The organism is Luteitalea sp. (genome assembly GCA_009377605.1).
Classification (GTDB): domain Bacteria; phylum Acidobacteriota; class Vicinamibacteria; order Vicinamibacterales; family Vicinamibacteraceae; genus WHTT01.
On the sequence record WHTT01000046.1, the window covers coordinates 1 to 51363 of the forward strand.

At 64.7% G+C, this 51363-nt stretch carries 40 protein-coding genes; 22 read left to right on the top strand and 18 right to left on the bottom strand.

What is annotated here, in order from left to right; genetic code table 11:
• From GEV06_15935 to GEV06_15945, 3 genes are all read left to right on the top strand, one after another.
• A partial coding sequence (locus GEV06_15935) for a transposase (protein MPZ19385.1) occupies positions 1 to 660 on the top strand: 660 nt, incomplete at its 5' end.
• Between the two features lie 707 nt (positions 661 to 1367).
• On the top strand, positions 1368 to 2249 hold the full coding sequence (locus GEV06_15940) for a hypothetical protein (protein MPZ19386.1): 882 nt from the start codon (positions 1368 to 1370) through the stop codon (positions 2247 to 2249).
• Positions 2250 to 2266: 17 nt separating this feature from the next.
• A complete protein-coding gene (locus tag GEV06_15945) occupies positions 2267 to 2953 on the top strand; it encodes a hypothetical protein (protein ID MPZ19387.1) in 687 nt (228 codons plus the stop codon).
• Positions 2954 to 3206: 253 nt separating this feature from the next.
• Here GEV06_15945 and GEV06_15950 read toward each other — a convergent pair whose 3' ends face one another.
• The 3 genes from GEV06_15950 to GEV06_15960 form a co-directional block, all read right to left on the bottom strand.
• Positions 3207 to 6551: a hypothetical protein gene (locus GEV06_15950; GenBank protein ID MPZ19388.1), complete on the bottom strand. Its 3345-nt coding sequence runs from the start codon at positions 6549 to 6551 to the stop codon at positions 3207 to 3209.
• A gap of 216 nt (positions 6552 to 6767) precedes the next feature.
• Entirely contained in the window at positions 6768 to 7514 is a 747-nt protein-coding gene (locus GEV06_15955; GenBank protein ID MPZ19389.1) for a hypothetical protein, read from the bottom strand.
• Positions 7490 to 7801 (bottom strand): hypothetical protein, encoded by a 312-nt coding sequence (locus tag GEV06_15960; GenBank protein ID MPZ19390.1) that lies wholly within the window; start codon positions 7799 to 7801, stop codon positions 7490 to 7492. The genes GEV06_15955 and GEV06_15960 overlap by 25 nt, the downstream gene beginning before the upstream one ends.
• 540 nt (positions 7802 to 8341) lie before the next feature.
• Between GEV06_15960 and GEV06_15965 the strand changes: the two genes are divergently transcribed.
• Positions 8342 to 10645, top strand: a complete 2304-nt coding sequence (locus GEV06_15965; protein ID MPZ19391.1) for a hypothetical protein — start codon at positions 8342 to 8344, stop codon at positions 10643 to 10645.
• Positions 10646 to 11486: 841 nt separating this feature from the next.
• Here GEV06_15965 and GEV06_15970 read toward each other — a convergent pair.
• Positions 11487 to 11807: a YnfA family protein gene (locus GEV06_15970; protein MPZ19392.1), complete on the bottom strand. Its 321-nt coding sequence runs from the start codon at positions 11805 to 11807 to the stop codon at positions 11487 to 11489.
• A gap of 74 nt (positions 11808 to 11881) precedes the next feature.
• On the opposite strand from GEV06_15970, the gene GEV06_15975 reads away from it, so the two are divergent.
• On the top strand, positions 11882 to 12322 hold the full coding sequence (locus GEV06_15975) for an OsmC family peroxiredoxin (protein MPZ19393.1): 441 nt from the start codon (positions 11882 to 11884) through the stop codon (positions 12320 to 12322).
• A gap of 58 nt (positions 12323 to 12380) precedes the next feature.
• On the opposite strand, the gene soxR is transcribed toward GEV06_15975, so the two are convergent.
• A complete protein-coding gene (gene soxR, locus GEV06_15980) occupies positions 12381 to 12845 on the bottom strand; it encodes a redox-sensitive transcriptional activator SoxR (GenBank protein MPZ19394.1) in 465 nt (154 codons plus the stop codon).
• A 185-nt stretch (positions 12846 to 13030) separates the two neighbouring features.
• On the opposite strand from soxR, the gene GEV06_15985 reads away from it, so the two are divergent.
• Positions 13031 to 13384, top strand: coding sequence for a hypothetical protein (locus GEV06_15985; GenBank protein ID MPZ19395.1), 354 nt, complete (start codon positions 13031 to 13033; stop codon positions 13382 to 13384).
• 674 nt (positions 13385 to 14058) lie between these two features.
• Here GEV06_15985 and GEV06_15990 read toward each other — a convergent pair.
• Positions 14059 to 14601 (bottom strand): hypothetical protein, encoded by a 543-nt coding sequence (locus tag GEV06_15990; protein ID MPZ19396.1) that lies wholly within the window; start codon positions 14599 to 14601, stop codon positions 14059 to 14061.
• A 558-nt stretch (positions 14602 to 15159) separates the two neighbouring features.
• Here GEV06_15990 and GEV06_15995 point away from each other — a divergent pair.
• The 3 genes from GEV06_15995 (at position 15160) to GEV06_16005 (ending at position 18535) form a co-directional block, all read left to right on the top strand.
• Positions 15160 to 17574 carry an FtsX-like permease family protein gene (locus tag GEV06_15995; protein MPZ19397.1) on the top strand — a complete coding sequence of 805 codons (2415 nt, stop codon included), beginning with the start codon at positions 15160 to 15162 and terminating at the stop codon, positions 17572 to 17574.
• A 145-nt stretch (positions 17575 to 17719) separates the two neighbouring features.
• Positions 17720 to 18040, top strand: coding sequence for a metalloregulator ArsR/SmtB family transcription factor (locus GEV06_16000; protein ID MPZ19398.1), 321 nt, complete (start codon positions 17720 to 17722; stop codon positions 18038 to 18040).
• Between the two features lie 45 nt (positions 18041 to 18085).
• Positions 18086 to 18535 (top strand): SRPBCC domain-containing protein, encoded by a 450-nt coding sequence (locus GEV06_16005; protein MPZ19399.1) that lies wholly within the window; start codon positions 18086 to 18088, stop codon positions 18533 to 18535.
• 353 nt (positions 18536 to 18888) lie between these two features.
• Here the strand turns inward: GEV06_16005 and GEV06_16010 are convergent, their stop codons facing one another.
• On the bottom strand, positions 18889 to 20388 hold the full coding sequence (locus tag GEV06_16010) for a gfo/Idh/MocA family oxidoreductase (protein ID MPZ19400.1): 1500 nt from the start codon (positions 20386 to 20388) through the stop codon (positions 18889 to 18891).
• 294 nt (positions 20389 to 20682) lie between these two features.
• On the opposite strand from GEV06_16010, the gene GEV06_16015 reads away from it, so the two are divergent.
• Complete coding sequence (locus GEV06_16015) at positions 20683 to 24132, top strand: hypothetical protein (protein ID MPZ19401.1); 3450 nt, start codon at positions 20683 to 20685, stop codon at positions 24130 to 24132.
• A 69-nt stretch (positions 24133 to 24201) separates the two neighbouring features.
• Here GEV06_16015 and GEV06_16020 read toward each other — a convergent pair whose 3' ends face one another.
• The 3 genes from GEV06_16020 to GEV06_16030 form a co-directional block, all read right to left on the bottom strand.
• Positions 24202 to 25419, bottom strand: a complete 1218-nt coding sequence (locus GEV06_16020) for an FtsX-like permease family protein (protein MPZ19402.1) — start codon at positions 25417 to 25419, stop codon at positions 24202 to 24204.
• A gap of 82 nt (positions 25420 to 25501) precedes the next feature.
• Complete coding sequence (locus GEV06_16025) at positions 25502 to 26836, bottom strand: efflux RND transporter periplasmic adaptor subunit (GenBank protein ID MPZ19403.1); 1335 nt, start codon at positions 26834 to 26836, stop codon at positions 25502 to 25504.
• Between the two features lie 92 nt (positions 26837 to 26928).
• Entirely contained in the window at positions 26929 to 27450 is a 522-nt protein-coding gene (locus GEV06_16030) for a periplasmic heavy metal sensor (GenBank protein MPZ19404.1), read from the bottom strand.
• Positions 27451 to 27611: 161 nt separating this feature from the next.
• On the opposite strand from GEV06_16030, the gene GEV06_16035 reads away from it, so the two are divergent.
• On the top strand, positions 27612 to 28361 hold the full coding sequence (locus tag GEV06_16035) for a response regulator (protein MPZ19405.1): 750 nt from the start codon (positions 27612 to 27614) through the stop codon (positions 28359 to 28361).
• The gene (locus GEV06_16040; GenBank protein MPZ19406.1) at positions 28354 to 29820 is read left to right on the top strand and encodes a HAMP domain-containing protein; all 1467 of its coding nucleotides are present in this window, start codon (positions 28354 to 28356) and stop codon (positions 29818 to 29820) included. Before GEV06_16035 ends, GEV06_16040 begins: the two co-directional genes overlap by 8 nt.
• Here GEV06_16040 and GEV06_16045 read toward each other — a convergent pair.
• Positions 29806 to 30840 (bottom strand): aldo/keto reductase, encoded by a 1035-nt coding sequence (locus GEV06_16045; GenBank protein MPZ19407.1) that lies wholly within the window; start codon positions 30838 to 30840, stop codon positions 29806 to 29808. The genes GEV06_16040 and GEV06_16045 overlap by 15 nt on opposite strands.
• A 118-nt stretch (positions 30841 to 30958) precedes the next feature.
• Here GEV06_16045 and GEV06_16050 point away from each other — a divergent pair, with 118 nt between their 5' ends.
• Positions 30959 to 31756, top strand: a complete 798-nt coding sequence (locus tag GEV06_16050) for a DUF433 domain-containing protein (protein ID MPZ19408.1) — start codon at positions 30959 to 30961, stop codon at positions 31754 to 31756.
• 40 nt (positions 31757 to 31796) lie between these two features.
• A complete protein-coding gene (locus GEV06_16055) occupies positions 31797 to 32168 on the top strand; it encodes a hypothetical protein (GenBank protein ID MPZ19409.1) in 372 nt (123 codons plus the stop codon).
• A 36-nt stretch (positions 32169 to 32204) separates the two neighbouring features.
• Here the strand turns inward: GEV06_16055 and GEV06_16060 are convergent, their stop codons facing one another.
• Positions 32205 to 32426: a zinc ribbon domain-containing protein gene (locus GEV06_16060; protein ID MPZ19410.1), complete on the bottom strand. Its 222-nt coding sequence runs from the start codon at positions 32424 to 32426 to the stop codon at positions 32205 to 32207.
• A gap of 105 nt (positions 32427 to 32531) precedes the next feature.
• On the opposite strand from GEV06_16060, the gene GEV06_16065 reads away from it, so the two are divergent.
• Genes GEV06_16065 through GEV06_16090 form a run of 6 tightly spaced genes read left to right on the top strand, consistent with a single transcriptional unit; the run spans position 32532 to position 42466 of the window.
• On the top strand, positions 32532 to 33266 hold the full coding sequence (locus tag GEV06_16065; GenBank protein MPZ19411.1) for an FCD domain-containing protein: 735 nt from the start codon (positions 32532 to 32534) through the stop codon (positions 33264 to 33266).
• Between the two features lies 1 nt (position 33267).
• Positions 33268 to 36285 carry a TonB-dependent receptor plug domain-containing protein gene (locus GEV06_16070; GenBank protein MPZ19412.1) on the top strand — a complete coding sequence of 1006 codons (3018 nt, stop codon included), beginning with the start codon at positions 33268 to 33270 and terminating at the stop codon, positions 36283 to 36285.
• 31 nt (positions 36286 to 36316) lie between these two features.
• The gene (locus tag GEV06_16075) at positions 36317 to 37840 is read left to right on the top strand and encodes a sulfatase-like hydrolase/transferase (protein ID MPZ19413.1); all 1524 of its coding nucleotides are present in this window, start codon (positions 36317 to 36319) and stop codon (positions 37838 to 37840) included.
• Complete coding sequence (locus GEV06_16080) at positions 37671 to 38780, top strand: galactose oxidase (protein ID MPZ19414.1); 1110 nt, start codon at positions 37671 to 37673, stop codon at positions 38778 to 38780. The genes GEV06_16075 and GEV06_16080 overlap by 170 nt, the downstream gene beginning before the upstream one ends.
• Before the next feature lie 11 nt (positions 38781 to 38791).
• Positions 38792 to 41506 carry a sodium/solute symporter gene (locus GEV06_16085; protein MPZ19415.1) on the top strand — a complete coding sequence of 905 codons (2715 nt, stop codon included), beginning with the start codon at positions 38792 to 38794 and terminating at the stop codon, positions 41504 to 41506.
• Positions 41507 to 41566: 60 nt separating this feature from the next.
• The gene (locus tag GEV06_16090; protein MPZ19416.1) at positions 41567 to 42466 is read left to right on the top strand and encodes a hypothetical protein; all 900 of its coding nucleotides are present in this window, start codon (positions 41567 to 41569) and stop codon (positions 42464 to 42466) included.
• Positions 42467 to 42641: 175 nt separating this feature from the next.
• Here the strand turns inward: GEV06_16090 and GEV06_16095 are convergent, their stop codons facing one another.
• Positions 42642 to 43112, bottom strand: coding sequence for a DUF4440 domain-containing protein (locus GEV06_16095; protein ID MPZ19417.1), 471 nt, complete (start codon positions 43110 to 43112; stop codon positions 42642 to 42644).
• Positions 43113 to 43204: 92 nt separating this feature from the next.
• On the opposite strand from GEV06_16095, the gene GEV06_16100 reads away from it, so the two are divergent.
• Positions 43205 to 44554: a gfo/Idh/MocA family oxidoreductase gene (locus GEV06_16100; GenBank protein MPZ19418.1), complete on the top strand. Its 1350-nt coding sequence runs from the start codon at positions 43205 to 43207 to the stop codon at positions 44552 to 44554.
• An 11-nt stretch (positions 44555 to 44565) separates the two neighbouring features.
• On the opposite strand, the gene GEV06_16105 is transcribed toward GEV06_16100, so the two are convergent.
• The 4 genes from GEV06_16105 to GEV06_16120 all read right to left on the bottom strand — a co-directional run bounded on the left by GEV06_16105 (position 44566) and on the right by GEV06_16120 (position 50241).
• Entirely contained in the window at positions 44566 to 47010 is a 2445-nt protein-coding gene (locus GEV06_16105) for a serine hydrolase (protein ID MPZ19419.1), read from the bottom strand.
• A gap of 494 nt (positions 47011 to 47504) precedes the next feature.
• The gene (locus GEV06_16110) at positions 47505 to 47906 is read right to left on the bottom strand and encodes a hypothetical protein (protein MPZ19420.1); all 402 of its coding nucleotides are present in this window, start codon (positions 47904 to 47906) and stop codon (positions 47505 to 47507) included.
• A gap of 46 nt (positions 47907 to 47952) precedes the next feature.
• Positions 47953 to 49506, bottom strand: coding sequence for an ABC transporter permease subunit (locus tag GEV06_16115; GenBank protein MPZ19421.1), 1554 nt, complete (start codon positions 49504 to 49506; stop codon positions 47953 to 47955).
• A gap of 6 nt (positions 49507 to 49512) precedes the next feature.
• Positions 49513 to 50241 (bottom strand): ATP-binding cassette domain-containing protein, encoded by a 729-nt coding sequence (locus tag GEV06_16120; GenBank protein MPZ19422.1) that lies wholly within the window; start codon positions 50239 to 50241, stop codon positions 49513 to 49515.
• Positions 50242 to 50415: 174 nt separating this feature from the next.
• Here GEV06_16120 and GEV06_16125 point away from each other — a divergent pair, with 174 nt between their 5' ends.
• Complete coding sequence (locus GEV06_16125) at positions 50416 to 50889, top strand: DinB family protein (protein MPZ19423.1); 474 nt, start codon at positions 50416 to 50418, stop codon at positions 50887 to 50889.
• Positions 50890 to 50897: 8 nt separating this feature from the next.
• Here GEV06_16125 and GEV06_16130 read toward each other — a convergent pair whose 3' ends face one another.
• A complete protein-coding gene (locus tag GEV06_16130; protein MPZ19424.1) occupies positions 50898 to 51239 on the bottom strand; it encodes a PadR family transcriptional regulator in 342 nt (113 codons plus the stop codon).
• Positions 51240 to 51363: the final 124 nt, after the last annotated feature.

Consider the following 51363-nt stretch of genomic DNA (forward strand, 5'->3'; position numbering starts at 1 on the left):
CTGATGCGGGGCACGACCGATCTCAATCCCCGGATTCGCACCGCGCGCGGGCCCCACGGGGCCCTGGCCCGCTTCGCCGGACGGTGCCTGCAGGACGTACTGCGCCTCCTGCCCCGGCGTCGGCTTGACCTCGACGTCGAGTGGGACCGCCCCGGCGATCAGACCCTGCGCCTGCGGCTGGTGTTGATCTGGACGCGGTCCGAGCGGACCTACACGATCCTGGTGACCAACGTCTCCCGAGGGATCCTGACGGCGCGCCACGTCACCGAGCTGTATCGGTTGCGGTGGCAGATCGAACTGGTCTTCAAAGAATGGAAGTCCTACGCCAATCTGCACGCTTTCACCAGCGCCAATCCGGCGATCGTTGAGGGCCTCATCTGGGCCAGCCTCTGTGCAGCTGCGTTGAAGCGCTCCCTCGCCCACGTCGCGCAGCGGAGCCGCACGACCATTCCCATCTCCACGCGCATTGTGGCCATGTGTGGGGCCCACATCCTCCCCCGGCTCGTGCGCTCGGCCCTGACCGGGTTTCGGCATCTCGAGGCCATCGTGCACGACACCCTGCGGTATCTCTGCGACAACGCGGCTCGAGCGCATCCCCAACGCGACCGCGTCCGTGGCCGCATGCGCTTCGGGCTCGATTACGTCGGTGTCACGGCTTAAGTACCAAGCTATGAGGCGGTATTAGCGGGGTTTTCGACGGGGGTGGGGTTTTCGACGGGTCGGGGTTTTGGCGGAAGTTGACCGAACGTCCGTTATCAGACGCCCTCAGCACCACCGCCGCATTGCCCACCGCCTGCCCGGCTTCCGGTTCCATGATCTGCGACACGGTGGTCACGGACCTGCTTCAGGCCGGCGAGCCCGAGCACGTCATCGAGGCGGTGACCGGGCACCTGTCCCGGAGAATGCTGCCGCCAGGCGGCCGCTTGGGTCGAACGGAATGCGGCGGTTCTCCTTGTCCTTCGTCGTGTGGCCAGGGATGCCGATCGTGTGCCCCGGGGTGGGACAGCAGGGATGCTGAAGCCTACCACTCGCGTTGCCGCACCACAACTCGCGCTCCATGCGGTGCGTAGGAATCGCTCGCTTGCACGAGCTGCGCGTGTGAACCACCACCCGCCACATTCAGCAGGCGAGTCACGCGATTCCTACGTACCTGCGTAGTGACACCCGCACAATCTTCGTGTGGACTTGTTACATGGGATGCAGCCCACGGCGCCGGCGAATCGAGAGCGCTGCGGCTGACGCGTCGCCGTTTGTGGGCCTAGGTAGATGATGAAACCACTACGCGTCTACGCTTTGGCGGCGACAGTAGGCAGCTTCTGTGTTCTTTTCCTTATGCTCGGTGGTCGCTACGCGGGCATCGTGCCTGAATGGGCCGGACAGCTGGCGTGGTTGGTGCTCGTCCTGTCTGGCTCTGGTCTCTGCGGCTATCTGCACCCTCACAACGCCTGGCGCTGGGGCGCTGTAGTTATAGGCGTTCAGCCGTTGGTAGTTGTTGCTGTGTCGTACGTTGTCGGCGAGTTGGAGCATCCATCGAGCTCGATGGGTGGCATGGTTGCCGTCGCCATCTTTTCGACACTGGCGCTCCTCATAAGCCCTCTGCCCATATTAGCCAGCTCTCTCGGTGGAGCTGTTCGCAAGAGACTTTGCGCCAAGTGCAGTTGGACATCGAGCTCAGCGCAATGACACCACCCGCGCAACGAAAGGACCTCGTTGTGGCTTCTCCCCTGATGTCTATCGGCACACCGCAGCTTGCACGTCGGTTGGCACGGATCTCGCGCGCCGCGTTGTGGATGCTCGTGGCCGCTGCCATGGTGCTCCTCACCGTCCCGCACGTCCGCGCGCAGGCGCCGACGGCCGCTCGGGTTTCCCTCGTGATTGACGAGGTCGAGATCGCGTCCTTTTCTGAGCTTGCCGAGATCTCGTCGACTACGCAGCATGTGAACCCCTTAACCGGGCTCCGGCTCGTGCAGCCTAACGTCTTTAGCAACATCGTTCTGCGACGAGGCCTGACAAGCGATACCGAGTTGTGGGACTGGTATGAAAGCGGCACAGATCGCATCGGCGTGCCTCGAGGCAAGAATGGAGCGGTTGTCCTCCACGACCGTGCAGGGACACCGATTCTGCGGTTCCACTTCGAGAACGCTTGGCCCTCGAAGATCGAAGTTGGCGAGCTCCAAGCGGGGCCCTCCGTCGCCTTGATCGAGACCGTGACCTTGACATGCGAGAGCATCAGGCGGGTGGCACCGTAGGAGGTGAGGGAACGACGATGAGAAGACTTCGCGGAATAAGCCGGGTCGCTGTTGTAGGGACGGCGGCAGTCGCGTGTGTCTGTGGGTATGCCCGCACGGTTGCTGCGCAGAGTGACGAGATCCACGCATGCGCCTCCACGCTGGCCATGCGAATCGTCGACGCCACAGAGGCCTGCCGGCCGTGGGAGACCCGCTATGTCTGGAACCAGGAGGGCCAGCCAGGTCCCGCCGGTCCACCTGGTCCTCCGGGAGGGTTCACGGGGCCGATTGAATCGCGCACGACCGAATCGGGAGCCTCCGTCCTCTGCCCTAGCGGGGGAGAGTGCGTTCCCATCTCTCTGTCGGCCACCGGCGAGATGCTGACTGTCGCTGACGGCACCCAGATCGTGGCCACGGCGACCGTCGTAGCGCGGGCCGATGCGCCATCCTCCGAGGCCACATCGGTGAGCCTCACCTGCATACTCGAGCACCGACGGGTCGACTCGCCTGTCTGGGGAGTGTTGACACCGGCGTCGCACGCAGTGTTCACGGGTCTCAATGATTCACGCCTGTGGGACGCCGGCCTGAGGTTCACGCTTCCCCTGCAAGGTGCGCGTGTCGTACCGAGCGGCATCTGGGACCTCGAAGTAAGGTGCGGAACCCTGAACCATGAGGTCGTCATCACGGCCGCCAGCCTCCAGGTTTCGGTTCTCCCAGCGCCGTGACGTCGCCGACCCCGTCGCAACGTAGTGACACGTATCGTTACGGGAGAGGAGGAACGTATGCGACTGAACAGATATGTCAGCGACATGGTGCCATCGCCGACGACTTGGTTTGAAACGAGTCTGGCACGGGAGTTGTGCCACATCGGTGAGTCTTCGACGGAGTCGTGCCAGGCGCGTTCTCCCACGGCACACGCCTCACCCTGAGGACGCGCGAGTCTCGCCGAAACGCGAAGCGTGAAGACGGAAGGTTGGCCTACATTCCGTCCGCCTTGGATCTGAGTGTTCGACCGAAAGGTCGGGCGCCGGAGAGGAGGTGGACCTTCCCCTCAGGCTTCTCGTCCGGGCGAGCTTTGGGCGCGTCGCCACGCCGGCGGGGTCGTCGGGTCGGAATGATGAGCGTGATACGCGTACCGTCGCGAGGAGAGGAAACGACGTCGAGCTTGCCACCGAGTGCCCGAGCCCGGCGCGCCATGCTCACCAAGCCGTTTCCGTCTCCCGTCTCCGGTCCGGAACAAAACCCCTTGCCGTCGTCTCGAATCACCAACGCAAGAGTGCCTGCGTCGACGCTGAGATCAATCTCGGCCGTCGTGGCCCCAGCGTGTCGGACGATGTTGTTGACCGCTTCTTTGAAGATGAGGAAGACCTCGCGCCGGACATCGGTGCCGAGCGGGAGGTCGTCATCTGCCGCGGGCGCGGAGAAGCGAAGCCGAATATCGCGCGCGGTGAACACGTCGCTGGCGAAGCGCCGCATCCGCAGTGCGAGATCGTGCAGCCGGTCCTTGGTGGGATCGACCGCCCACACGATGTCGCTCATCGAATCGACGGATTCCTGAGAGATGTCGGCGATGGACGACAACTGCTGGGCGACGCCGGGGGACGCCTGCGCGACCTGCTGCGCCGTGACGCCGCTCAGTAAGGCGATCTTGGAAAGGTTCGAGCCGATGTCGTCGTGTAGATCCGTCGCGATGCGCACGCGGACGCGCTCGAGCTCGACGAGGCGCGACACACGATAGCGGTGAACGACCACAGCCAGCGCCCCCGCGGTCAGCGCATACAGCAGCACGAACCACCAGCGCAGCCAGAAGGGCGGCAGCACACGGAAGGTTACCGACGCCGCGCGCGGGCTCACCACGCCCTCGGGATTGACCGCGCGCACGAGGAATCGGTAGTGCCCTGCGGCAAGGCGCGCGAACCGGACGGTTCGGTCGAGCGTCGGTCGGCTCCACTTCTCGTCGGCACCTTCGAGCTTGTACTGGTAGCGAAGCTGCCCGCCGGCGCCAAAGCTCGACCCCACGAAATCAATCTGCACCGCCCCCGCCCCGGGGATCCCCCCGAGCGCCACGCCCGTCTCGCCGAGCGCGCTCAACAGCACCGATTGCTCTCCGACGACCGCCCCGTCGATCGCGACCTGCGGCGCGCGAGCGGGGCGGTCGGGAGCCGGCACGAAGCGCGAGAGCCCCGCGTGGCCGTGGAACCAGAGAGCGCCGCGCCGGTCTCGAAACGCGCTCAGGTCGATCTCATTCGAGATCAAGCCATCTGACCGGGTATACAGCCGGATGTGGCCGGTTGCGGGATCCAAGCGGTTCAATCCTCGGAGTGTCCCGAGATAGATCCGCCCACGGATGTCCTCCGTCACGCGCAGCACGTGATCGCTCGCCAGACCTTGCGCAGTCGTGTACCGCACACCCTCGAGAGGAAGTCGGTCGGGCCGGTCTACCCGGAGAACCCCTCCGCCATTTGTGGCCACCCAGAGTCGGCCGGAGCCATCGACATGAACCGACACCCAATCCCCCGGCGGAATCCCATCCTGCTCACGCAAGGGGAGGAAGCGGCCGTTCTTGGATCGGACCAGGCCGCCGTCGCGGAAGCCGATCCACAGCGTGCCGGTGCGATCCTCGGCGAAGCTCGACGGTCGATTGAATGGAGGTAACCCATCCGCGTCCGAGTAGATCACGAGCCGGTCCGTTGCCCGCTCCCACCGTGCCAAGACCCGACGATTCGTCGCAGTGGTCCCCATCCAGACGTCGCCGCGCACATCCTCGTAGACGCTGATGATGCCGTCGTTCCCCAAACCATCGCGCGCCCCGTATGTCCGCAGCGGCCGTGTCCGCGGCAGATCGGCAAGTCGCATGCCCGGCGGGTACCGATGGAGCCCACGCCGGGTCCCGACCCACCATCGACGATCCCGATCCTGTATGACGGCGAGCACTGTGTCGAGCCAGTAGTCGTGCCGCGGGAGCGCCGCCGCGATCCGGACGAAGCGGCGACCGTCAAAGCAGCTTAGGGCGCCGTTCTGCGTGAACGCACACACCTGCCCGTCACGCGCTGCGAAGGCGCTCGTGAATCCATCTTCGGCGTCAGCTGGGTTGGGGAAGGCTAGGAAGCCACTTTGCGCAAACCTCAAGGCGCCGTTGCCCGAGGTCGCCGTCCAGATGTTGCCATCGGCGTCTTCAAGGAGCGGGGTTGCCCAGAGTCGGCTGACCGGCATGTCATAGGACTGGAACCGAGAGCCATCGAACTCCAGTAATCGCTCCGGACCTGCCAGCCACACATGGCCGTTGCGTGCGATGGTCAACCCCCTGACCGGCGCCGGAATGCCGTGCCATTCAGCCGTCCCGGACACCGCATCCCCCGGGGCGTCCGGAAGCACGACAGCGCCCGCCGTGATCTCTCGATCCGCGAGCCGAATCGTGGGAATCGGCTCGCTGCGGACGTGAAGCGACGCGACCGGTTTCGGCACGATCACACTTACACCGTGGTTGTGGCCAATCCACAAGCGACCGACAGGATCGTGGACCAGCGCCGCCACGGCCCGGTCATTAGGCCATCGGTACCACACCATGCGGCCATCCGGGAACCGTCGTGCGAGGCCCGCTGACGTGCCAACCCAGAGGCTCCCGTCGCTTTCCTCGGCGAACGCATGGACGAGCACCGACCATTCCGCTTTGAACACGACGAGCGGAACGCGTGTGAACCGCAACGGCTCGTCCCACCGCTCGGTCACAAAGAGGCCGCGATCGGTGCCGGCCCAGATCCGACCCTGTCGATCCTCGTGGAGCACATTGACGCGGTTGGCTGCACCGTGTGGCCCTACGCGATACGTACGGAAGCGCCATGCCTCAACCGTCGGTTGGGCTGGGCGAACACGAGAGAAGTCCACCGAACGACCGCGCGCGGAGACATCGAACCGAATGACGCCTCCACCGTCGCTCGCCAGGAGGTACCGCCCGCCCCGCGTGATGAGCAGATCGTTGATGGCATGGTACGGCAGGCCGGTCTCGGGTCCGTACGTGGTGAACCGCTCGCCATCGAACCGACTCAGGCCGTTCGCCGTGCAGAACCAGAGAAAGCCTTCCGGGTCCGAGACGATGCGGAAGACGCGGTCGGCCGCGAGACCGTCTGTTGTGCTGTAGGTGCGAATCGGTAAGCGTTCAGCCGCGCTGGCGGCGGGCAGGCTGTCGGCGCTGTAGACCCTGGCGGGGTGACGCTGGGCGTGAGCGGGGCTGGCGACTGCGAAGGCACCGATCAGACAGAAAAGCAGAACACTGATGCGGAAGCTGGACGCTAGCGCGGCGGGTCGGCGCCTGAGCCCCATCATAGTTGCACTACTGCTCGAAAGACTAAACGCCTCGACGCTCCCATACGAACATACGAACAGTTGCTAGCCCAACTGGAACAAGCTGAACCGAGGTCTACTGTGGCTTCTCATTGTCCTTTATCTGTCTGGGCCACGATGGACTTTGTACGCTCCCACAGCAGAGCTCTCCAAGGTCGCCGAGCGCGCGACGCGCGGTGGCCAAGCGGGCCGACTGGGCTACGGCTCGCAATTCTGCGGAACGGGGTCGTTACCTGTGCCCGGGTCACAGGTGTCGTTGCCGTCGCCGCCATCGAGCGTGTCGTCGCCGTCGCCGCCGTCGAGCGCGTCGTCGCCGCCCAAGCCCCACAGCACGTTGTCGAACGCGTCGCCAATGAGCGTGTCGTCGAACTGCGAGCCCTGGACGTTCTCGAAGTCGACCACGATGTCGTTGCCGGCAGCTCCGCCTGTGGCCTCGAGGGCGAGGTTGACTTCGACGCCAGCGCCGATGTCCGCGTACGTCAGGAGGTCAACCTCGCTTCCACCGTAGGCGATGTCATCGCCCGCGCCGGGCCAGATTTTGTCGTCGTCGGGCCCTCCGCTGATGGCATCGTTGCCCTCCCAACCGCTGAGGCTGTCGTCGCCGCCCAGGCCGATAAGGATGTCGTCCCCGCCCAAGCCTCCGAGCGAGTTGGGGCCGTCGTCGCCGATGAGGGTGTCGTCGGCATGGGAGCCTATGACGCCTTCGATGTTGGTGAATGCTTCGGGATGATCGCAGTCGTAGTCGGGCGTGATGGCGCTCTGGAAGCGCAGGTCAACCTCCACGCCTAGGGGGCCGGGCATTTGGTTGTAGGAAACGCGATCGGCGGTGCCGTCGCCGCCGTCGATGCTGTCACAGCCGCCGAGTCCCTCGAAGGTGTTGTTGCCTTCGTCGCCGATGAAGGTGTCGTTGAACGCCGAGCCTATGGCGTACTCGATGTTTTCCAAGGTATCGTTGCCGTCGCCGCCGCGGTGGCGGTGCCCGCGACAAGATCGACGATCACCCCTGTCACCCCGTCTGGTTCCGGGTCCGCATTGTCGTATCGCGCCGTGTCAACACCGTCGCAGCCGTTGAGCGTGTCATTCCCCAGGCCGCCATACAAGGTGTCCGTAGCCAGGCCGCCGATGAGCGTGTCGTCGCCGGGGCCGCCAGCGATGTACATCCGCCGTTGGGTGGCTCCGCTGGTGTCGGCGCTGCACTCGTCTGTCGCGACGCCGAAACCCTGACCTGTCACGATGTCGTCATCCGCGCGGGTGTCAGGCAGCCAGACCGCGGTGTCAGTGATCGTTTTCCGCCAACGGCGCTCTCGTGCTGTGGGGCAACGGGAGACCCGAGCCGAGCACCAGCGTCATCAACTACTCGGCCGGCCACTCGCCATCGGTCGCGAATGGTGCGATCGTGAGGGGCTGTTCGAGATCAGGAGCACCGGGTACCGCCTGTAGCCCTTCGGAAGACATTGCGGTGAAGGCATTGGGCACCCGGACGCACGTGCTCATCGACGTTGTCGGTTACCTGCCCGCGAGCTAGGCCTGCCTGGGCCTGGCGGAGAGCGCATTTCCCACTGTCCCGCGCATGTACCGCCGACTGGGGATTCCTACGTACCTACGTAGTGACGCGAGCGCGGGATACGGTCGATCATGACAGGTCGCGCGACGCGAACGGCTCTTACCACCATCGACTGTCCCGGCGCGATCGACACTGGCCGATTGACCATCAACCTGTTCGGCCAGCGGGAGACGAAAGAAGAGTGTGACCTCCCGCGAAGGAGCCCTCGATGACCATGAGTCGCATTGCCAAGAGATCTGCGTGGGGCCGTTCCGGACGCGCAGGCCTGTGTCTGCGGGTGTTGGCGGTTGGGCTCGTGATCGCGGCAGGCTCGCTGCTCCTCGCGGCGGAGCCCACCGACCGCGTCCTACAGCTGCTCACGGACAACTCGACCGGTGGAACGGTCGGGCTCTATCTCAAGGAAGTGGAGGGCCCCGTTCTCGCGGCGGTCAACGAAGGCTACGTCTTCGAGCCGGCGAGCACCATCAAGGCGCTCATTCATTTCCACGCGATGCGCCAGGTCCAGGAAGGCAACGTCACCCTGGAAACGAGTGTTCCCTGGATGGCCGACGAGACGAAGTTCGACGACGATGGCAACTATATGCCTGGCGGTGACGACTGTCCCACGGATAATACCGTGGCTCAGGTCGACGACTTGGCCACGGTCTTACAGCTGATGATGCGCGTCTCCGACAATGCCGCGACCCAGGCCCTTCGAGACTTCTTCGGTGACGCGGACATCGATAGCACTCGTCAGCTCCTCGGCATGAACGACTCGCTCTACCAACACCCGATCGGGTGTGGTGCGGACGCCGTCGCCAATCACAACCGACTGACCCTGGTCGACGCCGGGAAGCTGTACGAAGCCGTCGCGACAGGATTCCTGGATGATGACATTCGCGCCCAGGCCTACAACCTCATGATCCATCACCCCGCCAATCCGCCCCAGGTCGGGCTCCTGCTCGACATCATCGAGCAGGAGGGACAGGGGCTGGGCCTCACGGCCGCGCGGCTGGATAGTTTCAGGCTCAAGACCCGGTTCGCGGCCAAGGCAGGAGGATATTCTCTTTCCGACGGCGAGTACACGTCCATTGCCGGATGGGTGGAGATCCCCTTCGAGGAAAACTGCTTCGAGGCTCCAAGGGAGTATGTCTTTGGCGCATTCATCGATGCCGCGGACAGCATCGATGCGAATTTCAGCATCGGGAGCGCGGCCGAGCTGCTCAGAGAGCAGATTCGCGCCGGGTTGGAGAGCTGGGCGGTCGGCGGATGCGCCGAGTTTCTCAACCTGATATCTCCCGGCGGCACCGACGTCGTTGGCGAGTCGCACAAGGTGTCCGCCAGGGTGCGCGACCACTTCGGCGACCCGGTGAGCGGCATTACGGTAGATTTCAGCGTCACGGGCGGACCCAGCACGGTCGATGGGGACCCGAGCAGCCCAAGCCCAGCGAACGGCAGCGCGCCGACCGATGGTCACGGTTACGCGACCTTCACCTATACCAACACACAAGCTTCGCACGACGTAATTACAGCCATCGTTCTCATTCAACCAAACGCACCGAAGGAGCTGGAGCGGTTCATTTCGAAGACTTGGCACCCGATCGAGGCGAGTATCAACGACGTCGTCGTCCAAGAGGGAAACGCTGGCAGCTCGCCTACGACGTTTACTATCGCCCTCTCTGCGCCAGCCACGGCGCCGCTCACAATCAACTTCTCCACAGCCGACGGCACCGCCACGCAGGACGACTACGTCGCCGCCTCGGGTCCAGTGCCGTTCGCCCCAGGCGACGCGACCAAGGACCTGGTGGTCCCGGTCAAGGGCGACACGTTGGACGAGCTGGATGAGCAGTTCTCGGTCAAACTGTTGAACGTCGTTAGCGCCATCGACGTCGTGCTCACCGACGACACGGGTGTGGGCACGATCCTGGACGATGACCGCGACGGTGCGTTCTCCTGCCGCGCGAGTGTGCTCAACCTGGCGGGGGTCCAGCCGGTTCTCGCGAACGCCTTCGACGTTCCGTGCCAGGACGAGCATCGGACGCTGGCGCAAGTGACGCTGTCGGCAGGGCTCCTCGCGGTGAACGTCAAGGGTCTGGACGCGCTCACCGATCAGACGCCCGACGATCTCGAGTCAGCCGACCCTGCGCCTGGCGACATCGGTGTGGCGCAGTCCCGGGTTGACGCGGTCACCATCTCAACGCTCGGTCTCAACATCGCGCTCGAGCTGATTTACTCCGACGCCGCAGCGCAGTGCGTCGAGGGGCCCGGCGGCCTTACGCCCCAACTGTCCAGCTCCTCGTCTGTCGCCGGCTTGTCGATCAACGGCGTGCCGATCACGGTCGGCTCTGCGCCGCTCAGTATCCCGCTCGTGATTGGAACGCTCCATCTCAATCACACGGTCACGACCGGCAACTCGGTCACACAGCGAGCCGTCTTCCTGGACACGTTGCTGACCGACGTCATCATCGCGGAATCGAAAGCCAACTTCGAAGGCACGAGCGCCCATCCATCGGGGAACCCGTGCCTGCAGTAAGCGCTGAAGATTGCTAACGAGGCCCTGCCTCAGACCGTCGAGCATGTGGGGTGTCGAGCTAACAGCAAGCCGGTCTGAGGCAGTACTATGCCGAGGCTCCGACGTCTCGCCTCCCACGGGCGCTTCGTTGCCTGCGCCCCCGTGTTCCATCGTGCGCCCCTTCTTCGCTCCTGACGCGCCTGTGGCGCGACGCCCGTCAGGCCCGGGGTATTTCTTTCCGGCGGGTCCCCGTGCCCGCCCTTCGCGATGGAGAGGTCGAGACCTCCCAGGTTCCTGGGGAACCCTTCCGAGCATGCCCCGCTCTTCGACCCCGGCGGACCGGACATCCCTCGCCCTGGCGGGACGCCCGATGCAGCCTTCCGCTCAGAAAACAGCGTCGGCTCCGCACTCAGTTTCCTTTCGAGGCTCTATCACGCGGCCTGCTCAGTCCCTGTGTACGCTTCGCAGCCAGGGTCGCCCCTGGACCACGCAACACTCGGTTCCGGCTGGTGGCTACCCGTTACCGGGCCAGGACTCGCACCTGCTGGGTTCCGCTAGGAAGTTTCAGTTATGTGTACGCGCTACATAACGTCCTCCTCCTCCAGGCTTGCCCTGGCGCAATTTCCGCTGAAACGCGCGACGGCTTGCCTGCGATGCATCGACGGCGGTGATGCGGCGTGCGCCAGATGGGCGTGTTCGATGTCGGGCGCAAACGCCGGACGATTCCCCCGGCCAGCCGCCGGGCGCTCCTGGCCCGCGACCGCTGTTGACATGAAGTCCACTTCAAGTCGTAGGCTGCGTTGAGCCGACGTGCTGGACGAGGAACCGGCGGTCTCTCAATCCTGGGGCTCCAGCATGAATCTCAACGAGGGGCGTACATGATCACCATCACACCAATCAAACAGAGCACAGCACCGACGATGTCAAAGACATCGGGTCGAGTGCCGTCAATCGTCCATCCCCATAGCAGCGAAAGGACAATGAAGACACCGCCACAGGCGGCATAGACGCGGCCAAAATGTGCCGGCTGATAGGTGGGCACGATCCCGTACAACACGAGGGCGATGCTGCCGGCGAAGCCAGACCAGACCGGGGCCGTCTCGCGCCACCAGCGCCAGACCAAGTACCCACCGCCGATTTCAAGCAGACCCGCAACGAGGAAGAGGAACAACGAATGAATCATCGAGCTCGCTCCTGTCACAAACGGACGGCAACACCTACGATGCAGGTGGCGGCCGGTGTGGATGTGCATATCTGATGGCTACATTTTCCAGACCCGCGACACTTGAATGGGACGGTGACGTCACGAGTGGCAGTGGACGCGTGACAGCAGCTTCCGCGGCCTTCGCGGTGCCCGCCACGTTTCCGAGCACGCTCGGTGAGCCTGCGGGGACGACGACGCCGGAAGAGCTGTTGGCAGCGTCGCACGCGACCTGCTACGGAGTCGGTCTGCGATCTCTGATCGGCCGCCGTGGCGGTTGGGCACGGCGTGTGACGGTCACGGCCATCATCACGGCCGAGAAAGGACCGCAGGGCATTCGAATTCAATCATCGCATTTGGCGACCGTGATCGAGGCGCTCGAAGGCATCGACCAGGCGCAACTCCAAGAGCTTGCACGTGAAGTCGAGGAAGGGTGCGCGATCTCCGTCGCACTACGAGGAACCGTTGCGATCACGTCCGAGGTCACCATCGAGTAGCCCCCGTTAGTAGGGGACCAGACGCCCCTTAATTGCTGTAGATGGCTGACCGCAAGTCTCATTGTCGCAGTGAAGCTAGGCGACGCGACGGCTCGATCCAGTAGCGAGGACCGGGGCCGCGCCGCGCGGCGCGATCAGCCGGGTTTGCCAGCGCGCATCGATCGAGCGACAGGCAGCCGCAGCCGATACATTCCGTGAGCCCTGCGCGCAGGCGCTCCAGCTCCGCAATCCGCACATCGATGCGCTTGGTCCAAGAGCTTGACAACCTCGACCAGTCGGAGCGCTCCGGCACACGGCTCTGCGGCAGCTTGGCGAGCTCTGCCCCGATCTCGTCCAGCGTGAGCCCAATCTTCTGCGCGAACACAATGAAGGCAACGCGTCGAATCACGTCCCGCGCGTAGCGCCTGTGGCCCGACGTGTTTCGTTCAGCGCGGATGAGCCCTCGCTCTTCGTAAAAGCGCAGCGCCGACGTCGCGACTCCACTACGTCTTGCCAGCTCGCCAATCGTGAGCACGTTTCCCATGAAGACAGTGTTGGCGAGATCCCTGCTTGACTTCAAGTGCACTTGAAGATGCACGATGAGTGCATGCGAATCCGGGCGATCAACGGAGGCTCCTAATGCAGAGCGACCACAAGAACAGCACCCTAGCGGATGCAATCGCCACCGCGGCTGCAAGCACCGGAGAGCTGGCGGTTTCGCCTGACTTGATGACCCCGAGTGCGGCGCGGCAGACAGTGATCGAGGAGATAGCGCGCTGGGAGGGCGTGACCGTGCACGACCACGGGATGGGCGGTGTCGAGTTCCGTCTCGAGCGTCGGGAGCTCGGACACCTACACGGCATCATTGCCGACCTTCCATTCCCGCGGCGTATCCGCGACGAGCTGGTCGCCGCCGGGCGAGCCCGACCTCATCACGTGCTGCCAGATTCTGGCTGGGTAACCGTACCGATGCGGACGTCCTCCGAGGTCGCGGAAGTGATCGCGCTGTTCCGACAGAACTACGATCGCGCGAGGGCTGCTCGAGCACAAGGGCAAGCACACAGGCACCACACGTCACCGTAGTGGAGAGGACGATTCTGGTGGCAGGTGTCGACCGGCACTGTCGGACGCTGTGCGCGGCGATCTCTCCGCACCCCACACGCTGGAGTCCAGCATCGGTTTCCGACACGTGATCGGGCTCCGCCACCGGCATGTGGGCACTCGCCTGCAATCGTGGGGCGACGTGTTCCCGATACTCACGCGGTGGATGGACAGCGAGACCACGCAAGAACGCACACTCCTCTCGCGGGCGGACCAGCGATCATCGAGATGCCCGCACAGGAGCGACTGCGCGATTACATTCTCGACGCGCATGCGAGCCACGAAAGCGAGTGTGCCTCCGACGACTAGTCACCCGCCATGGCACGTCACGGTGGCGGCAAATCGTCCTTTCTGAACTCTCATGTCGCACGCGCGCTCCACAGCGCGCGTGCCCCCTTTTCTTTCGAGGGTCGCCCCGAACCCTGGCATTCCGTCTGGAAAGGAGTACAGTCTGGCGGCAGGGGCCGAGCGAATAATCGCCTCGCGCCGATCTTGCCATTCGACGACGTGGGAGGCGAGCACGCGGATAGTTTAGGTCGGCGAGATCGCCGACAACCACGGCGAGGTCATGCTCGACACACGTTGTCGTGGCGAACCCAGCCGCTTCCAGCCAAGCGAGCTGCTCGGCAATCGTGCTAGGCGTGTCGTAGACGCCGTCAAAGGAGCTGACGACGGCGGATTGCCGGGAGATAACGCAGCACGGAAATCAGCCAGAACAGTCCGACGCCAGCGGCGAACAACGAGATTCCCTGCTGGTGCAACGGTAGGCGTTCCGCTCGATAGCTCAAGTGGCCGCTACCGAGGCGAAGACTCTCGGCGAGGCTCGCCCAGACGTGGAGGGCCATCAGTGCGGCCATCGCTGCGCCAAGAGAGAGGATGGTCAGAGCGACAGCGGCGGCGCGCCATTCGTCAACGGCAAAGCGGTGCGTGACGAATCCCGCCAGCACATATGCACCAAAGGCGTAGACCACGGCGAACGACACGAGCACCATGACATCGAAAGGGTCGTTGCGTCGCGTGGCATACGCTCGGACGAGCGCGATATCCACTGCGTGAATCCGGGACACGGTGCCGAACAGAAACGCCATGCACTGGTTACGCGTTTGTCCGTATGCCTCCCATCCCTCTTGCCGCGCCGGCGCCACCACATCCGCATAGTGGATCGCGATCGTCTCCGCCGACTCTGCGTCTCTCCGCAAGTGGGCCTGATCAGCTGCACGCGACAGGTCTAACGGGCGAGCCGTCTCGGTGGGCCACTCGCAGCCTTGCCACCGCGGCTCGCCCCGACCGCACGCTGTAAGGGCCAATGCCATCAGGACGAGGATCTCGAGTTTAAGCACCGCGGCATCCTCAACATTGACACCGAGAGACCTGGCCTTCACATGGATACGGTCTGGCGGGAGCCAGGTGTTCACCCATCACCCGTGGTGGACGCGAGCTGCCGGGACGTGTTCCTTGCGCGAAGGCGGAAAGGCCTCCTCGTTACATCCGTGTATCCACTACACACGCCTAGCCGCCTCCTGCAAATCGAGAATCGACCGAAGGGTCCGACAGATGTCTCACGCCGCAGGTTGACCAGCTCAAGAATTCGAGGCTATATCCCAATTGAGTAGGACTCTTCTGCGTATGCCTCGCCAGGCTTATATGGTTGGCCAGCGGTGTCCTTCACATCGTTCCGAGTGAATCTGTTATAGGCACCCGGCCCAGCGTATCGGCAGTAGAATGCGGCGTGACCCGCGCAGAGGAGTCGACGCGCGATGCGACTACATGACGATGTTCGCGTGTTCGTTCGGACCTCGCGACGCGTGCCGGTCGCGGTCTCCACCACGGTGTGCGTGCTGGCGTTGGCCATGGGCGCCACTGCCGTCGCCTTCAATTTCCTCGACGCCATCCTGCTGCAACCATCGCCCGTACGGGACGTCAATCGGCTCGTGAGCATCTGGACGCAGACGCCGGGCCGCGAGCAGCCGCCCTCCGAGTCGTCGTACCCGCAGTATCGCGAGTGGCGGGAACAGGGCCGCACGGTCTTCGAGGATGTGACGACAATGGGGTCGATCAACTTTCCGCAGCAGTTGATCGGGCGAGGCGAGCCAGTGCGGGTGCACGCGCGGGCCGTGTCCGACAGCTTCTTCGACGTGCTCGGGGCCAAGCCACTGCTCGGGCGTACGTTGAGGCCGGCGGACAACGACGTCGCCACGGCGGAGCTCGTGCTCGTGATGAGCTGGGGACTGTGGCACCGGCAGTTCGGCGGGGACCCCGCGGTCATCGGCTCGCCCATCCGGTTGGACAAGCGGACCTACACGGTGGTCGGCGTCATGCCGCGTGACTTCCAGTATCCGGCCGGTGCGGAGGTGTGGTTCCCGCTGGCGCCGGGCCATCCGCACCTGGTGGACGACCGACGCATCGGCTGGCTGGAGACCATTGCGCGCCTGCGCGACGGCGTCGGGTTGGAGTCCGCCCGCCGCGAGGCCCAAGCCATCGCGATGCGCGGGTTTCCTCCGGGGACGCCGCAAGTGGACGTGCTGTTCGTGCCGCTGCGCGAGGAAATCTTCGGCCTGTCACGCCCGGCGCTGGTCGTGCTGATGTTCGCAGCGCTGCTGCTCCTGCTGATGGCGGCCGCCAACGTCGGCCACCTGCTGCTGGTCCGCGCCACGGCACGGCGCAAGGAGCTGGCTGTGCGCCAGGCGCTGGGCGCGAGCCGCGCACGCCTCGCGCAGCAGCAGTTCGCCGAGTCACTCACGCTCGCCGTGACCGGCGGCGCCGTCGGACTGCTGCTGGCTGCCTGGGCCGTCAAGGCACTGCTGCCGTTCGTGCCGATCGAGATCCCGGGCCTCCACCGCGTCGGGATGAACGCGCGCACCATTGCCGTGACCGGAATCATGTCCGTCGTGACCGCGGTCCTCACCAGTGTCGCGCCGCTGATGTTCGCGTGGATTCGCGCGCCGGCGGAGACGCTCAACGCCTCGAGCGCGGCGACCATGGAGACGCGGGGCGGCCAGCGGCTGCGACGGGCGTTGATGTGTGTGCAGATCGCGCTGTCGGTCATCGTCCTAATTGGCGCGGGCTTGTTGGTGCGGAGCTTTCTGGCGATCAAGAACGTCGAGCTCGGCTTTCACCCGGCAAACGTCGTCAAGATGGACGTAGCGCTCGACGACGACGCGTCCTACGACGAACTACTACGCCGCGTCCGGCGACTACCCGGCGTGAGGGCGGCCGGCGCTGTCTACCTCGCGCCGCTGGAACACGGGCCGATCGGCATGGACGCACCGATCGTCCTGTTCGGACAGCCGCTCCGCCCCGAGTCGTACGATGCCAATCCCGCGGTCAATTGGGAAGCGGCGACGCCTGGGTACTTCGAGGCGATCGGTCTGCCGCTCGTGCAAGGGCGTGTGTTCGACGACCGGGACACCGCCGACTCACCAGCCGTCGTCGTCATCAGCGAGAGCTTGGCTCGCTACCTGTCGCCCGATGGTCGGGCGGTGGGCCGGCGGCTCGTCACGCTCGACGGCCCAAGAGACGATGCCGGCCGGCCGGTGTGGCAAGACGTGGTCGGCGTGGTGAAGGACGGCCGCTATCGTGAGTTGACGCGGACGCGGTTCGATGTGTACTTGCCGCACACGCAAACGGCGCCGGCGGTGAGGCATCTGGTCGTGCGCGGCGACCGCGATCCGCTGGCGCTGGTGGCGCCAATCCGCCCGATCGTCCGTGCGATCAAGCCCGGCGCGATCGTCGACGGCATTGTCCGACTGGAGGACGTCGTCATGCGGGCGCGGGCGGGGTGGACGTTCAACGCGTTGGTGTTCACGCTGTTCGGCGCGCTGTCGCTGGTGCTGGTGGCGGTGGGATTGTTCGGCCTGCTCGCGTACGCGTCCGCCGCACGCACGCGCGAGATCGGCATCCGCCTGGCGTTGGGCGCCCGGCGGTGGCACATCGCACGCCTCATGCTGTCCGAGGCCATGACGGTGCTCGGCGCTGGCTTGGGGTTGGGCCTCGCAACGGTATGGGTGACCTCGCGCGCGCTGGAGTCGCTGCTGTTCGGCGTGTCGGCTCAGGATACCGTCACCTTCGCCGCCGCCGCCGTGTTGGTGCTGGCAATCTGCGCTGTGGTGAGCTGGTGGCCTGCGCGTGCTGCGATGTCGGTCACGCCGCTCGTCGCCCTGCGGCGCGACTGAAGGCGGGGGGCGGTCGGCTGCGCCGCGCCCCGCTCATCGTGGCGGTCCCGTGACACCGCCACGTACGCCAACCGGCGATTCACGAAAGGTGCTCGGTGTATCGCCGACGCTTGACTTATTCCTTCATAGGAATATGATCGGGAACGTGCCGCGTGCCGCCACGACGTCGGATGCGTTCAATGCCATCGCGGAGCCACGCCGACGAGACATCCTCGAGTATCTCGCCGCGCGCGAGCGTCCCGTCGGGGACATCGCCGTGGCGCTGAGGCTGGCGCAGCCGTCGGTGTCCAAGCACCTCCGCGTGCTCCGCGATGTGGGCCTGGTCGGCGCGCGGCGCGACGGCCGTCAGATCTTCTATCGCACCAACGCCGATGGCCTCAGGCCGCTCCACGCGTGGACCGGGCGGTTCGAACGTTACTGGCGGAACCAGCTCACGCGCATCAAGGAACGCGCCGAGCGCAATTGACGCGCGGCGCACGAAGACACACACGACATCGCAACAGGAGGCCTCATGCCCGCAACCGCTCCGGCGCTCGACAACCTCAGCGTCAACATCACGCAGGAAGTTCACGTCCGCTCGTCAATCGCCGCGACGTTCGCGGCACTGCTCGAGGAGATCGGACCGGAACACCAGATCCCCGACGGCCCGTCGATGCCGCTCACGCTCGAGCCATGGCCGGGCGGCCGCTGGTTTCGAGACCTCGGCGATGACAACGGGCACTTCTGGGGTCACGTCCAGGCCATCAAGCGGCCGACGCTACTGGAGATCACGGGACCGCTGATGATATCCGCACCAGTGGTGGCAAATGTGCAATATCGCCTCAAGGAAGTCGACGGTGGCACGCTGGTGACGCTGCGGCACACGATGTTCGGACCGATTCCAGAGGGCTACAGCGAAGGAATGGCTCAGGGCGTCCCACATCTGTTCGAGCGCATTCGGAGGCGCGCCGAAGCCGCGTAGGCTCGCGCGGCTGTTGCGGATCGCGCGTGCATCTACGCGAGCGCGTCCCGTACGACCACAGCGATGCCTCGTGGGTCATCGCTGTCAGCCCTGCGTGTTCCGTTCAGAGCGTCAGACATCGGCAAGCGTTCACCGACGGGGCGTCGTGCCGTCGATGTCCGTGAAGCCGTCCTCTTTCGCGAGACCCGGACAAGGGGCTGGCGCCCGCCAGGCGTCAGCCCCTTGGCTCGCCAGTGGGCCTCGCCCGTCTGGCTCGCCAGTGGGGTCGAATCCTGCTGACAGCGTCATTCGCCTTTGAACTGTCCCAAACATCCGCTGGCGCCACATCAAACGTTCTACTCTCAACGCCTCGGCTACAGCGTCCAGCCTTGCCGGTATTCGCGACGCAGGAACTCGTTTGCCGCCGGCGCGTTGGTGATACGCATGTTCTCCGCGTCGTACTCGATCTTCGTGCCGGCCTGAAGGGCAACCACGCCCAGCAGCATGACCTCGGTCAGCCGCGCCGCATACTCGAACGGCGAGGTCGCTTCCCCCTGCCCTTTGCAAGCATCCACCCAGTTCATCTCGTGCGACGTCTGGATGCGCGGGAACTTCTCGGGCGGCGTTCCGACGGAATCATGCAACGAGGCCGGTAGCAGGCGCGGGTTTGCGCCGTAGGTCTCGTGGAGTAGCTTGCCCTTGTCGCCGACGTAGAGCACGCCGCCTCCCTTGTCTACCTGCTCATCACCCAACTCCTCGGGCGTGGGCGGCAGCAGGGCGCCGTCGTACCAGGTGAGCTTCACGGGCGGCATGCTGCCTCGTGCCGGAAACTCGTAGTGCGTCATCGTCGCCATGGGGTACGACGCCTTGTTGAACGGCGTCGAGACGGTCTCCACGGAGGTCGGGAAGCCCAGATCGAGCGCCCAGAACGGGTGATCGATGAGATGCGCGCCCATATCGCCAATCGCGCCAACACCCCAGTCGACCCACCCGCGCCAGTTGAACGGGTGATAGACGGGGTGGTAGTCGACGACCGGGCCGGGCCCGAGGAAGAGATCCCACTCGAGCCCCTGCGGCTTCGGATAATTGGCAGCCATCGCGATGGCGAGACGATCCATCACTGCCTCGACGTTCCAGCTCGTGGCGTCTGGCTCCGGCTTGGCTTCCGGCCGCGGAATCCCCTGTGGCCAATAGGCAAGTGGACGATTCGTCCAGACGTGCACGTGGCTCACGTTGCCAATCGCCCCCGCCGCGATGTACTCGTTGATCAGGCGCGCATCGTCGGTCGAGTGCCCCTGATTACCCATCTGCGTGACGACCTTGGGGTTCTCCTTGGCTTTCTTGGCCAGCTCGCGCGCTTCGTGAATCGACCAGGTGAGCGGCTTCTGCAGGTACACGTGCTTACCGAGGCTCATGGCCGCCGTCGCGATCACCGCGTGTAGATGATCAGGTGTGGCAATGACGACCGCGTCGATGTCCTTTTGTTGGTCGAACATCTGGCGGTAGTCGGTGTAGCGCTTGATCGAGGCGAAGCTCTGGGAGAGTTCCTTCGCATGCGCGATCTCGTCTTGCATCCGCTGGCGCTCTTCGGGGGTCTCCGCCTTCTCGAGACGCGCTTGCGCCTTCTCGAGACCGCTGAACATCTCAGTAAAGCCCTTCTCCGTGTAGCCCCAATCCACATCGCAGAGGGCAACGATGTTCTCGCTGGCAAGCGCGCGGATGTTGCTCTTGCCCATACCACCGACTCCGATGCCGGCGATGTTCAACCGATCGCTGGGAGGCGTGTAGCCCGCCCCGCCGAGAACGCGGCGGGGGACGATTGTCAGCCCGGCCGCGGTGAGGGCTGCGCTCGTGAGAAAGTCACGGCGAGGCATCTTGCCGGTCGTCTCCGCCCCACGCGCCCCCGCGGTGCGGGAACCCTGCTTCTCTCTACTGGTCTTCGATTCGTCCATCATGGCGGGCTCCAATCGGTCTGAATTCAACATTTCTGATTCGAGGAGTAGCATTGTGGCCGTAAAGGGATCAAGGGATCAAGGGATCCCCTTCCCCTTGACACCTGTTCGCATCGAACAGTAGAGTTCGCCCGTCCAGGCAGCTAACAGAATACGTTCTGTTTAACAGAACATCTGTCGTCTTTACCCAGCTGCGGCTCGAGGAAGGATGTTGTCATGCGCCAATTACTTCTTGCGCTAGTGGTCGTCACGCTCACCGCGCCATCGGTCGCCAACGCTCAGGAGGCTCGCGGCGTGATTCAGGGCCAGGTCGCCGATCCGAGCGGTGCCGCCATTCCGGGCGCGAGCGTGGAGGTCCTCAACGTCGCCACGGACGTGACAACGACGGCAACGTCGAACGAGAGCGGCAATTACCGGATGCCGTTCCTCAATCCCGGCACCTATCGCGTGACGGTCTCCCTCGACGGCTTCACATCGTTCGTCCGCGACGGCATCGAGCTGCACGTGGCCGACGTGCTGGCCATCGATGCCACGCTGCAGGTCGGGCAGGTGACCGATCAGGTCCAGGTGACCGCGAATTCTGCCGCGGTGGATCGTGTGTCCTCCAGCCTTGGCCAGGTGGTCGATGCGCGGCGCATCGCAGAGTTGCCGATTCGCGAAGGGAGCGCGGTGGAGCTCGTGTCGCTGGCTCCGGGGGTGACCAATACGACCAACCTGCGCCTCCGCAAGGCGCCGTTCAACAACGGCCTGTCCCAGTTCTCGACGGTGGGTATCGGTGAGAAGCGAAACGACTTCACGCTCGACGGTGTCGCGAACGTCGCAAACGACCGCGTGGCATACAGCCCACCCTCGGCGGCGGTCGAGGAGTTCAAGATTCACACGACAACCTACGACAGCGCCATCGGCAACACCATGGGAGCCGTGGTCAACATCGTTACCAAGAGCGGGACGAATGAGCTGCACGGACAAGCCTACGAGTGGTATCGCAGCTCGGCGCTCGACGCGCCGAACTTCTTCGACGACCGAGCCGATCGCCCCAAGCGAGATTATTCCGACAACCGCTTTGGCGCGGCTGTCGGCGGGCCGGTCATCTCGAGCCGTACGTTCTACTTTGCGAGCGTGGAAGCCAATCCCTTCGAGGTGCCGCAACCCACCGTGCAAACGGTGCCCACCGAACGCATGCGCGGCGGCGATTTCTCGGAGCTGCTGGCCCTCGGGTCCGAGTACCGGATCTACGATCCTGCCACCACGCGACCGCACCCGACCGAGCCTGGCCGCTTCGTCCGCGACCCCTTTCCCGGCAACGTCATCCCGCCCGATCGCCTCGACCCGGTGGCCAAGGCGATTCTCGACTACTGGCCGCTGCCCAACCAGGCAGGCACCAGCGACGGCCGCAACAACTACACGAACCCGACGCTCGTGGCCGACGAGACGTACTACACCGCCACGGGGCGAGTGGATCACAGCGTGTCGAGCCGGCATCGCATCTATGGCCGCTTCAGCTGGGACTTCTGGGAGGAGGAGAAGAACGACTGGTACGGCAATCTGTCGAATGGCATCTTCCTCAACCGCAAGAACCGCGTGCTTGCCGTCGATGATGCCTATACGATCCGAAGCAACCTCTTGGTCAACGTCCGCGGCGGCTTCACACGGCAGCTGTTCCCGGAACGCCGGCGCAGTCAGGGATTCGACCTCGCGTCGTTGGGGTTCGACCCAGCGCTCGCGGCGCTCGCGCCAGAGGGCGCCGCAACGTTCCCGCACCTCGATTTCTCGAACTACTCGGACTTCAGCAATTGGGAATCGGGGGACGGCTACTTCACGACCGACGTCTACTCCGCCAACGGCAGCCTGATGTGGCTCGTCGGCAACCACAACCTGAAGCTTGGATCGGAGTACCGTCACTACATCGAGCGAGCCAGCCGGTTCCCAACGGCTGTTTCTCCCTCGCTCTCATTTGCCACGGACTGGACGCGAGGGCCGCTCGACAATTCTTCGGCGGCCCCCATCGGACAGGACCTTGCCTCGTTCTTGCTCGGCTACCCCACCGGCGGCGAAATGAGCCGCGTCGCCGAGTACTCCGAACGGACCAGCGTGATCGGCTTCTACGTTCAAGACGACTGGCGTGTGCGAGGAAACCTGACGTTCAATCTGGGACTGCGTTACGAGATCGAGGCACCGCTCACTGAAAAGCAGAACCGAATGGTTAGTGGGTTCGACTTCGACACCCCGCTCCCGATCGAGGACACGGTCCGCGCCAACTACGCGCTCAACCCGATCGCAGAAGTGCCGGTCGATCAGTTCCAGGTGCGCGGCGGCATGCTCTATCCGGACACTGGTGGCCCCTCCGAAGCGTGGGAGCGCAATTTGGCGAACCTCATGCCACGCGCCGGCTTCTCCTGGGTGCCGATGCCGAAGACCGCTGTGCGCGGCGGTTACGGCCTTTTCTACGACATGCTCGGGACCAACCGGATGACCGTCAATCAGGTGGGTTTCTCGCGCGACACCGCCGTGGTCCCCTCGCTCGACAGCGGGCAGACCTTCATCGCGACGCTCGCCAATCCACTTCCGGATGGCCTCCTCGAGCCCACCGGCAGCTCACTCGGTCTCATGACGAACGTCGGCCTGGACGCAGACTTCCCCTACGTTGGTGACGTGCGAGCGCCGCGCAGCCACCGCTGGTCGCTCGGTGTCCAGCAGGAGCTGCCCTGGCAGATTCTGCTGGAGGCCACATACGTTGGCGCACGCAGCGAGCACCTCCCCGTGACGCGCGAGCTCAATCCGATACCGGCGGAATATCTCTCGACGTCGCCGGTGCGAGACGATGCGACACACGACCGGTTGACGGAGGCAGTGCCCAATCCCTTCGCCTCGCTGCTGCCGGGCACCAACTTGGCGGGGGACACTGTGGAGCGGCGACAACTGCTCCGCCCGTATCCACAGCTCACCTCCGTCCAGGCCAGCGAGACAATTGGCGAGGTGGACTACCACGCCTTACAAGGGCGCGTGGAACGTCGCATGTCGAGCGGCCTCACACTCCAAATGGCGTACACCTGGTCGCGGACGATGACCGAGACGGGATTCCTGAATGCCACCGACGAGCGACCCGAGCGCGTCATCAGCCCATTCGATCGTGCGCACGTGCTTTCCACCAGCGGCATCTGGGAGCTGCCCGCCGGGCGCGGCCGCCGCTGGGGAAACAACTGGAGTCCACTTGTCGAGGGCCTGCTCGGCGGCTGGCAGGTGAGCTTTCTCTTCAAGGCCCAGAGTGGCGCGCCGCTCGCCCTTGGCAACTTCCTGTTGGCCGAAGGAGCAACGGTGGACGACATCGCGCTCCCGCGCGGCGATCGCAGCTTCGAGCGTTGGTTCAACACGGACGCCTTCGAGCTCGCCTCGTCTCAGCAGCTCGTCTCGAACGTACGGACCCAGCCCACACGCTTCAGTGAAGTGCGCGGCCCCGGGTACGCCGTCCTGGACCTCGGCTTCCTGAAAAATCTCGCCGTGGGTGGTCGTACCCGGCTCCAGCTCCGCGTCGAGGTCTACAACGCGCTCAACCGCACGAACTTCAATAACCCGAACACGTCGCCAACCAACTCGGCGTTCGGCACGATCAGCGCGCAGAACGGGTTGCCGCGGCAGCTCCAGTTGGCAGCACGGGTCAGCTTTTGAGCGTCGGGGTGGGTGGGACGGCACAGAGGCAGGGTGAGGGGGTGACCAGGTGAGGGGGTGACACCACACCTACTCATATCTCAACGCCTCGATCGGGTTCAGCCCCGCCGCGCGACGGGCGGGATACCAGCCGAAGAACACGCCAATCGACGCGGCGCAGGCGAACGACAGGGCGACGGCCGTCGGAGAAATCACGATGCTCCAGGAAAGCAGTTGACCGATACTCGCCGACACGACGACACCGAGCAGGACGCCGGCAGCGCCGCCCGCGAGGCAGAGCGTGAGCGCCTCCGCGAGGAACTGCCTCAGCACGTCGCGGCGGCGTGCGCCAATCGACAAGCGTAGGCCAACCTCCCTGGTCCGCTCCGTGACGGAGACGAGCATGATGTTCATGATGCCGATGCCACCCACGAGGAGGGAGATCGCCGCGACACTGGCCAACAGATACGTCATGGTCGTCGTCGTCGACGTGAGCACGCTCGCCATCTCTTCGTAGGTCCGAACCATGAAATCGTCATCCTCGCCAGGCACGAGACGATGACGCTGGCGAAGCAGGCCGGCAACGAGCTCCGAGACGGCGAGCGCTGACTCTCCGTCCGCAACAGAGAGGGTGATGTTGCTCAGGTGTGTCACGCCCAGCAAGCGCTTCTGTGCCGCGGTAAACGGCACGATCACCGTATCGTCTTGGTCCTGCCCCATCGGTGATTGGCCTTTCCGCGCGAGCACACCGACGACCTTGAAGGGCTGCTTGTTGATACGAATTGTGGCACCAATCGGATCGCTTCCCGCACCGAAGAGCTCGTCACGCACGGACGCACCAAGGACCGCGAACTTGGCCGCACGTGCGACATCCGCGTCCGTGAAGAAGCTGCCCTGCTCCAGCGGCCATGCACGAATCACCGGCAGATCGGCGCCAGCGCCCTGGACTTGCGTGGACCAGTTCGCCGCCGTCGTGACCACTTGCGCACGCGTGCTCACGCCGGGTGACACGCCCTGAACTCCCGGCACCTCGCGCAGCGCGTCGGCGTCGGCCGGCGTGAGCGTGCTCGTAGCGCCTTGGCCCAGCCGTACGCCGCCGGCATTGAGCGAGCCGGCCGTGATGGTGACGACGTTGGTCCCCATGCTCGCAAGGCGGGCTTGAATGGAGGCGCTCGCGCCGTCGCCGATCGCCATCATGACAATCACAGCGCCGACGCCGATGATGACGCCGAGCGCCGTGAGCCCGGAGCGCATCACGTTTCTGCGCAAGGCCTCGAAGGCTATTCCGAATGTCATCCAACTCTTCATCGCGCCCATCCTTCTTCGTGCTCTTCTTCTTCGTGCCCTTCGTGTCCTTCGTGGTTGATCCCCTTCGTGTCCTCGCTTGCCATCAACCCCCGCGCGGCGCTCCCCTGCCGCCCCGCCGTGGGAACGAGGGCAGGAGCGGCGACCCGGATGAGCCCCCCGTCGCGGCCCCTGCAGCGACGGACGGCTGGCCGACCACCACCTCGGCGCCCTCCTCGAGCCGACCGCCGACAATCGCCGAGGAGGTGCCGTCACCAACACCGAGCTCCACCGGCACCCGCTCCACTCCTCCATCGTCTAGCCGCCAAACCGCCGCACGGCTGCTGGCGGTCGTCGAGCTGCGCTCCTCGTCTTCTTGGCGCTCGCCGCTCGAGCGACTGAGAGACGCAGGCTGCACGATCGCATTGCTGGCCGCGCTCGACTGCGCGCTGGGAGACTTCTGCTTTCCGAAAGCAGCCAAGACCTCAGCCGACGGGTTGAACCGCAACGCCGCCGTCGGCACGCGCAAGGCATCGTCATCTCGCGCAACCTCGATGCTGACCGTTGCCGTCATGCCCGGTTTGAGCTTGAGCCCAGTGTTGGGTACCTTGATCTCCGTCGTGTAGCTCACGACGTTCTGCTCGACGATCGGCTGGAGGTGTACCTGCGACACGGTGCCGCCGAACTCGTCGTCACCGTAGGCATCGACATGAAACCGCACGGGCTGCCCCACCTGCACCCGGCCGATGTCCGCCTCGTCTACGCTCGCATTGACCTGCATGGTTCCAAGGTCGCGCGCAATGACGAACAGCGTCGGTGTCTCGAGGCTTGCCGTCACGGTCTGGCCCACCTCGACGTCGCGCGAGAGCACGATGCCGTCGACCGGCGCGGTGATGATCGTGTGTCCCAGATTGACCCGGCTCTGCTCCAATGACGCCCGCGCCTGAACGAGTTGCGCCTCCACTGATTTCAGAGCCGCCCGGCTGACCTCGGTGGTGATGCGGGCCGAGTCCAGATCGGACGCGGCGAGGAGCTGATCGCGCGCCAGCGCCTCGGCCCGTGCCTGCTTCTGTTCCGCATCCTTCACCTGGACCCGCGCGCTCTCCACCTCGGCCTCCAAGCGGCGCACGCTCGCCTCTGCCTGTTGAAGCTGCGCCTCGAGCGAAGCCGGGTCGAGGGTTGCGATTACCTGCCCGCGCTTGACGATGTCGTTGAAGTCGGCAGCCAGCGTTTTGAGAGTACCCGTGACCTGACTGCCGACCTCGACCGTGTCGACCGGCTCGACGGTGCCGGTCGCCTCGACCGTTTCGACGACCGGCCCTCGCGTCACCGTTGCCGTGAGCAGGCGAGGCTCTGTGCTGGTGGCACCGGCCCGGTAGTACACAACCGACGAGGCCACCACCACCGCAACGACCACTGCTGCCACCAGTTTGAGTTTCATGTTGTCGCTCCTGCGGAGCGCGCTGGTAATAGTGGGCTAGCGAGGGGCCCTCGTTCAGGCCCCCTCGCCTGATACCGTCGCTGATCTGTCCATCAATTCTGCGGCGGGTGCTCTCCGGATTGCCGCCGCTCCAGATGCCGTTGCCGAAATTCGGCACGCCGCTCCTGCCACTCTGCGTGCAGCGCCTTGGCCTTCTCCTGTTGCTCCGGCGTCAAGATTTGAAAGACCTCCGCGTGGATGCCTGCGTGCAGCACGGCAGCCTCCGTCTGGACTGCGGCCAGATCGGCGGCTCGCGCCTGAATCTCGGCTTCGTCGGCGGGTACGGTCATCGCCGCAGCCGTCAACGCCTCGCGCGCGGGCTGGAGCTTTTCAGAGATCGCCTGGAGCTCGGCGCGATGCTGCTCCCGAATCGACCGCACCAGCTCACGCTGCTCGTCGGAAAGATCGAGCTGGCGAAGCGCCCAGACGCCCGGGCCTCCCATATGCCCGTGGCTGCCTGGACCGTGCCAACCACCCGGCCCAGGCTGTGCAAGGGCCAGGGCACCAAGCGCCATCACCCCCGCCGTGCTGAGCGCTACAACCGTCATCTTCACTGTTCTCGTGTTGGACATCATTGTTTTTCGACCTCCATTCCATTTGACGGGTAGACGTGTGGCGGTGCCATGGCGCAATTGTGAAAAAACGATGGCAACGCGCGGTTCTCGGCGGGAAAACGAGGGCTGTGCGGGGCTGTGCCCGTTTTTCCCGCTAGACTGATTGAGAATCGAGAATCGCCATGTCAGCGCAGGAACCACAGGCAACCGAGCGGCACGAGTCACCGCGCCGCGTGCTCGTAGTCGAGGACGAGCGGCACATCCGCGATCTGGTGGCGCTCCATCTCCAGCTGGAAGGCTGGTCGACCTCGTCTGCGGGTGACGGGCGAGAGGCGCTGCGCCTGGCCCGCGAGGAACGATTCGATCTGGTCATCCTCGATCTGATGCTTCCGGGGCTCGATGGCTTGACCGTGCTGCGCGCGGTTCGGCGGGAGTCGATCAATCAGGATGTTCCGGTCCTGCTGCTGACGGCACGCCGAGAAGAGGCAGACAAGGTGCTCGGCCTCGAGAGCGGCGCCGACGACTATCTCACCAAGCCGTTCGGTGTCCGCGAGCTCGTTGCCCGGGCGCGGGCACTGACCCGCCGGCGGCGCACGCTGCCGGAGATCACGACTGCCGGGGCGAACCAGCCGCCCGTTCATCTTCAACACGTGGCGATCGATCCAGCGCGCCGCCGAGCGAGTGTCGACGGTCGTGACGTCGACCTGACGGCACGGGAGTTCGACCTGCTCTATCTACTGCTCTCCAACCCCGGCATCGTGTTCAGTCGCCGAACGCTGCTCGCGCGCGTGTGGAAGGGAGAAGCCTTCGTCACCGAGCGCAGCGTCGACACGCTCGTGAAGCGCCTGCGGCGAAAGATTGAGCGAGACCCGGCAACCCCCACGATCATCGTCACAGTGTGGGGCATTGGGTACCGAGCCGCCGATGTCTGATCCAATCTGGTATCGCAGCCTCTACTGGCGCATCGGCCTTGGCTTCATCGTCTGCGTGACGGGGTTGCTCGTCGCGCAGGGGCTGCTGTTCCTGTGGCTCACGGGCCATGGCGGCGGCCCGCTGGGCAGCCAGTCACCACAGCGACTGGTCGAGCTCGTCGCGTCTGATATCTCGGCAGCGCTGGACACCGACCCTCAACTCGACATCGAGGAGTACGTGCGAGAGCAGTTCGGGCGCGTGCGACAGCCGTTTCTCGTCGTGCTCGTCGACGGGCGCCTCGTTCAGAACCGTGCGTTCGCTCTGCCGCCGCGGCTCGTTCGGTCGGCGCGGGTGGCGCTGAGGCATTCGCGCGCGTTCGAGCACCTGCGACACCTTCGTCGGCTCCATGGGCCTGCACGGATCGTCTCGCGCGACACCGTGGTCGGCGTGGTCGTGCCGATCTTCCACGGACGGCCGTTCGTGTTTGCGATTCGCGAGTACGGTCCCGAGCTCGCGGCGGCGGCGGTTGCGCTGCTCTTTGCTGGGACGACAGGCATGGCATTCTTCGTCTTTCGCCCGGCACGTCGCCGGCTCAGAGTGCTCGAGCGCGCGACGGCTGCGATTGGCGCGGGCGACACCAGCGTGCGGGCGCCGGAGCGCGGCGGCGACGAGGTCGCGCTGCTGGCGCGGGCGTTCAACCGTATGGCCGCGGACCTCGAGGCCCGCGCACGCGAGCTGCAGGCCTCCGACCGGGCACGACGCCAGCTCCTTGCGGATGTGTCACATGAGCTGATGACCCCGCTCACCGCGATCCGCGGCTACCTGGAAACCCTGGCGATGCCGGAGGCAGCGCAGGCCCCGGCCGCACGCCAGCGGTATCTGGAGATCGTGACCGACGAGACGCTTCGGCTCGAGTCGATCATTGGCGACCTGCTGGATCTGGCCCGCCTCGAGGGTGGCGGCGTGGCGCTCGAGCGCGAGCCCGTGCCCGTGGACTGGCTCTTCGGCCGGATCAGAGAGCGCCACGGCACCGTCCTGCAGGAGAAACGGATCACGCTGGACGTCCAGATCGCGCCCGGTGCCGACGCCGTCAACGGGGACGCGCGGCGTCTCGAGCAGGCAGTGCAGAACCTTGCCGCGAACGCTGTACGGCACGCGCCGGTAGACGGACGGGTCACATTGTCAGCCGAACCTATCGACGGTCACGTGCGACTGATGGTTCGTGACACGGGTCCCGGCATTCCCGCCGAGCACCTGCCGCTCATCTTCGACCGCTTCTACAAGGTGGATATGGCGCGAGACCACGGCTCCTCGGGAAGCGGGCTCGGCCTGTCGATCGTGAAGGCCATCGTCGATGGCCACGGCGGGACGATTACCGCATCCAGCCCTCCGGAGGGTGGCGCGCTCTTCGAAATGGTCCTCGACAAGGCCAGCACGGTCGAGCCGGGAGGTGGCGGCTCGAGCTCAAGAGACCGGTGACGGATTGCGGACCTGGAACTGCATTTGGTGCCAATAGGGATAGGCAGGCGTCACCGCGGTGGCGGCGTCCAGCTGGGCCATGTGATCGGCCGACAGATTCCATCCCAGCGCATCGATGTTCTGCTTGAGTTGCTCCTCGTTGCGTGCGCCGATGATGACATTGGTGACAGTCGGGCGCTGCAGGAGCCAGTTGATGGCGATCTGGGGCACGGTCTTGCCCGTCTCACGAGCCACGGCGTCGACGGCGTCAACGACGTTGTAGAGATGATCCTCGGGGATCGGCGGGCCGCCCTTCGTCGTCAGCTCACTATGGAGCCGGCTCGTCGAGGGTAGCGGCTGACCACGACGGAGCTTGCCCGTGAGCCGGCCCCACCCGAGCGGGCTCCAGACGATGGTCCCGATGCGCTGGTCGAGCGCCAGCGGCATCAGCTCCCACTCGTAGTCACGGTTGAGAAGGGAGTAATACGCCTGGTGGGCGACGTGCCGGGCCAGCCCGTATCTCTCCGACACCGCAAGCGACTTCATGAGGTGCCAGCCCGAGAAGTTCGAGCAGCCGATATAGCGAATCTTGCCCTGCCGGACGAAGTCGTCGAGCGCGCCGAGAGTCTCGTCGATCGGCGCGACCGCATCGAAGCCGTGAAGCTGATACAGGTCGATGTAGTCCGTCCCCAGCCGACGCAGGCTGCCCTCGATTGCCCGCGTGAGGTGATAGCGCGATGAGCCGACGTCGTTGGGGCCGTCGCCCATGGCGAACGTGCCTTTGGTCGAAATGAGGACCTTGTCGCGGCGTCTTTTGATCGCCTGTCCGAGAATCTCCTCGGCGAGCCCCTCCGAGTACACGTCCGCCGAATCGAACATGTTCAGCCCGGCGTCGAGCGCAACGTCTACCAGGCGCGTCGCCTCCGCAACGTCACTCGATCCAAAGCCCTTGAAGAACTCGGTGCCTCCGCCGAAGGTGCCGGTCCCCAAGCTCAACACCGGAACCTTGAGCCCCGAGCCGCCAAGCTGCCTGAATTCCATCGCTGCCTCCGTCTGCGCACAAACGAGCGCTGAGGCTCAGTCTAGCCGACCTGCCAGCGTCGCGGCATCGCACGAAAGGAGGAGACGAGAATCGGCCCCATGGTCTGCGCCAATTGAATTGACGGAGCGTCCACGCTACGATGCCGACGATGGCATGACCGCACGCACGAGGAGGCAAGTCCGGATGACCGAACCAGTCGAGCGAGATCCGTACCGCGGCCGGAGTCCGCGAAAGATCCCTGCCTACAGCTCGTTCGAGGCCTCCCGCTACCTGCGGATTCCCGAAAACACTGTCCGCAACTGGGCATTCGGCTACGCGCAACGGACGGGCCCTGGCAGGACCATGCGCTCGAGGCCCTTACTCAAGGCCGCCGACACACAGCGCCACCTCTTGTCGTTTGTCAATCTGGTCGAGCTGCACATGATCAGCGCGCTACGTCGCGACCACAATGTTCAGATGCCAAAGATCCGACGCGCGATCGACTATCTCGAGGCCAAGCTGAGATCGCCGCACCCGCTGATCGACGAGGAAATGGAGACCGACGGAACAGATATCTTCATCAACAAGTACGGCTCGCTGATCAACGCCTCACGGGACGGACAGCTCGCAATGAAAGCCTTGCTCCAGGCTCACTTGAAACGCATCGAGCGCGACGAGCGCGGGGTTGCGGTTCGATTGTTCCCATTCACCCGCAAACGCGATGCGGATACGATTGTAGAAGCACCCAAGCTCATTGCCATCGATCCAGCCGTTGCATTCGGGCGGCCGGTGATCGTCGGGTCACGCGTCCCAACTTCAGAGATCGCCCAACGCTTCCAAGCAGGCGAGTCGCCCAGTGAAGTCGCCCAAGATTTCGGGAGAACCGAAGAAGAGGTCTGGGAAGCGATCCGCTGCGAGTTCCCAACGGCCGCCTAAGCGACTCGTCTTCTACGTAGATGAGTGCCTCGGCCGGCACGTGCCGCACGAGCTTGCTCGTGCCGGTTACGACATCCGACCGTGGTACGAGTACTTTGCAGGCCAAGAAGACGTCGAGTGGCTGCCAGCGATCGGGAAACGGGGCTGGGTGCTCCTTACGAAAGATAAGGACATCCGGCGCCGCCCTCTCGAAATCGAGGCAATTATCAACGCGCGCCTACGAGCATTTGTGCTTACTGCAACCGAGCTCAGACGCGAGGAGCAGGCGACGATTCTTCTGAAGGCGATGCCGAAGATCCACCGCATTTGCCGACGCACGGGACCGTTCATCTACAACATCACCCGCTTGGGCTACTTTGCCGAGATTCCCAAGCGTCTGCTCCGTCGCCGAACACGCCGCTTGTCAGGCTGAAACAAGCCGCGGTCTCACCTCGAACAAGCGAGGGTCTTAATTGAGCGCGCACGCGCCGGGGCCCCGCGGATCGCCGCACTGGCCACACGGCGCGGGTGACTCATCGAAGGACTCGCCGCGCGTGCTCACGGCAAAGGCGGAGAGCTGCTTGTCGAGCGCCGTCGACGCACACGATGGGCATTCGGGCTGGCGGCTGCCGAAGACGATGGTCTCGAACCGGTGCTCACAGGCCTGGCAGATGTACTCGTAGATAGGCACAGCGAAATTATAGCTGGGCTCGCGGAAAACCGAGCCTGCGCGGCGGCAGAAAGATTCCCTTGACAGCACCGCTAATTATCGATAACGATAAGACATTCGTCTGGCATGACTAGCTTGCCTCTTCAGCCGCTGAAGACGGGATCGTTGAGCACCCAGGTGTTCGAGACCCTGCGTACCGCCATCTTCGCTGGGCAGTTTCAGCCCGGTGATCCGCTTCGCGAGCTGCACCTCGCACGTGATCTCAACGTGAGCCAGGCCACGATTCGCGAGGCGCTCGTGCAGCTCGAGCGCCTCGGCCTCGTCGTACGCACGCCGAACGTGGGCACACAGGTCACCAAGCTCTCGCGCCAGGACATCGCCGAACGGGTCGAGCTCAGGACGATCCTGGAGGAGCGCGCGCTGGCTCAAGCCGCCGCGCGGATGGATGCGGCACAGTTCACCGAGCTGGGCCGCCGGCTCGGGCAGTTGACGACTGCCATGGCCAGAAACGACTACTTCGAGGCCGCACAGGCCGATCTGGCGTTTCATCGCTACATCTGGGAGCGTTCCGGCAACCACACGCTGTACCGCACGCTGGATCAGCTCGCCGTCCCGCTGTTTGCGTTCGCCAGCATCGTCCGCGGCGCCACCCAGCAGCACCTCGATGATCTCGTGCGGTCGCACGAAGGCCTCGTCTCTGCGCTTCGACAGAACAATGTGCAAGCGATTCGAACCGCCTTGCGTCGGCACTTCCAGCACGGGTTGTCGGAGGTCGAGATTCATCGCCTGACTAGTGCCGCCGCCCGCCTACGTCGCCCGCGCCGCGGGCGGCCTGCGACCAAGTCCAATCGAGGCAAATGACATGCCCATATACCGCGGCGTCGCCCTGCTGTGCATGTTGGTCGCGTCAAGCGCCGCCTCGGCCCAGATCACTGGCGGCGCCATCGTCGGCGTGGTCACGGACGCTGGCGGCGGCGTGCTGCCGGGAGTGACCGTCACGGCCACCAACATCGCCACCAACCAGGCAGCGGTGACGCACACGAATGCTCAGGGATACTTCGAGTTTCCGCTCCTCCCGGCGGCCCGCTATCGCCTCGAGGCACAGCTCCAGGGATTTCAGGCCACGAGAGTCGAGGCGCTCGAGCTCAACGCCGGCGTCCGGCGCCGATTCGATGTGAGGCTGGCAATCGAGGCGGTCACCGATCGCGTGGACGTCGTCGCTGCCGCACCGCTCGTGAATGCAACCACCACGTCGCTCGGCATTGTGATGGATCAGCGTCAGGTGGAAGCGTTGCCGCTGAACGGACGGAACTTCCAGCAGCTCGTCGGCCTTCAGGCAGGGGTGGTGAACGCGCCCTCTTCCTCCACCGGCGGGCGGGGTGGCATCGAGTTCAATGGCTCCCCAGCGCTGGGGAACAATCTCATGCTCGACGGCGTCGACATGTCCTTCGGCGAGAACAACGGATCTGCCAGTGACACGTCGGCTGGCGCGAGTGGTGGCGCTCTCATCAACACGATCAGCGTCGAGGCGGTCGCCGAGTTCAAGGCCACCGGCAGCGCGTTCTCTGCAGAGTATGGAAGGGCGACCGGCGGCGTGCTCAACGTCACGACCAAGTCCGGCTCGAACCAGCTCCACGGCACGGCGTTCGAGTTCTTCCGGCATGACGCGCTGGATGCAAACAGCTTCTTCTCGAACCTCGACGGCGCGCCGAAGCCACCCCTGCGCTGGAACCAATTCGGCGGTAATCTGGGCGGCCCCGTTCTTCGAGATCGACTCTTCTTCTTCTTCAACTACGAGGGGGCCCACGTACGCCGGAGCGACGCCGTGACCGGCAATGTGCCAACGCCACTGCTCATCGACCGCGCCGCGCCCGAGATGCGCGAGGTGCTCCAGGCCTTCCCCGATACGTTCGAGCCGACCGGCGACCCATACGTAGGACTACACCGGCGCAACGACGAGCGGAGGAACGACGAGCACACCTATATGGGGCGTGTGGACGTGGAGAGAGGTCAGCATCGGCTGGCGGTGCGCTACAACTACAACCACCAAGACTTCTTCCAGCCGATCATGCCGCCCGAGCATCCTCGGGTCTTTCCCACGCGGTTGCACAACGCGGTCGTGCAAGACAATTGGACGATCTCTCCCAGCGTGTTCAACGAGCTACGGGTTGGGATCAACCGCTCCGACCTGAACAGGCATCACGTGGGCACCGAGCTGACGCCCGCCTGGATCTCTGTTTCCGGGGGAGGCCTCACCGGCTTGGGATTGCCGAGCGATATTCACTTCATGACGACGACCTACTCGATCAATGACAACCTCACGTACGTCCGGGGGCGACATTCGATCAAGGCGGGCTTCGAGATTCGGAACGTCGACAGCAAGCGGTTCCAAATAGGCCTGCCGACGCACCGCTACAACGGCGTCGATGACCTCATCGCGGATCGGCCGAACGACATCCAGGTCATCTTCGGCAGCGAGAAGCCCCTCGATACCACCAACTACGCCGTCTATATCCAGGATGACTGGCGGGTCAGCAATCGATTGCAGCTCAACGCCGGCCTGCGCTATGAGTACTCGCCGCCCTTGAGCGGTGCCTTCAATGTTGCCGGCTCGGATCCATTCGGTCCGTTCAACAACCGTGGTGAGCCGATGTTCGATGCGGATCGCAACAACTTCGGACCACGGCTGGGTGTCATCTATGACGCCATCGGCGACCAGCGATTGGTGCTACGAGCCGGCGGCGGTGTGACGCATGCTCCTGCGCAGCCGTTCTTCTATTACGACATGGCGTACATCGATCCGAACGTCCCCTTCCTCGCAACATTCACCGAGAACGACATCCCAGCCGGACTCCCGACGGCGTTTCCGTTCCCACGGTCCTTCGTGACGGAGGTGGCCGAGAATCCGAGCCTGCTCCCGGAGGGTTTCAATCTTTCGCGCTCGGTCGCTGACTACGATCGGGCAGACGAGTACGCGATCCAGTGGAACGGCGCCGTGCAGTATGCGCTCACGTCACGAGCCTCGCTGCAAGCAGCCTATGTGGGCAGCCGGGCGCTGAAGCTCTACTCCACGCGCTCGCTCAACCTCGTCGATCCGATCACCGGCGAGCGCCCGGATCAGGCAGTTGGCGAGGTCGTCTTGCGTGAGAACGCGGGTCGCTCGAAGTACGACGCCCTTCAGCTCTCGCTCAATCAACGGCTTTGGAACGGCCTCGCGTTAGACGTGTACTACACCTATGGCCGGAGCCGCGGCTATTACGGGCCCGACGGTACCCTCGTCAGAGATGCGACCGTGCAGGACCCGAACGACATCGCCGGCTCGGCCGGCCCGAAGCCGGGTGATGTCCGTCATCGTTTCGTCAACGTCCACTCGTACGAGCTCCCAACACCCGGCTTCGGCGACTCTGGACTCGCTCGCGCGCTGCTTGGACACTGGACCATTCAGGGCATCATCACCTGGCGCAGCGGACTGCCAATCAACGTGACGGCCGGGCGTGATCTCGTCGGCAACCGTCGGGTGGACGGGCAGCGCCCCGATCTCGTGCCTGGTGTGGATCCGTACATCAAGGACACGGACGGCCTGGTGTGGCTGAACGCCGCGGCGTTCGATGTGGACCGACCGCTTGCCGAAGGACGATTCGGTAACCTCCCCTTCAACGCGCTCCGCGGGCCGTCGGCGCTCACCTACGATTTTGCGCTGCACAAGCGCTTCGACGTGACTGGCGGCCACCAGATGACGCTCCGGCTCGAGGCCTTCAATGTCCTCAACAGGAAAAACCTGAACAACCCGGTCTCGAACCTGTCGACCTCGACGTTCGGCCAGATCACAGGAGCCAGCAGTGGTCGCAACATCCAGATTGGGCTCAAGTATGCGTTCTAATTGGCAGATCAGATGGATCGCCCTCTGTTGGATGTGGCTCTGCTCGGGCGACGCTGTGTACCTCCAAGTCGCGGACCCTGCCGTCAAGGCTACGGCGGAGAAGCAGCTGAACGTCCTCTTTATCGCCGTCGACGACATGAATACGGAGCTGGGCGTCTACGGTTCTCGCATCGCACTGACACCCAATATCGATCGTCTCGCCGAGCGCGGGCTTCTCTTTCGGCGTGCGTATGCCCAGCAAGCGGTCTGCAATCCGTCGCGCGCCTCGCTGATGACTGGCATGAGGCCAGACACGCTGCGTGTCTGGGACTTGCGCACGCACTTCCGCGACACGCATCCGCAGGCGGTCACCCTGCCGCAGCTGTTCAAAGACCACGGCTACTTCACACAGGGCATCGGAAAGATCTTCCACAACTGGGGTGCCAAACCCAGCATTGCGATGGATCCGCCGTCGTGGTCCGTCCCGCAGACATACAACTTCGCGCCCCACTTCAGCGATTGGTACGTCCCCGGCGCGCCGCGAGGCACGCCTGCCGATGGGCAAGGCGCACCCACGCAGCGGGCCGACGTGCCGGACGAGACCTATTTCGATGGCCGCATCGCGCAGGAGGCAATCCAGTCACTTCGGCAACACAAAGACGAGCCCTTCTTCCTCGGCGTTGGCTTCTGGAAGCCGCATCTACCGTTCAACGCGCCAAAGAAGTACTGGGACCTCTTCGACCCGGATGCCATCCCAGCGCCCCTGCCGGCCGGTCCGCCCACCGACGTGCCCAAGATCGCCCTGCACGATTTCCGAGAGCTGCGCGGTTACGCCGGGATGCCCAAAGAGGGCCCGCTCACGCCGGCGCAGGTTCGGCACCTGCGGCACGGCTACTACGCCGCGATCAGTTACGTCGACGCGCAGATTGGCAAGGTGATCAACGAGCTCGATCGTCTCGGCCTGTCGGACCGTACGATCATCGTGCTCTGGTCCGATCACGGTTTTCACATCGGTGAGCACGCGCTATGGGCCAAGACCTCCAACTTCGAGCGTGACGCCCGCGTGCCGCTGATCATCAGCACACCGGGTCAAAAGACCGCCGGTCGCCAGACCAACGCCGTCGTGGAGCTCCTCGACGTCTATCCCACGCTCGCTGATCTCGCCAATCTCCCTCGACCCGACGCACTCGAGGGCATCAGCCTACGCCCACTGCTCGACAACCCCGATCAGGTGCTGCACTCCGCTGCACTCACGCAGTTCCCACGACCGCCCTACTTCAGCCAGCAGCCCCACGCCATGGAACGGCCCGACGTCATGGGCTACTCCATCCGCACCCCTCGCTACCGCTACACTGAGTGGCGCGACGTCGACAGCCGCGAGACCGTGGCGCGTGAGCTTTACGATCATGACAACGACCCGATCGAGAGTATCAACCTCGCCGACTCTCCGCGCTTTCGGAACCAAGTCAGCGACCTGGCGGGTCTGCTCGAACGCGCCGTGCGTTCCGGGGCTGGCGCTCGCAACGCTGATGATGGTCTTGCCGGCCCGCGGAGCGGCAGGGCAAGAGTCCGATAGTGGCGGCCTCGGCGAGGCGGCCCTACCTAGTGCGACGTCGAGCCTGGACGAAGCAGAGCACAGTCAGACCAGCACCTTGTCCTGGCAGCGAAGCGGCGACCTGCCGCGTCCCCTGGCCGGACACGCGGTGGGCTTCAGTCATGGCGTGCTGATCGTCGCGGGCGGCACCGATTTCCCGACGCCGCTGTTCGAGGGCGGCAGCAAAGTGTGGTTCGATTCCGTCTACGCGCTCGAGCCCGCCGCCACAGAGTGGCGCGCACGCCATCGGTTACCGCATCCACTGGCATACGCGGCTACTGCAACGATGGGTAATCGGATGCTGGTCGTGGGTGGTTCGGATCAGGCACGCCATTACGCCGACGCCTTCACGCTGGAATGGATCGGCGGCAAGATAACGCAACGAGCGCTGCCGCCGTTTCCGTCGCCCATCGCCATGGCGGGAGCTGCCGTCATCGGACAGACGCTCTTTGTCGTCGGTGGGCAGCGCCAGCCGGATGACACGGAAGCACTCGCGTCCGGCTGGGCGCTCGACCTGTCCTCTCCCGCACCGGCGTGGCGCGCTCTGCCACCGGTTCCGGGCCCTGGCCGCATTCTGCCGGTGGTGACGGCTCAGCAAGGGCGGCTGCATGTGATCAGCGGTGCCGCGCTGCGGCGCGCGCCGAGTGGCAAAGCAACGCGCCGGTATCTTAGCGATGCGTACTCGTGGACACCAGACGAGGGCTGGCAGCGGCTTGCCGATGTGCCTCGCCCAGTGGTGGCAGCGCCGGCGGCACCGTTCGGACAGTCTCACATCCTCGTGTTCGGCGGTGACGATGGCACGCATGCGAGCCGCGTCGAGGAGTTGAAGGATCGACATCCAGGCTTCAGCCGCGACGTCCTTGCGTATCACACAATTACCGACACTTGGACGACGTTCGGTACGATGCGAGCGGTTTGGTGACGACTCACGCCGTGATGCGTGGGGACACCGTCGTGCTCGCTGGTGGCGAAGACCGGCCGGGACATCGATCGGCTGCGGTACTTCAGGGGCGGCTGGCGCCGACGAGCCGGCCGTTCGCGCCGCTGGATTACGCTGTGCTGGCCGCTTACTTCGTGCCGCTCCTCCTCATTGGCAGGTACTTTTCAACGAAGAACGAGTCCACCGAGGATTTCTTCCTCGGTGGACGCCGCGTGCCCTGGTGGGCCGCAGGCCTGAGCATCTACGGCACACAGCTCAGCGCCATCACGTTTCTCGCCATTCCAGCGAAAGCGTACGCGGAAGACTGGGTATTCTTGCTGGCCAACCTGTGCATCCTCGCCATCGCGCCAGTGGTCGTGTTCTTCTATTTGCCCTTCTTCCGCGGGCTGCAGATCACGACCGCGTATGAGTACCTCGAGCGGCGCTTCGGGCTCGCGGTCCGCCTTGCCGGAAGCCTTGCCTTCATCGTCTTGCAGGCGGCTCGCATGGCGATCGTGCTCTTTCTTCCGGCGCTCGCGCTGCAGGCGGTCACCGGTCTCGACATCTACCTGTCCATCGTGTTGATGGGCCTTCTCTGCACGACGTACACGATGCAGGGAGGAATGCGAGCCGTCATCTGGACCGACGTCCTCCAGGTGGGGACCTTGCTGGGGGCGGCGATCGTGAGCCTCGCACTGGTCGTAGCGCATGTGGAAGGCGGGCTCGGTGCCGTCGCTCGGATTGCGTCGGACAATGGCAAGCTCCACATGTTCACCTGGAGCTGGAGTGCCACGATCGCGTCGGTGTGGGTGGTCGTGATTGGCAACATCTTCACGAATCTCGTGCCCTACACGGCGGACCAAGCTGTCATTCAGCGGTATTTGACCACGTCGAGCGAACGACAAGCGGCACGTGCGGTGTGGACGGCCAGCCTGCTCACGCTGCCGACGTCGGTACTCTTCTTTGGTGTAGGAACGGCGCTCTACGTCTTCTATCGGACCCACCCATCCCTGCTCCACCCCGCGGTGGCCACCGACGCCACCTTCGCCTGGTTCATTGGCCGACAGCTTCCGGTGGGCGTGTCCGGCCTCGTCGTGGCGGGCGTGTTTGCGGCGGCGATGTCCACGCTGAGCAGCGGCATCAACAGCATTACGGCGGCGTTGGTGACCGACTTCTACGGGCGCTTCCGCACGGACGCCACAGATGCGGCACGGATGCGGCTCGCGCGTCGCCTCACGATTCTGGTCGGCCTGGGAGGGACCATCAGCGCGTTGATGATGGCGACCTGGAACATCCGATCGCTGTGGGACCTATTCCTTCAGTCGATCGGGCTGCTCGGTGGCGGTCTTGCGGGTGTGTTCGCGCTCGGCATTTTCACCCGTCGGGCTCACGGCATTGGCGCGCTCGTCGGCCTTGCAGCGAGCGCCTTGCTCCTGCACTTCGTACAGCAGCATACGGCTGTGCACTTCTTCTTGTACGCCGCCATCGGAGGCACGACCTGTATGGTTGTCGGCTACATCACCAGTCTGTTCATCCCTTCACGGAGTCCCGCCCTCGACGGCCTGACGGTGTTTACGCAGAAGAGGAACCGGGTACCTTTTCGGGCGCGAAAAGGTGCCCGGTTCCTTTTCTACAGCCTCGGCCTGGCGCTCGCGAGCACAACGCTGGCCGCCTCCGATGGCGCGCCGGTAGAAACGGATGTCTATGTGGCTGGACACGACGGCTATCACACGTATCGCATTCCGTCGGTCATCGCCACACCAAAGGGGACGCTGCTGGCCTTTGCCGAAGCGCGCCGCGAAGGCCGGGGCGACGCTGGGAATATCGATCTGGTCCTCAAGCGCAGCACAGACGAGGGGAAGAGCTGGTCGGCGATGCGGGTGATTGGCGACAACGGCCCGAACACGTTCGGCAATCCCTGTCCAGTCGTCGATCGCAGCACCGGAACGATCTGGCTTCTCACCACGCAGAACCTGGGTGAAGATAGCGAACAGGAGATCATCGATCAGACCGCCGTAGCGTCCCGTACCGTGTGGATCATGAAGAGCCGAGACGATGGGCTCACCTGGTCGGCGCCATTCGAGATTACCAGGAGCGTCAAGCGTCCTGAGTGGACCTGGTACGCGACTGGCCCCGGCGTGGGTATCCAGACCAGGAGCGGGCGCCTCGTCGTCCCCGCCAACCACGCCGTGGCGGGTACGGGCGGCCATCGCTCGCACGTCTTCTTCAGCGACGACCATGGCGCCAGCTGGCAGCTTGGTGGCCACTCCGTTGCAGGTACGAACGAGAGCCAGGTCGTAGAGCTCGCCGACGGACGCTTGATGCTGAACATGCGCAACCATCCGAGCAAGCCCGCGAACTTCAGAGCTGTCGCTCTCAGCCAAGACGAAGGCCGGAGCTTCGCCGTCCCCGTCTACGACCGTACGCTCGTCGAGCCACCGGCACAGGCGAGCCTTCTGCGTCTTTCACTGACGAGCACGCACGGTCGAAACCCGTTGCTGTTCGCGAATCCGGCCAGCACGAAGCGCGAGCGAATGACCGTTAGGCTCAGTCACGACGAGGGCACTACGTGGCCGGTGTCTCGCGTCATCCACGAGGGCCCGGCGGCGTACTCGAGCCTCGTCGTCTTGTCAGACGACACGATTGGTCTACTCTACGAGCGTGGAGACAAAAATCCTTACGAGAAGCTGACCTTTGCGCGGTTCGGTCTCGGTTGGCTCACAGAATAGTGGTCAGTGGTCAGTGGCCACTGCTCTTTGACCACTGACCCCTATTCATCGAAAGATCCCATGATTCCCAGAGGCGTTCTTCCCGCTGTCGTCACGCCCTTCGATTCCAACGGGCGCTTCGCGCCGAAGCCCTTCGAGCGGCTCTTGGAGCGGCTGTATGGTGTCGGCGTGCACGGTGTGTATCTGTGCGGTACAACAGGCGAAGGCTTGTTGCAATCGCGCGAGGACCGGCAACGCGTCACCGAAGTGGCCACTGCCTGCACACCGACCGACCGCGACGTCATCGTCCATGTCGGCGCACCTTCGCTCAGCGAAACCATCGAGCTCGCGGCGCATGCCGCCCAGGTCGGCGCGCGGGCCATCAGCAGCCTTCCGCCGCTCGCCGGTCCGTTCGGATTTGCAGACGTCCGCGAGTTCTATGGCAAGCTCGCCGCCGCCAGCTCTGTTCCAGTCATCGTTTACTACTTTCCGGCGTCTTATCCATCCATCACGAGCCTCGAGCAGCTCGAAGAGCTGTGCGCGCTCCCGAACGTCGTCGGCGTGAAGTTCACGGACTTCGACCTCTACACGATGGCGCGAATCGCGCGACCCGATCGATGCGTGTTCAACGGTCGAGACGAGGTGTTCGCGGCAGGTCTTCTCATGGGCGCCGATGGCGGTATCGGCAGCTTCTACAATCTGGTACCGGAGCTGTTCGTCCGCATCCACACGCTCGCTCGGGAAGAGCGATGGACGGAGGCACGTACCGCTCAGCGCGATGTGAACGCGCTCATCACGCTGACGCAACCCTTTCCGCTGTTTCCTGCGATCAAGCAAATCCTCGCGTGGTCGGGCATCGACTGTGGCACCTGCCTGCCTCCGCGGCGACCTTTGAATGATGCGGAGCGCGCAGCGTTGCACAGAGCGCTCATCGCTAACGGCTTCGGTGCTCTGCTGAGCACGTCGCCCACGTGGGCGTGACGCGTGGACTGTTGGACATGACAGGCCGTCAAGCCGTCAGCTCATCGTAAGCCCAACCGAGAACTGCTGCGAGCGTCACCAGGACCGTAGTGCTTCACCGAAACGGTGTCCTCCCCTAGATCGAGCGTCCACGTGTCGTCGAACGTCATGTCCGGCAAGGTTGGTGTGCTGGATGTTATCCCTTTACGCTCGTATGATCGTGAACGATACGCCACTCACCGTCCAGGTGCCGCAGCACGAGCGTGAAGATGCCGCCAGACTCCGTGCTGTTCCTGATGAGGTGCCAGCGGCCGAGCACCCAGGCCGCGTCTCCCCCGAGCATCGTGATCTCGAGGTCCTCGAAAGCGAGCTGCCCCATCGTCTCGACGTCGCCACCGTAGCGCTTGCGGTAACGCTCGTAGGTCGCCTGCCACCCGCGGCGAACCTCGGCGCCGGAGGTGAACAGGAGATCGGGGCTTCGCCAATACGCCGCCATGAAGCGTTCGAGGTCGCCGCGATTCCAGGCGGCCACCTGTTCTTCGAGCAGCGTGCGGACACTCCGAACCGCCGTTCCCTCGTCAGATGGGCGCGAGGCCTCCTGGGCGTGCAGCGGCAGGGCCAGAATCAGCATACTCAGGGCAACGGCAGTGAGCGCGCGTATAGACATGGCGACAAGGTCCTACACGTCCTTCCGAGCGCAAGAAAATTGCTGGCTGGGACTTGCGCGGCAGGAGGCTTCTAGCATAGAACGAGAGCACCATGAAGCGCCGCGACTTCCTCAAAGCGGGCGGCTTTGCCGCCCTGACCCTGTCCACCCTCCCCATGCGCTCCTTTGCCCAAGCGCCACAGCGCGTGGGGCTCATTGGCTCCGGCTGGTACGGCAAGACGGACCTGCTACGCCTGGTGCAAGTGGCTCCGATCGAGGTGGTCTCGCTCTGCGACGTCGACACGGAGATGTTGGCCAAGGCGGCCGCCCTGGTGGCGACGCGCCAGGCCTCGAAAAAGACGCCGCGCACCTACGACGACTATCGCAAGATGCTCGCCGAAAGAGATCTGGACATCGTGCTCATTGCGACGCCGGATCATTGGCACGCCCTGCCGATGATCGCGGCGGTCGAGGCCGGGGCCGATGTCTTCGTCCAGAAGCCGATCAGCGTCGACGTTGCTGAAGGTCAGGCGATGCTGGCTGCCGCCCGCAAGCATCGACGCGTGGTGCAGGTGGGAACGCAGCGACGCAGCACGCCGCATCTCGTCAACGCGCGGGATCGGGTTGTTCGCGAAGGCAAGCTCGGCAAGATCGGTCTCGTCGAGATTTACTGCTACTACCACATGCGCGCGACAGAGAACCCGCCGGACACGGCGCCACCCTCCTATCTCGACTACGAGATGTGGACCGGTCCCGCGCCGATGCGGCCGTACAACGAGCTGGTGCATCCGCGCAGGTGGCGCGCGTTCATGGAGTACGGCAACGGCATCGTCGGCGATATGTGCATCCACATGTTCGACATGGTGCGATGGATGTTGGAGCTCGGCATGCCCCAGCGTGTGTCCTCGTCTGGTGGCATCCTCGTGGACAAACAGAGCAAGGCCAACATCACCGATACGCAGACCGCAACGTTCGACTATGGTGACCTACAGGTCGTGTGGACGCACCGCACGTACGGCGATCCCCCGGACCCGAAGTATCCATGGGGGGCGACCTTTTACGGAGACAAGGGCACGCTCAAGGCAAGCGTCCAAGGCTATGACTTCGTCCCGTCCGGGAAGAATGCCGGCCCACCGATTCACGAGGACGTGACATACGAGTTCGACAAGTATCCCGAGGACAAGACCGAAGAGGATCTCGAGACGCACGTGGCGCCAGCCGTCCGCGCCCACATGCGGGACTTTCTCTCCTGCATCGAGAGCCGCGGCCGACCGGTGGCCGACATCGAGCAGGGTTACATGTCGACAACCGCCTGCATCCTGGCCAACCTGTCGCTCGAGGTGGGACGAACGCTCACCTGGGATCCGGCGAAGGGTCAGATCGTTGGCGATGAGGAGGCCAATCGGCTGCTACGCCGCCCGTACCGAGGGCCCTGGAAGCACCCGGAAGCTGACGCCGTGTGAGCGTTGCGCCGTCAATCGCCCTGTGGCCGCGCTGCGAGCTTCTCGAAGGGGATGTCGAGAATCGGGTATTCGTCCCATGCATTGAAGTCGAAGTGCCACCACTCGGTCTCGTAGACGGTGAAGCCTTGAGCTTCCATCACCCTGCGCAGCAGGGCTCGATGCCACCGCTGCCGCGACGTACCCCCGAGGTAATCGGGGAATGAGCGGTCCGAGAACTCATCGTATCCGCTCACCATGTGCACCGCCTTCCCGGTCTCGAGCTCGTACATCGTCAAATCAACCGCGCATCCTCGATTGTGTCTGGACCCTTGCGACGGATCGGCAACGAAGATGCGCTGCGCTGGCGGCGTGGCCTCCCAGAACATCTTCGTCACGGTCCATGGGCGATACGCATCATGAATGAGTAGACCGTACCCATGGCGCTTCAGCTCTTGGTGGGCCCGCACGACGGCTTCCGCCGCTGGCCGCTGCATCAGCGCGCGCGGCTCCGGGTAGAAGGCCGCACCCATGAAGTTGTTCGTAGTCGCGTAGCGGATGTCGTAATTGATCGTCTCATCCAGCGACGAGAGCTCAACCAGATCAGGCGGACGCTTGCCCGCTTCGACGGGCGGCTGCGACGCCGCGGCCAGCTGGCGGAGCGCGGCCACCGGCTGGAGCGGTGTGATGCGGAACGTGCCCTCGTCTAGACCAACCGGGCGCCGCTCGAAGCGCACGCCGGCCGCCATCACTTCAGTCGCCTGTCCCTTGGCATTCCGGATGAAGCGCAGCTTCTCTCCGTCGTAGAGACCAGACTTCGGGAACGCGAAGAGATCCGGACCGAGCTGCTCGAGTGGGTAGAGGAAGAACCACTCGATGAGCGCGTGCAGCTTCCCTTCGCGCTCGAGAATGTAGAGCACGTTGTGATCCCATCCGTACTCGCCGATCAAGCCAATCCAGGCCTCGGGTGCAGGTGCGGGAATGGTGGCATCCTTCACGGGGCGGTAGCTGACGCCGTTCATCAAGAGCACACCGTCACCGCCCCGCTTGATCGACTGGCCATAGGCGAGCCGGTCATCGACCACGAGCTCTTCGTCCGACGCACCGCCAGATCTCAACTTCGCCTGGAAGCCCTCCATGGTCGCCACGAGCGTACCGTGGCGATCGGCCAACTCGATACGTTGCTCGCCGCCGGGCGCGACGTACGTGCCAGCCCACTGCCTGGCGGTCTCCGGCGAGACCGCCCGAGAAAGCGTCAGCTCCGGCAGCGGCTTCCCGTCGCGCACGGCAAGCAGTGACGACATGGCCTCTCGCGCGATGTGGCGCATCACCGCGTTCGCAGCATCCATGGTCGTCGCGAGCACGACACCGAGCTTCGCGTCTGGCATGGCCTGAAGCTCCGTCGCGAAGCCGTAGATTGCACCGTTGTGGCCAACCACTCGCTGGCCTTGGAGCTCGCGCACGCTGAAGCCGATGCCAAAGCCTTCGGTTGCCCCGGCGGGTGCAAACTGTGGCACCCACATCGCCTCCAGTGTTTCGGGCTCGAGGAGGGCGCCGTTCGGTCCCTGACCTCGGCGAAAGAGCACGCTCATGAAGCGTCCGAGATCGCTCACCGTCGAATACATGCTGCCGGCCGGGGCCATGCCGAGCTCGAATGTTGGCGCCTCGAACTGGCGGCCGAAGTAGGTCCACATGTACGCCTTTGCCAGCGCCTGGGTAACAGCCGTCGTCGGCGCAAACGTGCTGTGTTTCAGCCCGATCCGCGCAATGACGTCCTCTTGCAGCGCTTGCACGAACGGCCTCTTCGTCAACACCTCGACGACGCGGCCAACGACCGCGATGCCGGCATTGGAATACTTTGTGTGTGTCCCAGGCCCGTAGATCAGCTCCGTGGCGTTGAGCGACTGAACGGTCTCCTCCAGCGACGGCGCGGTGTCGTCGAAGTAGTGGCCGGTTGGCGGCTCGCGCTGTAGGCCAGACCGGTGCGACATCAGGTGTCGCAGCGTGACCGGCGTTTCGAACGGATTCTTCGGGGTGAACTCCGGCAGGTACGTCGTCACCGGCTCGTCGAGATCCCCTTGGCCGCGCTCGACGAGCTGCATCACGGCAATGTCCGTGAACAGCTTCGACACCGAGCCGACGCGATACACGGTATCTTCCGTGGCGGACGTCTTGCGGTCCGGATCCGAGTACCCGAATCCCTTGGCCCAGACGATGTCTTGATCGTCGACGAGGGCGATGGAGACCGCCGGCAGGCCCTTGTCCTGCATCTCATGCGTAATCAGGCGCTCGATACGTGCGATGGCGGCTGCGTATCGCGCCGCGCTCTCCGCCTGCGGGACCGGCTGCGCCGCGGATATGAACGCTCGACCGGCGAAGGCGACGATGAGCAGGCTCCCCAGCATGGCGCCGCCAAGCCAGGCGATGCCCCTGCCTCGCCACCTCTGCTCCCCACTGATCGGTCGTCGCATCGTTAACATAGTCAAAAATCGACGCGGAGTCCGAGTTGTTGCCGGCGCTTCTCGTACGCTTCGATTGGCAGGCCGAAGCTCTGATGCCCAGAATCGTCGAAGAGTCGGCGTCCAGGCGCTCCAGGCCAACGAAGAAGAAGAGGCGATCTCTCACGACCGGCCCACCAAGGAAACCGCCCCAACGCTGCTATTCGAGCGGCGGCGCCTCGTCTTCGTACACGGGCGCGGCGTTCTCGAAGAAACCGGCGAAGGGCACGGCATCCCAGGCGTCGTTGCGGAAGAAGGCATACGCGCGTCCGGTGAACGTGTTGGAGCCGCTGCGCGTGATGACGTTCAGCAGCCCACCCGAGGCAGGGGACTCTGCTCGTCCGAAATCTTGCCGCGCACGGTGGCCATCGTCGTTTGCGCGGCCACGGCGGCGCTTGTGCCGAGTGACAGCGCAAGCGCCAACGCCAAAGGCCAGTGCGACGAGCGCCCCCGAGCCGTACGTCGCGAGGGCCGCATCAGCTCTTCGCGCCCTTGAACGTCCCGCTCGCAGCGAGGGTCGTCGTCCCCGGATTGAAAGCCTTCCATGTTCCCTCGAGCGCCGCGCCCTCCAGGGTGCCTTCGATCTGCACTTCCGCGCCATCGGGCGTGTCGTACTCCATGGTGACCTTCTCGCCGTCGACCACGACGGACGTGAAGGTCGCCGTGTAGCCGGCCTCTCCCGAGTCGGGCGTGGTATCGACCGTGCCTCCGAGCCCATTTTCGGCATCGTGCTCGATGGACATCGTGTACTTGCCGGTGCCCTCGCCCTCCCATGTTCCGACCCACTTCCCGACGATACGGTCCCCTGCGTCCTGCGCACTGAGCAGGCCCAGGCTGCACACGAAGCCGACGAGTAGGAGTGACAGAGTCTTGCGCATGTAGCTGCTCCTCGGAATGCGTACCATTGCCCCAGCCCGCGCGATTCTACCAGGTCGCTACGTCCTGAGGGCCATCCAGGGTATCGAGGAACTCGCGCACGACGTCACTCGCGTCGCGCCGGTCTCCTTCGACCGCGTAGTTCAACCGACGCATGGTTGGCTCGTCGATTCGACCGGCGATCGCCTCCAGCGCCCGGCGGATGCCCGGCTCGCGCAGCAGCGTCGCCGTGGAGACCACCGGCACCGCGTCGTACGGCGGGAAGTAGCGTCGGTCATCCTCGAGCATCGTGAGGTTCAGCGCGTCGATCAGCCCCGCCGTGGCGTCTCCGGCAATGACGTCGACACTGCCGGCAGCGAGCGCACGATAGGTCAGCGACAGCTCCATGACGCGCGGTGAGCGCTCGAAGCGGAGCCCATATGCGGCGACAAAGCCGCGATAGCCGTCGGCACGCTCGAGGAACTCGTAGCCGAAGCCAGCCTGGAGGCGGTCGTCCACACGGGCAAGATCACTGACGGTCCGCAGCCCGAGCGTCTGCGCGTCGCGCTGGCGGACGAGGATGGCGAACGTGTTGTTGAAGCCGAGCGGGGCCAGCAGGCTGCGGCCCGTGCGTGCATACGCGTCTCGCACCAAGGCGATCACTCGCTGGCGATCGTGGGCGACCGGCTGGCGGAAGATCGCTGTGAGCGCCGTGCCCGTGTACTCGACGTAGACGTCGATCTCACCCAACGCAAGAGCACGATCGCAGATGAACGTCCCGCCGAGATTCAAGCGACGCTCGACCGACAATCCGCCGAAGCGTTCCAACGCCTGCGCGACGATCTCGCCCAGCACGATCTGCTCCGTGAAGTTCTTCGATCCGACAACGATGGTGGCGCGTGACGAGCGGCTGGGGAGCGCCAGGAGCACGGTGCCCACGCAGAGTGCGATCAGAATCGTGACCGCCGCCGCGAGCGTCCAACGTCGCCTGCGGCGCGGGGAGACCGCTCGCTCGACGAAGGTCAGCAGCGCATCTGCGGCAAGCGCCAGGGCGGCGGCCGGCACGGCACCGGCAAGGATGACCGTCGAGTCCACCATCGACAGACCTCGGAAGATGTACTCACCCAGCCCACCGGCACCAATGGCTGCCGCGACCGTCGCCGTGCCGACGTTGATGACCGTCGCGACGCGAACACCCGCCATCATGGACGGCAAGGCCAACGGCAGCTCGACCTGCCGGAGCAGCTGTCCTGGAGTCATGCCGAGCGCAACCGCCGCCTCACGCACGTCGCGATCGACGCCCTGGATGCCTGTGACCGTCGTTCGCAGGATGGGGAGCACGCCGTACAGAATGAGGGCGACGATGGCGGCGCGTGGACCGATGCCGCCGACCAACGGCAGCGGAATGAGGAACCCGAGCAGCGCGAGGCTCGGGATGGTCTGCACGATGTTGGCCACGACCATGAAGGGCGCGCCAATGCGCGGCCGGCGCGCCGCGATGATGCCGAGCGGCACGGCAATGGCCGCCGCCGCGAGCGTGGACGCCACAACCAGGATCAGATGCACGCCGAGCGCGGACATCACCTCGTCACGGTGCGCCACCCAAAAGGTCAACAGCCCCATTGGATGTCAAGGTTCCGCGACCGATTGCTGGAAGAATGGGCGCACGCGAGGATCCTCCGAGGCCGCCACACGGTCGGTCCGGTCCCAGGCCACGAGCTCGCCGCTGTCGAGCACGCCGAGCCACTCACTGAGCAAACGCGCTTCCGCGACATCGTGTGTCACGAGCACCACGGTCTTCCGCAGTCGCCGCTGGATGCGGAGGAACTCGCGCTGGAGGTCGCGCCGGGTCAGCGAATCCAGAGCGCCGAACGGCTCGTCCATCAGCAGGATCGGCGGGTCGGCCGCCAGCGCGCGCGCCACGCCCACCCGCTGCCGTTGTCCTCCGGAGAGCTCATCCGGCCAGCGGGGCGCGAACTCGTCAGGCGGCAGGCCGACGAGCGTCAGGAGCTCTCGCGTGCGCGCCTCGAGACGCGTGGCCGACCAACCCAGCAACCGCGGCACGAGCGCGATGTTCTGCGCCACCGAGTAGTGCGGAAGCAAGCCGACGTTCTGGAGCACGTAGCCAATGCGGCGACGGAGGACGTAGGCATCCCAGGCACGTGTGTCGCGCCCCTCGACGAGCACCGTCCCCGCGGCAGGCGCCAATACACGGTTGATCAACTTGAGGAGCGTGCTCTTGCCGACGCCGCTCGCGCCTACAATGGCGACGGAAACGCCGCGCGGGACGCTGAAGGACAGATTACGCAAGACCGGTGGTCGGCCTGGGTGTGTGAAGGAAACCGATTCGAAGGCAATCGCAGGAGACGCAGGGTCCACCGGGCCGATGATAGCAGGTAGGACGCCTCGCCGAGAGGTCCTGACGGCGCCTTCGGCGAACGCGCCCTACCATCGGCGGTGGGTCGGGACGCCTCGCCGAGGCGTCCGTTAGTCTTGGAAAGAGGTAAGAAAATGGGAGGACGGAAGACGGACATGCAGGACAAATCGCTTCGCCAGCATCTCGCCGAGCTGCTCGACGGTGGCCAAGCCCATCTCGAGCTCGAGGATGTGCTGGCTGACGCGCCCTTCGATGCCTGGGGCAAACGTCCACCGGGCGCGCCGTACACGCTGTGGCAGTTGCTCGAGCACTTACGGATCTGTCAATGGGACATTCTCGAGTTCAGCCGGCGCCGCGAGCACGTCTCGCCGGAGCACCCTCGCGGGTATTGGCCGCCGCGCGACGGCCCGCCAAACGAGGAAGCCGTCGCCACGAGCCTCGAGGCATGCCGCCGCGATCTACAAGCTATGCTTGCGCTGGTTCGAGATCCGAAGACGGATGTGTTTGCGCGAATCCCGTGGGGCGATGGACAGACGCTCCTCCGAGAGGCGATGTTGCTCGCCGATCACAACGCGTATCATCTCGGCCAGTTCGTGCTCCTGCGCAAGCTCCTGGGCGAATGGCGGTGAAGGGAGGATCATGCGGTCCGCATGACTCGCCTGATCGCCTGCGCCAGCTTCTGCCACTTCGATTCTTCCCGCGTCAATTGTCTGCGTCCCGCTGGGGTGAGGCGGTAGTACTTGGCCGTGCGATTGCGATCTGGCATGGGCTGCCATTTGGACGCAATCCACCCCTTGCGGTGTAAGCGATGCAGGGCGGGGTACAGCGACCCGTGCTCGACCTGCAGCACCTCGTCTGAGGTCCGCTGGATGTGCTTGGCGATGGCGTGGCCATGTGCCGGCCCGAACAGCAGCGTCCGAAGGACGAGCATGTCGAGCGTTCCCTGCAAGAGCTCGATGCGATCCTGTTCCTTTGGCATGACTCTAGTGGCTAGGGTAGACAGTCTGCCCTCCATCACGTGCCACTGTCAACCGGAGACCTCGGCGGATGTCAAGGCGAAATAGAAATGTCCCCGTTCTTAGCGAAATAGAAATGTCCCCTCT

What these genes read in the sequence shown, in the direction of transcription:
- GEV06_16070 (MPZ19412.1), top strand. Translation starts at nt 33,268, where the DNA reads ATGCCCATATACCGCGGCGTCGCCCTGCTGTGCATGTTGGTCGCGTCA.
- GEV06_16020 (MPZ19402.1), bottom strand. Translation starts at nt 25,419, where the DNA reads ATGAAGAGTTGGATGACATTCGGAATAGCCTTCGAGGCCTTGCGCAGA.
- GEV06_15970 (MPZ19392.1), bottom strand. Translation starts at nt 11,807, where the DNA reads ATGATTCATTCGTTGTTCCTCTTCCTCGTTGCGGGTCTGCTTGAAATC.
- GEV06_16125 (MPZ19423.1), top strand. Translation starts at nt 50,416, where the DNA reads ATGCAGGACAAATCGCTTCGCCAGCATCTCGCCGAGCTGCTCGACGGT.
- GEV06_16015 (MPZ19401.1), top strand. Translation starts at nt 20,683, where the DNA reads ATGCGCCAATTACTTCTTGCGCTAGTGGTCGTCACGCTCACCGCGCCA.
- GEV06_16045 (MPZ19407.1), bottom strand. Translation starts at nt 30,840, where the DNA reads ATGGAATTCAGGCAGCTTGGCGGCTCGGGGCTCAAGGTTCCGGTGTTG.
- GEV06_15995 (MPZ19397.1), top strand. Translation starts at nt 15,160, where the DNA reads ATGCGACTACATGACGATGTTCGCGTGTTCGTTCGGACCTCGCGACGC.
- GEV06_16010 (MPZ19400.1), bottom strand. Translation starts at nt 20,388, where the DNA reads ATGCCTCGCCGTGACTTTCTCACGAGCGCAGCCCTCACCGCGGCCGGG.
- GEV06_16100 (MPZ19418.1), top strand. Translation starts at nt 43,205, where the DNA reads ATGAAGCGCCGCGACTTCCTCAAAGCGGGCGGCTTTGCCGCCCTGACC.
- GEV06_16025 (MPZ19403.1), bottom strand. Translation starts at nt 26,836, where the DNA reads ATGAAACTCAAACTGGTGGCAGCAGTGGTCGTTGCGGTGGTGGTGGCC.
- GEV06_16110 (MPZ19420.1), bottom strand. Translation starts at nt 47,906, where the DNA reads ATGCGCAAGACTCTGTCACTCCTACTCGTCGGCTTCGTGTGCAGCCTG.
- GEV06_16030 (MPZ19404.1), bottom strand. Translation starts at nt 27,450, where the DNA reads ATGATGTCCAACACGAGAACAGTGAAGATGACGGTTGTAGCGCTCAGC.
- GEV06_15975 (MPZ19393.1), top strand. Translation starts at nt 11,882, where the DNA reads ATGGCTACATTTTCCAGACCCGCGACACTTGAATGGGACGGTGACGTC.
- GEV06_16105 (MPZ19419.1), bottom strand. Translation starts at nt 47,010, where the DNA reads ATGTTAACGATGCGACGACCGATCAGTGGGGAGCAGAGGTGGCGAGGC.
- GEV06_15965 (MPZ19391.1), top strand. Translation starts at nt 8,342, where the DNA reads ATGACCATGAGTCGCATTGCCAAGAGATCTGCGTGGGGCCGTTCCGGA.
- GEV06_15945 (MPZ19387.1), top strand. Translation starts at nt 2,267, where the DNA reads ATGAGAAGACTTCGCGGAATAAGCCGGGTCGCTGTTGTAGGGACGGCG.
- GEV06_15940 (MPZ19386.1), top strand. Translation starts at nt 1,368, where the DNA reads ATGGGCCGGACAGCTGGCGTGGTTGGTGCTCGTCCTGTCTGGCTCTGG.
- GEV06_16095 (MPZ19417.1), bottom strand. Translation starts at nt 43,112, where the DNA reads ATGTCTATACGCGCGCTCACTGCCGTTGCCCTGAGTATGCTGATTCTG.
- GEV06_16035 (MPZ19405.1), top strand. Translation starts at nt 27,612, where the DNA reads ATGTCAGCGCAGGAACCACAGGCAACCGAGCGGCACGAGTCACCGCGC.
- GEV06_16130 (MPZ19424.1), bottom strand. Translation starts at nt 51,239, where the DNA reads ATGCCAAAGGAACAGGATCGCATCGAGCTCTTGCAGGGAACGCTCGAC.
- GEV06_16090 (MPZ19416.1), top strand. Translation starts at nt 41,567, where the DNA reads ATGATTCCCAGAGGCGTTCTTCCCGCTGTCGTCACGCCCTTCGATTCC.
- GEV06_15985 (MPZ19395.1), top strand. Translation starts at nt 13,031, where the DNA reads ATGACCCCGAGTGCGGCGCGGCAGACAGTGATCGAGGAGATAGCGCGC.
- GEV06_16115 (MPZ19421.1), bottom strand. Translation starts at nt 49,506, where the DNA reads ATGGGGCTGTTGACCTTTTGGGTGGCGCACCGTGACGAGGTGATGTCC.
- GEV06_16005 (MPZ19399.1), top strand. Translation starts at nt 18,086, where the DNA reads ATGCCCGCAACCGCTCCGGCGCTCGACAACCTCAGCGTCAACATCACG.
- GEV06_16065 (MPZ19411.1), top strand. Translation starts at nt 32,532, where the DNA reads ATGACTAGCTTGCCTCTTCAGCCGCTGAAGACGGGATCGTTGAGCACC.
- GEV06_15950 (MPZ19388.1), bottom strand. Translation starts at nt 6,551, where the DNA reads ATGATGGGGCTCAGGCGCCGACCCGCCGCGCTAGCGTCCAGCTTCCGC.
- GEV06_16040 (MPZ19406.1), top strand. Translation starts at nt 28,354, where the DNA reads ATGTCTGATCCAATCTGGTATCGCAGCCTCTACTGGCGCATCGGCCTT.
- GEV06_16080 (MPZ19414.1), top strand. Translation starts at nt 37,671, where the DNA reads ATGACAACGACCCGATCGAGAGTATCAACCTCGCCGACTCTCCGCGCT.
- soxR (MPZ19394.1), bottom strand. Translation starts at nt 12,845, where the DNA reads ATGGGAAACGTGCTCACGATTGGCGAGCTGGCAAGACGTAGTGGAGTC.
- GEV06_16075 (MPZ19413.1), top strand. Translation starts at nt 36,317, where the DNA reads ATGTGGCTCTGCTCGGGCGACGCTGTGTACCTCCAAGTCGCGGACCCT.